This window comes from Paenibacillus sp. NPDC056579, assembly GCF_042793215.1.
Taxonomy (GTDB): Bacteria; Bacillota; Bacilli; order Paenibacillales; family NBRC-103111; genus Paenibacillus_S.
This window is the reverse complement of record NZ_JBHTVD010000017.1, coordinates 57,672-106,509: the sequence shown is the minus strand read 5'-3', so window position 1 is coordinate 106,509 and position 48,838 is coordinate 57,672. Positions and strand designations below refer to the sequence as shown.

The window sequence follows — 48,838 nt, the reverse complement described above, 5'->3', positions numbered from 1 at the left end:
CGTTTGGTGATGATGGCGGAAGGGAACCACGCGTACCCATACCGAACACGACCGTTAAGCCTTCCAGCGTCGATGGTACTTGGACCGAAGGGTCCCGGGAGAGTAGAACGTCGCCAAGCGGTAACCAGATTTAACATCAGTGAATTGTAACGTTCCCTGATAGCTCAGTTGGTAGAGCACTCGACTGTTAATCGAGTTGTCACAGGTTCGAGTCCTGTTCGGGGAGCCACATCTCCAACTTAACAGTCAAGGAATGATAATTCCTTTTTCATTTGATTCACAATGGAGAGGTGTCCGAGTTGGCCGAAGGAGCACGATTGGAAATCGTGTAGGCGTCACAAGCGTCTCGAGGGTTCGAATCCCTCTCTCTCCGCCATTAATTTTATGCAAGGCCCGTTGGTCAAGGGGTTAAGACACCTCCCTTTCACGGAGGTAACAGGGGTTCGAATCCCCTACGGGTCACCATTATTCCTATACATATGGAGGCTTAGCTCAGCTGGGAGAGCATCTGCCTTACAAGCAGAGGGTCGGCGGTTCGATCCCGTCAGCCTCCACCATATAGTACAACGACGCGGGGTGGAGCAGCCCGGTAGCTCGTCGGGCTCATAACCCGAAGGCCGCAGGTTCAAATCCTGCCCCCGCAACCAATTTTCTTTTAGTGTGGAGCCGTGGTGTAGAGGCCTAACATGCCTGCCTGTCACGCAGGAGACCGCGGGTTCGAATCCCGTCGGCTCCGCCATTTTGCTTCAAGGTGTATCTGATTTAGAGTGAATCGAAGAGTGTGACATCGGCAGCTTTACTTATCATGCCGCCGTAGCTCAATCGGTAGAGCAACTGAATCGTAATCAGTAGGTTGGGGGTTCAAGTCCTCTCGACGGCACCAGGTTTTGATATTTTCATATGGCGGTCGTGGCGAAGGGGTTAACGCACTGGTCTGTGGCTCCAGCATTCGTGGGTTCAAGTCCCATCGATCGCCCCATCTTTTTTATTGGGGATTAGCCAAGCGGTAAGGCAACGGACTTTGACTCCGTCATGCCTAGGTTCGAATCCTAGATCCCCAGCCATGTAAGAGCCATTAGCTCAGTTGGTAGAGCACCTGACTTTTAATCAGGGTGTCGTAGGTTCGAGTCCTACATGGCTCACCATGTTTTTCTTAAAGCGCGCGTATGGCGGAATTGGCAGACGCACTAGACTTAGGATCTAGCGGGCGACCGTGGGGGTTCAAGTCCCTCTACGCGCATGTTTTATGCGGAAGTGGCTCAGCGGTAGAGCATCGCCTTGCCAAGGCGAGGGTCGCGGGTTCGATTCCCGTCTTCCGCTCCATTATCTATAAAAAAGTTCTTGCTTTTATAGGTATTTTTTTGTATAATAGTTCTTGTTCTTTCTGAAATGTGCGGAAGTGGCTCAGCGGTAGAGCATCGCCTTGCCAAGGCGAGGGTCGCGGGTTCGATTCCCGTCTTCCGCTCCAGAAAGCCGGTATGGCGGAATTGGCAGACGCGCGCGACTCAAAATCGTGAGGGAAACCGTGGGGGTTCAAGTCCCTCTACCGGCACCATATCTTCGGGACGTAGCTCAGCTTGGTAGAGCACCTGGTTTGGGACCAGGGGGTCGCATGTTCAAATCGTGTCGTCCCGACCATGTTATTTTATAGTAGTGAGCGGGTGTAGTTCAATGGTAGAACTCCAGCCTTCCAAGCTGGTAGCGTGGGTTCGATTCCCATCACCCGCTCCATATTTATGTCTCAGTAGCTCAGCTGGATAGAGCACTCGCCTTCTAAGCGAGTTGTCGGGGGTTCGAGTCCCTCCTGGGACGCTTTTACGTAGAACAGATCACCACCTTCGTATGAGGGTGGTTTTTTTGTTGTCCCGTTTGTGTAATAGCCATCGTGCCGCAATAAGCAGGCTAGTACTAAGCCCTCGGAGATAAAATCCATAGGAGGGCTTTAATAGAATGAGGATGGTAGTTAAAGCGACTTCCCGCGCTTCCATTCGAGCTGGGTTCGAATATCTCGTATTTCTAAAATGACAGAGTCGTACTTCTCGCTAAACTTGGTTAAAACCTCATAATGATACCTTGATTGTTCCTCCAATTCTGCTCGGAGCTTATCCATTTCCTTGCGGTGAAGCTCTTCGCGATGCGTATAAGTACGCAATGTCCAATAGAACAAAGCTACAAACAGGACGGCGAAAGGACCATAAAAAGCAAAATAATCCATTGTTGTTGTAGGTAACATAACTATGATCAACTCCTTGTCATTTATGAGATGAAATCACATTCCTCGGCAGCTCAGCGTTTTTCTTCTAGCTACGAAACTGACCCTCAGCCACCTGCTTCAGTAACAACTCCAACACCATCAGCCGCCACAATAGCCGCAACAGTACCTACAGCCGCCTCAAAAGCATCGATAAAAGTCATCAACATCGATAACATTAAACACATCGCGTCACCTCCTCATAATGCACTTCTGACAGACAAAGTCCGACAGGCTACAAAATTAAGGAAAGATGCTGAAACTTAGGCAATATTGTATGAGTGGACGAAGAGCAATCTCCCCAGCCTCGGTATGGAGCCTGTCTGTTTATTGTTCTGCTCTTTCATAACGTATAGGCTTGAGGAGATACGAAAGTAAAGGAGTTATTCTATTCTTTTTTTCGTATGGTACATGAGAGGAAGGATTCGCTCATCAGCCCTCCGGTATCCCGCAAATAATACGTTATAACCGGTCCTGGTGCGGTATCCTTTGCATATTGTAGGGCTCGTGCTGCATTGCGGCTTTTGGCCTGTTCGTCGAGGAATATCATTTCTTTGCGGGAGAGCTTGCGCCGTTTGGGAGCCGCATGGCGGTAGCCGTCGGAGCCGATTTCTTCGGCAATTTTAAGCGAAGTCTCTCTTCGCTGCCTCATATCGTATTGCCATGCACTCAAAAACGGCTGATCGTTATGAGCGATTTTATATGGATTGGGGTCCTTCAGCTCTTCCTGTAATAAATAATCGGCCAAACGCTCCAGTTGGGAGGAGGCGGGCAGCTTACCGGCGGAATGCAGGTAGGTTTCGATGAGTGAGAATATGACCTTTATACGTAAAGTACGGTTAGCGATATTACGCCGGATGATTCCGGTTATTTTATGATCCAGCTCGTCATGCTCATTATGATCCAATAGGCTCACCTTCCTTTTGCCCTTTAGCATCCGTTTCAACGTCGTGCCACTGCTTAAACACAGCGGCTATTTTTCTCGTGGCGGTAGCGACGGCATCTTGAACGGCTTGCTTCGTAATGCCCATTCGCATACCGGCTGTATCCAGCGTGACGTCGTGAATATACACCCAATGAATCGATTCAGCCTGCCTGGTCGTAAGAGAAGCCGATTCCATAGCAATCGTCAAATCCGTTAAAATATCGACACCCGCATAATCCCCGGCGTAATAGGTGCGGGATCGAATATGATGGCCGTCCCGAAGAAGGCGGGCAATCCCTTTGGCATCAAGGCAATAGGCGTTAGGTGTGAAACGGCGTCGTTTGCTGCTTATATCCAGTTTCATTTTTCTCATATAAATTAGCACCTCCAAGTTAAATTAAGAGTTAATAACCATTGAGGTTGTCAGCGGACCAAAGCTCCTTTGTCGGATGGGAGTGGCGGGCACCATAAGGCTGCTGCGGCAAAGAAACAACCCCTTTCACATGGTTTGGCAGACGAAAAGTATTTTCTTAGTTGTCGGTGGGGAGCACAAAATAAGAACAAATGTTCGTATCCGTTCGCGTATAATTCTAATCTCTTCCAGCTATGATTGCAAGAAGGAAATCTTCGAATCTACGTTCAAAAATGACGGAAGAATAGCCGTTTGTCTTTACTCAAACTTTGTCATTCTTTAGTTTTCTTAGGATATCTCCGAATTTGGAAAATTTTTCTGAAGACCTTTAAGAAGATTTATTTGCCTAGCAGCATAATCTTTATCCTTGATAGAGGTGCCTATAATGTTCGTATGTATGTTCGTATTGTCTTGTTAAAAGGGATCAGGTTGGAACGCACCCGAACTAATTGTTAACCATATGTCATATAATTAAGTTGACAATTGAAATAAGATGTTCAAAAATAGTAGAGTCACTGTCCACGCTTGGAAATGAGACAGACCGAATACGAACACCAACGGGAGGGTAATATTATGCTGAAAATACCAACACTAACGAATTGGAATAAGCTGGCGGAAAAAGCGCTTCGAGGTGATGGGCTGACGGAGGAAGAAAGCTTGTCGGTGCTGAAAGCCGGCGATGAAGAGCTTTTGCCTATTTTGCATGCCGCATATAAGGTAAGAAGTTATTATTACGGCAATAAGGTCAAGTTAAACCTAATTGTCAACGCCAAAAGCGGGCTCTGTCCCGAAGACTGCGGCTATTGCTCGCAATCCATCATATCCAATGCGCCGATAGACAAATATCCGCTGCTTGACCAAAAGACGCTCGTAGACGGGGCACGCAGGGCGATGGAGCTGAAGGTGGGTACTTACTGTATAGTGGCCAGCGGAAGAGGGCCAACGGGCAAAGAACTCGATCAGGTTATCGAAGCGGTGAAGGAAATTAAGGCGACGATGCCTATGAAAATTTGCGCATGTCTGGGGATTTTAACAGAGGAGCAGGCAGTACGGCTCAAGGAGGCGGGAGTCGACCGCTACAATCACAATCTGAATACAAGCAAGCAGCATTTCCCGGCTATTACGACGACACATACATATGAAGATAGAGTAGACACAGTGAACCGCGCCAAAGCGTCCGGCATGTCGCCCTGCTCCGGCTGTATTATAGGAATGGGGGAGACGGACGAGGAGATCGTTCAAACGGCCTTTGCGCTTCGCGGGCTGGATGCCGATTCGATTCCGGTTAACTTCCTCAACCCTATTCCGGGCACTCCGCTGGAAAACAGAAGGGAGCTGAATCCGCGCAAATGCTTGAAGGTGCTGGCGTTAATGAGGTTCATCAATCCAGCCAAAGAAATTCGTGTGGCGGGGGGCCGCGAGCTCAATCTTCGATCTTTGCAGCCGTTGGCGTTATATGCGGCCAATTCGGTGTTTGTAGGAGATTATTTGACAACGGCAGGTCAGGAGGCGGCGGAAGATCACCGGATGATCGAGGATTTGGGCTTCGAGATCGAGCTTTGCGCGTTATAGACATGCAGGCTGCGACTCGTTGAAAACCTGACAGAATAGGGACAATTTTCAGTAATTGTTGTGAATTTTTCAGGCCTGCTCTGGCACATTGGGGGTACTTCCCTTATAATATAAGGGTGGACAACCTCAGGTGCTGGGGTTGTGTTGTTATATAAAACACTTAAATGAGGTGTAGAGATGAGTTTGTTTGATTTGACCGGTAAAGTAGCTATCGTTACGGGCGGTGCCGTAGGTCTTGGTGGCGGAATCTCTTTGGGTTTGGCGCAAGCAGGTGCTGATATCGTGGTAGTAACGAGCAATGACCGCAACAGAGAGACACAGGAAAAAATCGAAGCCCTGGGACGTAAAGTCCATACGGTCGTCGCGAATTTGTCTGATGAAAACGAATTGCCGCGCGTAGTTAACGAAGCGTTGTCCGCGTTTGGCAAAATCGATATTTTGGTAAACAATGCTGGGATTATCCGCCGCACTCCGGCTGCAGAGCACGCTGCTCAAGACTGGCATGACGTCATTAACCTGAACTTGAACGCGGTGTTCTTCTTAAGCCAATTGGTGGGCCGCGAAATGATCAAGCAAGGCTCCGGCAAAATTATCAACATCGCGTCGATGCTGAGCTTCCAAGGCGGGATCAACGTTCCTGGATACACGGCTTCCAAGCATGCGATTGCCGGTCTTACCAAAGCTCTGTCCAACGAATGGGCAAGCAAAGGCATTCAAGTTAACGCGATCGCTCCGGGCTACATGGCTACGGACAACACGTCGGCATTGCGCGCGGACCAAGAGCGCAACGCGCAAATTACGGTTCGTATTCCTGCAGGACGTTGGGGCACGCCGGAAGATTTGCAAGGTCCTTCCGTATTCCTCGCTTCTTCAGCTTCCGACTACATGAACGGTCACGTGCTGTGCGTTGACGGCGGATGGATGAACCGATAATGGCGGCTAACGGATCTACTCAAATGTTTCAGCCCGAAATCATTACATTCGGAGAAACGATGGCGTTAATGATGCCAGCCGGTACGAAGGGAATCGAATATTCCTCGCAATTTCAAGGACTGTTCGGCGGAGCGGAGAGCAACGTGGCGATCGGCGTAGCTCGTCTCGGCCATCGTGTAGGCTGGTTCAGCCGCTTGGGGAAAGACCCGTTTGGACGGATGATTCTGAAAAAAATCCGCGGCGAAGGGGTCGACGTATCCCGCGTTGAGCTGACTACAGAGGCTCCTACGGGCCTCATGCTTCGCGAAGTCGTATCGGGTAAGACGTCGGTATACTACTACCGCAAAAACTCCGCAGCAAGCACGCTGAAGCCTGAGCATCTTGATGAAGAATATATTAAGCAGGCTAAATATTTGCATGTTACCGGCATTACGCCGGCGCTCAGCGAGTCCTGCCGTGCGGCAGCCAAGGAAGCCATGCGGCTTGCGCGCAAAAACGGGGTGAAGGTATGCTTCGACCCGAATTTGCGATTGAAGCTGTGGTCCATCGAGGAAGCGCGCGAAGTGCTGCTAGACATGGCGAAGGAAGCGGATTACTTCCTTCCTGGACTGGACGAGCTGAAGCTGCTGTACCAAACGGAGAGCTTCGACGAAATCGTTCAACGCTTGAGCGAGCTTAACGCGGTCAGCATCGTCAAAGGCGGAGACGACGAGACGTATGTCGTCGAGCAGGGCCAAGTAAGCGCAGTGCCGTACTTCAAGGCCGAGCAGGTCGTGGATACGGTGGGCGCAGGAGACGGCTTCTGCGCCGGCTTCATCGTAGGGCTGCTGAAAGGCTACAGCCATACGGAAGCGGTGCGTCTCGGCAATCTGATCGGCTGCATGGTCGTGCAAATGGAAGGCGATTGGGAAGGCATCCCTACCTGGGAACAGGTAGAAGCGGTCCTTAACAACGTAAAACACGTAGAGCGTTAATATAAACAGAGAGCCGACAGCTCTCAGGTGAATCAATAGGAATCTGCCGCCGGCGGAGAAATCGCAAGCCGGTGGTACAATCCCTAGATGCAGATGCGGAAGGAATGGAGACAACCATATGAAAAAGTTGAAGCTGCTGCAGCAAATCAGCAACGAAGGCGTCGTAGCGGTACTCCGCGGCGAGACGCCGGAGGAAGTCGTCGAGATGGCCGAGCAGGCCATCGAGGGAGGCATCAAGGTCATCGAGGTGACGATGACCGTGCCGTTCGCTTTGCAAGCGATCGAGACGCTTGCGAAGAAATATTCCAGCTCGACGCAGGATCCATCCAAATACGCCATTATCGGCGTAGGCACGGTATTGGATCCGGAGACAGCGCGAGCTGCGATCCTTAGCGGGTCCGAGTTCGTCGTAGGACCCGCATTGAACCCGGCTACGGTAACGCTGTGCAACCGGTACCGTGTGCCTGTAATGCCCGGGGTCATGACGATCCAGGAGATCCAGCATGCGCTGGAGCTCGGAGTGGATATCGTCAAGCTGTTCCCGGGCAACCTGTACTCGCCTGCGACGATCAAGGCGATCAAAGGTCCTTTGCCGCAGGCGAACATTATGCCGACCGGCGGCGTATCTTTGAGCAACCTGGCGGAGTGGATCAAGGCGGGCGCGGTTGCGGTAGGCATCGGCTCCGATTTGACGACCGAAGCCGTCAAAGAGCGCAATTACAGCCTGGTAGCGAAAAAAGCCGCGCAATATATCGAAGCTTATCGCGCTGCCAAGCAATAAGCGAAACGTTGAAGAACAAGACACAAAGGTCACTGGTCCCGCAAGGGGCCGGCGGCCTTTTTTTCATGCCTTATGACTACGGTTTTCTTAGCACTAGCAATCAGGCTGCCTATAGCGGGAAGTCACCCATTCAGGCCATTGACCATATACTGCATAGACTACAACCTATGGAGTGAATATGAGAAATGAAAATGACGCTGGAATTAGCTAAATTTTTGCTTCAAACTGCCGAACGCAAGGCCAGGGAGCTTGGTCTTGCCAGTGACATCGCTATCGTGGATGATGGAGGAAACCTGGTCGCTTTCTACCGCATGGACAATGCCCGAATAGCGGGTATCGGTATTTCCCAGGACAAAGCGTGGACGAGTGTCGCCATGAGAATGCCGACGGCTAACCTCGCGCAAAATGCGCAGGCAGGAGGGCCATCCTTCGGTATTAATACGACTAATCATGGCAGAGTCGTTATTTTGGGGGGAGGCATCCCTCTGATGAGAGGCGGCGTGCTGGTTGGAGGAATTGGGGTAAGCGGCGGAACAAGCGCTCAAGATATCGAGGTGGCTGCTGCAGCCGTTCAAGCATTCGAGAGCATGCGCTGGACCGAGCACCAGCAGGGGGCTCCCGTTCGAATTGGTTCCGTTAATTCCCTGTGCTAGCAGACCGCACTTCGGAGGGAGCATTACCTGAAAGAAGGAGTACATTCAACCATATGAAAAAATGCGAAGCTGCTCATCCGGGCAGCTTTTTTTCTTTATTAAAAGGGGAAAAATCACCAAAAAGGATTGGCTAATTTCACATGGTAAACTATACTTTTATTACAAATAAATAGAAGAGCGGAGGGGCGTATATGAACATCATTTTGCTTGGACTACCTGGATCCGGAAAAGGAACGCAGTCCGAGTTCATTTCCAATAAACAGAACATTCCTCATATCTCTACAGGAAGCTTATTCAGAAAAGCAGATCAGGACGGCACGGAGCTAGGTTTAGTGGCCCGACAGTATACTGCCAAAGGGGAGTTGGTGCCCGACGAGATAACCATAGGCATCGCGTTGGAGCGATTGGATCAGGATGATTGCAGCCAGGGCTTTTTGCTGGACGGGTTTCCGCGCAATTTGGCGCAAGCCGAGGCTCTGAATCAATATGCTGCTGCTCGAAATAAAATGATAGACCATGTCATCTATATTGAAACGGATGAAGCTCTTTTGCTGGAACGTTTGATAGGAAGAAGAGTTTGTCCGGCTTGCGGTAAAACATTTCATCTGATGAACCATCCGCCGCAAATAGATGGTCAATGCGACTACTGCAGCGCCAAGCTGATTCAGCGTGCGGATGATTCGGAAGAGACTGTGAAAGAGAGATTGAAGGTGAATCGGAGGCTTACGGACCGGCTTGTTGAATATTATGACAGTAAATCCGTTCTTCGCACGGTTTCAGGCTCCAAGGAGATCCATGAACTGTCGGAAGACATTGCGGAGCTGCTGCAGAGGGACTAGAACGAGCAGGACAGCCATACTTCTTAAGGCGAGGTGAAAGTATGTCGGATTGGAAGCATGCATTAACTATCGTATGCGAGCGTTATGCACAATCGAAATCACGAATCGAATGGATCCTGGTAGGCTCCGTCGGGTCCGTCCTGCAAGGCTGCAATATGACGCCGGGAGACCTGGATATTTATACAAGGCATCGGGAAGGGATAAAGGAGTTCGCGGAGCTGTTGCAGCCCTATGCGCTTGAAACGAAAAGCGTGGAGCCGCACGGAGACCGTTGGCTGTCGTCGGCGGAGGAGCCCACCTTCACCCAAACGTTCGATTCCGGCTTCTCCTGGACAAAGGGACGATGGAACATCGACGGATTCCAGGTCGAAGCAGTACATATTTCCAATTCGGCCGGGATTCCTGATTCGCTCCAGGGCGACGGGATATGGGAAGGCGGGCAATTCATATGGAGCCTTTACAAAAACGTGAATGCAGGACCCTGCACGGTTGCTGTGGTTCCTCTGGAAATCCAGCTGGAATCCAATCTAAGAAGGAAAAGGACGGATCGTATCCACTCGATTATGGAGGCTTTGGGCCAATCAGGCTACAGCCAGGAGCTGATCGAAAAGGCGCTGTCAAAAGATCATTTGCAATGGTTTTACTCGGAGATTGACGGTTTCAAGGAATGATAGCAGCTTAAAATCAAGATGAGACTCCTGTCCCTTCCTGCAACTTCCAGGCGCGCAGCCTCGTCGATAAATAGTGAAATGGTATTGGCCATTCACCGAGGTCAGGAGGGGGTTCAATGAAAAAAACGGCGGCTCTCGTGCTCGCCATGATCTTATTATTCGGGTTGTACGCCTTCTTCGTGCCGTCTGCGTGGGCTTTATCATGTGCTCCGCCAAGAAAGCCGATTGAGGAGCTGGGGTACTCCGACATGGTATTCAAGGGCAGGCTGGTCTCCGAAACTAAAGATAGGCTGACTTTCGCCGTAAGCAAAGTATGGAAAGGCGAGGTCAGCGAAACGACCATGTTATATCAAAATTATTGGACCGAGTTTACCAAGGGTGAGGAGTATATTGTTTTTGCCGTTACGAGTGAAGGCAGGATGCAGCCGAAGCTGTGCGGAAATACGGGATTGGCCGCAGGATTCGACGAGCAGGCACTAGGCGAGAGTATATCTTTGGCTTCCCGAAGGAGCTACTGGCAGCAGGCGCTTATAGCGATAGTGTCCGGTGCATTAGTGGTTGCCTGTGCAGGTATCTACGCGATCAAACGTAGAAGTAGGAAGTAAGTCGGACATCGGTCCGGCTTTTTTGTATGGGGAAGTACGAGCTTAACTAGCAAAAACACCTTCCAGGTTTCCAGGTTCCATCGCGTCGACTTGGACCGAAGCATCCATTTAGGAGCAGGTACTAGATGAAAATAAGCCTTTTCACATAATGCTCGGTGAGTTACTATAAATGTAAATAATAACCAACCTGCCGTAGTGAACTTACCATCTGCATACTAGTCGCTCGTAACCAAAAGAGGAGGGCTCCCCATGCCAAAATATCAAAGACGTAATACCCCCGCTTTTACAGCAGCTTCTTATTTTGCTCTTGCCGCTGGAATCTTGTTGTACTGCATCGGTATTTACAATGCTGAGTGGGAACTGAATGTGAAAGGCTACTACCTGCTGTGCATGTTCCTGATCCTCATCACAAGTATTGTGACCCAAAAGGTAATAAGGGACAACGCGGAGGACCGGGAGCTCAAAAATGAAAATCCGAAGCATCGTTACCGCAACACTCCGGCTTTTACAGGGCTGGCGCTAGCAGGATTGATCATCGGCTTCGGCATGTTTTTCATCGGTCTATTCAACGCGCCGTTCGAGCTAAATGTAAAAGGCTACTACATCGCCGTTATGCTGCTGATCTCCTACAGCTCCATCGGGGTGCAAAAAGTGACCAGGGATAACGCTGAAGACAAGGAGATTATGGAGAACCAGAACCAGAACCTCAACGGTTAAAAAAAGGCGCCTGCCGCGAATCGATTCCGGTTCAACGGCAGGCATTTTTATCGCCAAATAAGATTTGCATCCCCATGACCTCGGAATTTTATAAATTCTATTGTGGTAAAAAAAATCCCACCAGAACCGCAAAGTTCTGATGGGATGTGTTAGTGCTGTAATTTGAAGAATTACTCCGTAGCTACCGATTGATCGGCTTGCAGGTTAACTGGAGCGATACGTACGAAGCTGGTTTCGAGATTAGCAAGCAAGTGCGCCACTTTATCCGCAGCTTCGGTTTGACCGGAAGCCGCCAATTCTTGATGGTAAGCGCCGAGCAGCTCGTTCAAGTCTTTCAGGCTTTGCGGGCCGATTTTCTCGATTTTCACTTTCGCGCCTTTAGCGATACGGCGTTCGATAGCTGCTTCGTCCATACCCATCTCAGGGTTCAGACGCTGGTAGATTACGCCGCCTGTCATACCTGCGCAAATCCATGGACCCGGATCGCCGAGAACTACAGCGCGACCGTTGGTCATGTATTCGAACGCGAAGCCTTTCAGGTTAGCGCGGCTAGCCAGACCGCCGAGGTGATCCTCCAACGGAGAAGTGATCTCTCCGCCGAATACTACGTCTGCGCCGGAGAAACGGATGCAGGCACGAGTATCTGCGTTGCCTTGGATCAGGAACAAGCCTTTTTGCGCGCCGTAGCCGAACGATTTACCAACGGAACCGTTGATAAATTGGCCGTGGGAGCCTTGAGATTTCAGGATCGCTACTTTACCGCCGAATGCCATTTTACCTACACCGTCTTCGGCACCGCCGTGTACGGTGATGTCAACGCCGCGTGCGTTGAATGCACCCAGACCGTTACCCGGTACGGAACCGTCGGTCAATGTAAGCGATACTGGAGGCAGCTCGTCGTAGCTTCCGTCGAAACGGTCTCTTACGCGATGGCTGGCATAACGGCTTCCCAGAATACGGGATTCCGCATCTACTTTGGACCATCTGCGGTTGATCGGAGCGTCGAACGACAAGGAATCCGGGAAGAACTCCTGACCTTCGGCACCTGCAGCGATACGGATATCGGAGGATACCGTAGCGGCTGCTTCCAGCTGAGCTTCGTGAGCGGCAGCGAAGGAAAGCGGAGCCGGACGCAAAATGTCGGACAAGTCGATTTTATCCAGGCAGCTTACCTGCTGCAGCAGGTCGGAACGGCCGACAAGCTCTTGTGCGCTGGAGAAGCCAAGCTGAGCGACGATTTCGCGAATTTCTTGACCCATGCCGCCGTACAGGCGAACAAGGGAATCAACAGCCAAATCGAATACACGAGGTACGAAACGGCGAAGACCTTTTTCTTCGGCTTCTTCCATCGAATCGATTTGCGTTGCGATACCGACGTGGCAAGTATCCAGGTGGCAACCACGGCATGTAGTACAGCCGATAGCCTGCATGGAAATACTTCCGAAGCCGCAGCGGTTAGCGCCGAGCATCATCATTTTGACTACGTCTGCACCGGACTTCAAGCCGCCGTCGGACCAAAGCTCGACTTTATGGCGAAGGCCTGCTTCAATCAGAGCTACGTGAGCCAGCTTGGTACCGATCTCGGTAGGCAAACCAACGTGAGTTAGGGAGTGAATACGCGCAGCACCCGTACCGCCGTCGAAGCCGGACAATGTAATCACATCCGCACCCGCTTTGGCAACACCGACTGCAATCGTACCGATACCCGGAACGACAGGAACTTTAACATTGATCTTCGCTTTGCGTCCGCTTGCTTCTTTCAGCTCGGAGATGATTTGCGCCAAGTCCTCGATAGAGTAAATATCGTGGTTGTTGGATGGCGAGATCAGGTCGGAACCGATCGTTGCGTTACGGGCAGCCGCGATTTTGGCTGTAACCTTGGAGCCTGGCAAGTGACCGCCTTCGCCTGGTTTAGCCCCTTGACCGATCTTGATTTCAAGGAAAGCAACGGCGTTAGCCAGCTCTACGTTAATACCGAAACGTCCGGACGCTACTTGCGCGCCGCGAGTTCTTTTGTAACGGCCGAGCATATCTTTGATCTCTCCGCCTTCACCGTTCATGGTAACCATGTTCAGACGCTCACCGGCTTCCGCATAAGCGCGGAACGCGGTTTCGTTCTGGGAACCGAACGACATGGAGGAGATCAGCATTGGCAAATCGTGACCGCCGATACCGATATCGACTTGGGACGGATCGAGAGGCTTGCGGCCTTCCTTCTGCGCCAATTCGTAGTTGAAGTCGGCAACGTGACGGATCGAAATCGGATTGCGCTTCTCTTCTTCGCGAAGCTTGTCGCGGTAATCGCTGTAAGGAGCGGTTCCTGCGGCAGCCTCGCCCAAAGCTTTCCACATCCGTTGGAAGAAGTGGAAGTTGCGCGCCGCTTTGGCTTTCGGATTGGCAAAGTCCGCATAACGGGCTTCGGCATCCTTTTCCAGCTCGGCAAATCCCGTACCGGCATTGTCACTGCCGAGGTAGTTAACGATATCGAGAACATCGGATACTTCCGGCTTCAAGCCGATCGACGAGAAGAAGCGGGTGTAGCCGCGCAGCTCGTGAGTACCGATAGTGGAAATAACTTTTTCCAAGCCTTTGGACAAGGCTGCATATACTTTGCGTGCTGCAGGAGCGCCGTTTTTGTCGGCAGCCGTAGCAAACAGCAGGTATGGAGATACGATATCGACGCCAAGTCCGCATGCAACGGCAATATCATGCAGGTTGCGGATCGCAGCGGTACGAAGCACGACGGTCGTTTGACGGCGCAGGTTGTCGCCGACGGACAGCTTCTCTGCACGCAGAGCGATGTCGACTTTGGATACCGCCAAATGCGGATCCATGAACAAGCGCTCTTCCTGATTGACTGCGGCATCGTCAAGAATAAGCAATACGGTGCCGTTCTTCACAGCGGCAACGGCATCGGAAGCCAATTGCTCGAGCGCGTCCTTCAAGGAAGTGCCGCGTGCGAACGTAAGCGACAATGTCGTTACGGCATTAGCGCCTTGAGCCGAGAACAAAGCACGCAGCTGCTCAAAGCTAGGTTGACCCAGCTCAGCCAGGGAGTCTATCCCGTTGCTGCCTTCAAGCACAAGCGGAGTCAGCAATTCAACGCGCAAACGTTGATCCGGCTGGCCGTAAACGACAGGACGAGGACCTACGACAACGCGAGTGGAGAAGTGCTCCATTTCACGGTCACGGTCGATCGCAGGGTTCGTTACGACAGCTACGCTTTCTTTGATGAAGTCTGGAATGTTTTGACGTTCCCAGTTAATACATGCATGCGGTCCGTCATGACCGAGGGAGCGAATCGGCTCAGCGCCTGTTTCCGACATCGTTTCGATCATTTGGATGCCTTCGCGGTCCCATCCGAATGCACTGTACAGAGCATCCGTAGCGGTAATGTCTTCTTGAGCTGCCGCTTCCACTGCAGGGAATTCATCCTTCAAGTGCTTGCGCAATCCTTGGAAGTTAACGCGTTTGCTTGCGCGATCATACACCAGGTTCTGAACTCCGGAGTATGGAATTACTTGCACATGCTCGCCAGGAGTCAAGATAACGCCGATTTTCTCGCCTGGGGCGATAGGTTTCGGATCAGCTACCATTTCATCTACGGTAATTACGCCTTGCTCGGAGGAGAAGTACAGCGAAGTTTCGCTTTCTACCATCCAAACCGGACGAAGACCGAGAGCATCGACGCTGAAAATACATTCGTTGCCGTAACGGGATACGATCCCTGCAGGACCTTGAGCGTAATGGCCCCAAATTTGACGATAGTATACATACAAGTCCTGCAATTCTGGACGGAACTGTTTCATTTCATTAATAATAGGAGGGAACACGACTTCCATCGCTTCAAATAAGCTGATGCCGAATCGGTGAATGAAGGTTTCGATTGTGCGGTTCATGTCCTGGGAGTCGCTTCCGCTCTCAACGAGCTGAACGCCGACCATGTCCGCTTCGAGACGCATTTTTTTGACGGTGTTGATTTCGCCGTTGTGGCCTAGCAAAGAGAAAGGCTGCACACGGAAAAAGCTGGACTGAGTGTTAGTGGAGTAACGGTTGTGACCGATAGTAACTTGTGCCGCAAAGAGAGGATCGCGTGTATCGTTGTAGTACTTAGGAAGAATGCTGGCTGCGCCCATCACTTTGTAAGCGGCGGTGACATTGCTCAATGTGGCGACGTGAACGGTGTATCGGCTTTCGATAGCAACATGCAGCTCGAAGAGGTGGTCTGCAACTACAGCTTCCTGTTTGTCGCAGATAGCGGCGATTTGCCAGAAGGTTGGCTCGTCATTGCGTCCGTTCTCTCCCAAGACGCTGCTGTCAACCTGATTCTCTTGTTCCAATATAATAGAAACTTCGAATTGCGCGAACATCTCGCGGATGCCTTTTTGCATATCGGCTACGGAAATGTCCAGCTTGCGAGGAACAAAGATGTGAGCTACGGAGAAACGCGGATCGTAAGCGAGTTTGCCGTCAAGGCCTGCTTCGGAAAGCTTTTTCTCCCAAAGCGCTCTCGGAATGTCGGTCAAAATACCGCAGCCGTCGCCTTCGCCGTTAATAAATCCCGAACGATGTTCCATTTTGACAAGGGCATCAATCGTTTTCTGAATATTATCGCGGGATGGGAATCCGTCCTTCTCCACGATACAAATGATACCGCAGCTATCGTGCTCGGTACCTAACAAATTCTGAAAACGGCCTTCATTACGCATTACTTCATTCATTCTTGTGGTCAGCAGGCTGACCGTCACCTCCCATTAAGAGTATGCGGGTACTAAATCGTCATCGAGCAAGGTTTGTTCATGTTCCGATATGGCAAGGAAGGGGACCCAGTTAACTCTTCCTGTGAAATGAATAATTATTCATTTTCTCTGCATAATCAGAAATCGCTGTCTTTTGGCGTTAGCTCTGCGGACCATTTTTACTAGAATCCTTCCCTAAAAAAACGGCTGCCGCGTTCGTGAATTAGGCGCAAAACAAAACGAATTACATGGTGAAAACCTTATAAATAAGCCGATTTTAATGAAAAATAAAGTATTAATAGAATATCACGAAATTGATGGATGCACAATAGAACATTACGGGGAATCGTTGGATGTAAGCGCTATCTATTTTGCATAACTGGTGAATAAAGGGAAAATGTGAACGAAACGTGTCGTTTGGCTAAAAACGAACAAATCTATATACCTAATGGTTAATAGTTCGTCTTTTGAAAAAGCAAAAAGAGTGAAAAACAGAAGGTAGGAGCAGAAATCCCAAGAAAACAGAGGGCAATTTACGTAGTAAACGGGGAAAAACCTATATCGCCTCGGGGTTTAAGCCCGTTAAACTTAAAACGATAAAAGAATAAAGTTACAAAGCGGAAAGCATTAAGGCTGAAGCCTCCGGCAGGAGAAAAAGACAAGATTTTCCGCTCCGCCGGACGGAGTCGGCCAATTAACAAAAGGACTGCAGCCATTGTATGCTGCAGTCCATCTATTTGCGCCGGAGCCTTCGCGGCCCTCTTATCGGCCCGCCATGACGGCGAAGGCGCGTTCCGCCGCTTCTATCGTAACGGCGATATCGTCTTCGGTATGCGCGGTCGTCATAAACCAAGCCTCGTACTTCGATGGAGCGAGGCAAATGCCCTGCTCGAGCATCAGCCGGAAGAAGCGGGCGAACTGCTCGCCGTCCGTATCCTGCGCTTCGTCGTAATCGGTCACCGGATGATCGCAGAAGTGGGTCGACAGCGCGCCGCGGATGCGGTTGATCGTCAGCGCAATCCCGTGCTTGCGCGCTGCGGCGTCCAGGCCGCCGACCAGGCTGGCGGCCAGCTTGTCGAGCCGGTCGTAGACGCCCGGCTCCTGCAGTGCCTGCAGGCATGCAATGCCTGCCGAGATGGAAGCAGGGTTGCCCGCCATCGTCCCGGCTTGATAAGCCGGGCCCAGGGGCGCTACCTGCTCCATGATTTCCTTACGGCCCCCGTAAGCCCCGATCGGCAGTCCGCCGCCGATAATTTTGCCCAGGGCCGTCAGGTCCGGCTCGATGGCCCCGAGGCTAGGAGCCTCCAGGCCATCGAACGTTTGCGCCGCTCCGTAATGGAAGCGGAACGCGGTAATCACCTCGTCGTAAATGACGAGGGAGCCGTTGGTTCTCGCGGCGGCGCACAGCGCCTCGAGGAAGCCCGGCTTCGGCATGACCATGCCGAAGTTGCCGACGATGGGCTCGACCATCACCGCTGCGACGTCGTCGCCCCAGCGCTCGAGCGCCGCATGCAGCGCCTCGGCGTTGTTGAACGGCACCGTGATGACCTCATTCGCGATGCTCATCGGAATGCCGGCGCTGTCGGGGATACCCAACGTCGACGGGCCGGAGCCCGCGGCGACGAGCACCAGATCCGAGTGGCCGTGGTAGCAGCCGGCGAACTTGATGATTTTGTTGCGGCCCGTATAAGCGCGGGCTACGCGAATCGTCGTCATGACCGCTTCCGTACCGGAATTGACGAAGCGGACTTTATCGAGCGACGGAATGGCCGCCTTGATCATGCGGGCGAACTCGATTTCAAGCTCGGTAGGCGTTCCGTACAGCGTGCCGTTCTCGGCTGCGCGCACGATGGCCGCCGTAACATGAGGATGAGCATGTCCGAGAATGATGGGACCGTATGCCGCCAAATAATCGATGTAGCGGTTGCCGTCCTCGTCCCAGAAGTATGCGCCTTGTCCGCGCTTCATGAATACGGGAGCGCCGCCGCCTACCGCCTTGAACGATCGGGAAGGGCTGTTAACGCCGCCGACGATATGCTGCAGCGCTTCCTTATATAAGGATTCCGAACGCGGCTTCGCGTTCGATGGAATGATGGGGGTGGTCATGAAAAAGCTCCTTTATAGTTAACATAGTGAAATAAACGGATGAACATGTATTATTAATGAAGCAGTAACCCTTTGACGACAATGACTGCATTGCCTTGTATCAACACGCGTTCATTGCTGACACGCAGTCGGAGCAAGCCGGTTCTCGCGGAAAGCTGCTTTGCGGTGAACTGGCTTTTGCCAAGCCGTTCTTTCCAATAGGGAGCCAGCGCACAGTGGGCCGAGCCCGTTACCGGATCCTCGTCGATTCCAAGAGCGGGGAAGAAGCAGCGCGATACAAAATCGAGCTCCGGATCGTCGGCACGGCTCGTTACAAGCAAGCCGCGCATCGGCAGTTCCTTCAACAGCCGGAAATCGATCTTCAATTCCCGAACCGCTTGTTCATTCTCCACCTCGATCAGGTAGTCCATCCGGTTGCTGTAGACGGCCGACGGCTTGAAGCCGATCGCTTGCTCCAGCAGGGGAGAAGACTCACAGGGGACGACCTCCTCCATCGGGAAGTTCAGCTCAATGCCGTCATCCAGACGTTTGGCGGTTAACAGACCGCTCTTCGTATGAAAGCGAAGCTGCTCGATTCTGTACGCCGTTCCGCTTTCCCACAATACTTGGGCGCTGGCCAATGTGGCATGTCCGCACAAATCGACTTCAGCTTCCGGTGTGAACCAGCGGAGCCGATAATTGCCGACGCTGTCCATCGGACATAAAAAAGCCGTCTCCGACAAATTCATTTCGGCGGCGATCTTCAACAGCCAGGCATCGTCCTGAGGAAATTCCTGCAAAATGCAAACGGCCGCGGGATTTCCGGAGAAAGGTGTAGAGGTGAACGCATCGACTGTATAAATGGGAATCATTCCGAACATCTCCTTTGCATAATCGTGTGTATGCTGCTGTATGCTTCAAGCTTGAGAGTTCCAATCTGCCTGCCGACATTTCAACCTATCCTTACATTATAGGTAACTTTCCGTTTTCTGAAAACCTGACGGCCGACCGCGTAATCGGAACGATAAAAAAGGAACCGGAAGCGGATGCCCCTCTGGTTCCTGTCAATCCGGTTATACCGTCTATTTACGGCTCATTTGCTTAATTATGCATGGATCCGGTCTTTGGCGTACTGGATAAAACGGCTGAGCCGTTCGTTGTTTTGCTGTTGTTCGTGCCGCCCTTGCCATTATCTTTGGTTGCCGGTACTTGGTTAGGGCTCAATGACGGATCGCGGTCTTCGAACAAAGCTTTGATATAAGACTGCAGCTTATCGCGGTTCACCGACAAGACATCGGCGCCGCCGACGCGTTTCTCGATTAACAGCTCGGAAGGAGGAATTTGTTCGCTCACCATACCCGAAGCCTTGGCTTCATAACCGAGAGAGCCAAGCTTAAGCATATCGGTCGTCGTCAAATTCGTCTCGATATACGGATCGACGCTGTTCAGTATTCTCGGCAGCTTGATCAGGGACGAAGTAGACTGCATTTTTTCCGCTACCGCCTGAATGAACTTGCGCTGCCGCTCGGTCCGGGCGAAATCGCTCAGGGCGTCATGGCGGAAGCGAACGTATTGCAGCGCGGTTTTCCCGTTAAGATGCTGCATCCCTTTTTTCAAATTAATGTCGTATTCGTGGCCGTCCTCGGAATCGGAATATTTCATATCCTTTTCCACCTCGATGTCGATGCCGTCAATGGCGTCCACCAGGGCGATGAAGCCTTTAAAGTCGGTATACACATAATATTGGATAGGAATACCCAGCAAATCGCCGACCGTTCTCATAGCCAGATTTGGGCCGCCCAGCGCCAGAGCCGAGTTGATCCGGTCATCGCCATACCCCGGAATTTTCACATACGTATCGCGCAGAATGGAGAACAAGTACGCTTTTTTCGTTATGGGATCGATGGAGGCGACCATTAACGTATCGGATCGCGGGATTTCATTTTTCTTCAAGCCTCTGGAATCGCCTCCGAGCAGAAGCACGTTGACGCGCTGCTTGCCTTCCCATTTGGGCGGAGTGTACGTTTCGGATACTTTCGTCGTATTCTGGGCCGTGATCCCGCTGAACAGCTTGGTGTTGTCCGGCTTGGCCTGAATGTTGTTGGCAAAATGTAAAAAGGCATATGTATAATAGCCGACTGCTACCAAAAGCAGAAACAATGCCGTCAGGAAGATCCACTTTATTTTTCTGACCATAAGAACAAATCCTTTCCTTAGTTTGTCAGTCGCTTTCCCTTTGCAATCGGTTCGTGTATCATAACGTACATAGGGTTTGAAAATGCTGAAGGAACATGCATGGTGTATATAGGAAAGAGTAGTTCTAGTTTCGAATGCCCCGGATGTTCTTCGTTCATATAGATGCGGTAAGCTTCACAGCAGCCTTGTGCGAAGTGAAGACCTTTTCGTGTTGCCTTTTCACGGGATGTATCGAAAAAGAGTTGATTCCATTATAAATTGTTCCGTTTCTTGATAGCAAGTTTCGCTAAATTCGGACAAACGGACACGCTCGTATCGTGTCGAACGGTGCATGTCCGTTTGATCATCTATTAACCAGTTCGGGAGGAAATTATGCAGGCGATAGAAGTTCATAATCTGCGAAAAGAATTTCGGGTGCAGAAAAACCGCGAAGGTCTGAAAGGGGCCGTTCGCGATCTATTTAAACGAGAGTATAACCAGGTGAGGGCCGTCAAAGACATCAGCTTTCAAATTCCCCAAGGGGAAATTTGCGGCTACATAGGCGAGAACGGCGCGGGCAAATCAACGACGATCAAAATGCTGACGGGTATTCTGGTACCGACATCCGGAGACATTCGGGTGAACGGCTACATTCCTTATTTGGAACGGGAAAAATTCGTCCGCGAAATCGGCGTCGTCTTCGGGCAGCGCAGCCAGCTGTGGTGGGATATCGGCGTGATCGAATCGTTCCAGCTGCTGAAAAAAGTATACCGGGTTTCCGAAGCCGATTTTAAGCAGCGTCTCGACGAGCTGGTGGAGAGACTTAAGCTGCAGGAGCTGCTGACCCGTCCGGTGCGCAAGCTGAGCTTGGGCCAAAGAATGCGCTGTGAGCTCGCTGCGTCGCTCTTGCACAATCCGAAGATTCTGTTTCTGGACGAGCCTACGATCGGTCTCGACATTGTCGTCAAGACGGAAATCCGCGAGTTTCTGAAGCAGATGAACCAGCGTTATGAAACGACCATTTTGCTCACGACCCACGATCTTCAGGATATCGAAGCGCTGTGCTCTCGGGTCATCATGCTTGATGACGGACGCATTATATACGATGGAGGTTTGGATGAGCTCAAGGCTACGTGGGGTAAAGGCAAGGAAGTGGTGCTGCAATTTACCGAAGCGGTGTCGCTTGAGCGTTTGCGCCAGTTGACCTCAGGGCTTCAGGTGGATTGGTCGCTCGACAACGAGCTGACCGCCCGGGTCTTCATCCCTCAGGAGAAGGCTAACGTCTCCGAAGTTCTGAGCCGCGTCGTCGGCGTCCTCGGCATCGAAGATATTAAAATCGTCGAAACGAACACCGATGATATCGTGCGCGAGATCTATAAATCGGGCTCGGCCGAAGCCAAGGCAGCCGCTCACGAGAAGCTGGCGGGCGAACAGGAAGTGACCGTCCATGCTTAACGCTTATGTCGACATGATCCGCATCCGGTTCTTGATGATGCTGGCTTACCGCGTGAACTACTATAGCGGCATTATCATTTATGCCCTTAATATCGGGGCGTACTATTTTCTGTGGAAGGCGATTTATGGCACCAGCGAGACGCTGGGCGGCATGACCGTAGCCCAGATGACTACCTATGTGGCTGTATCCTGGATGGCGCGGGCGTTCTACTTCAACAATCTTGACCGTGAAATCGCCAATGAAATCAAGGACGGCAGCGTGGCGATCCAGTTCATCCGCCCTTATAACTACATCATCGTCAAAATGATGCAAGGGCTCGGCGAAGGGCTGTTCCGGCTGTTTTTGTTCTCGACTCCGGGCATGGTGATCGTATCGTTCCTGTTTCCGGTGAAGCTGCCTACGGACCCGGCCGTATGGGGAATTTTCCTCATCATGCTGTTCTTCAGCTTCCTTATTAATACGCAGATTAATATTATTACCGGCTTGTTCGCCTTTTTCCTGGAAAATAACGAAGGCATGATGCGCATGAAGCGGGTCGCCGTCGATCTGTTCTCCGGGCTGGTCGTCCCGATGTCCTTTTTCCCGGGCTGGGCCGAAGGGCTGCTCAAGCTGCTTCCGTTTCAGGCTATCACGTATTTGCCGGGTTCCGTTTTCACAGGGAAGGTTACCGGAAACGCCATTTATCAGGTGCTAGGGATACAGGCCGTCTGGTTCGTGCTGCTCATCGTTCCTTTATTCGTATTATGGCGCAGCGCGCGGACGCGGCTGTTTGTGCAAGGAGGTTAAGAACGGATGTTTTATGCGGGCCTGATTATCGATTATTTGAAAAATTACATGAAAACCCGGATGGAATACCGTTCCGATTTCTGGATTGAAGTGCTGTCCGACCTGCTGTTCAACGGGCTGAACTTGTTTTTCATCCTCGTCGTGTTTAACCATACGAAGGCGATCGGCGATTGGAACGAGCAGCAAATTTTGTTCATCTACGGTTACTTTATGGTGCCATACGGTATTTTTATTACCTTTTTTAACTTGTGGAGCTTCAGCGAACGCTACATTGTTAAAGGAGAGATGGACCGGATTTTGACGCGTCCCGCCTATAATCTGGTGCAGCTGATGCTGGAAAATATGGACCCCTCGTCGCTGTTCAGCGCCTTGACTGGCTTTCTCATCATGGTGTACTCCTGGTCCCATCTGGGACTGGACCTGACCTGGTACGATCCGTTCGTGTTCGTGCTTCTGGTAGCCGGCTCAATCATGATCTACGGAGGCGTGTATATTTTCTTTACATCGCTGTCGTTTTTCTCCGATTCCCCGACGGGCATCCTGCCGCTGTTGTGGAATTTGCAAAATTACGGCCGTTATCCGGTGACGATTTATAACAAGCTGATCAGCCTGTTATTGACGTGGGTGCTGCCGTTCGGCTTCGTCGGCTTTTATCCGGCGGCATACTTCCTCGACCGTGAAAATTGGGGGATGTTCGCGCTGCTGACGCCGGTAGTCGGCGCGGTGTTCCTGACAATAGCGCTGCTCATCTGGAATTTCGGCGTCAAACGGTACCGCGGCGCCGGATCGTAACGGTGTATTCGCGGTTCAGGATTTCTTTCGGCTGTGCATGTGACCCAAAATAAAGTCGGCTCCGAGGCTTGATTAGCCTGGAGCCGGCTTTTTTTTCAGAGAGGACAGGGGAGCGCGGTCTGTGGGGGCTCTGAGGTGCGGGGTATCCATTCGATTACCCGTTGCGCAGCCGGTCAAGCTCCTCCTCGATACGGCCGGTATCGATGCGTTCGTACAACGCCTCCGACGAATGAAGCGGGGCGAGAGGAGGAACCTCCGTATAACCCCAGCCCGGCTCGTCAATTCCCAGAGAGGCGCGGATCGTCTCGCACGAAAACGGCAAAAACGGCGAGAGCAGGTTGGACAGATTGGCGATTATCTGTACACACGTATACAGCGTATCCCCGCAGTCGGCGGGGCTTTCCTTGAATTGCATCCACGGCTTGCGCTCGTCGAAATATTTGTTGGCGCTGCGGATGAATGCGAAGACCGCTTCCAGCGCTTCTTTGCATCGGCCGGCTTCCAGCAGCTCCGCCGCTGTTGCATATAGCGACTCCAAGCGTAGTTTCACCTCGGGATCCATGATCCCTGAAGGGATCCGGCTATCAAAGGACTTGCCTATAAACTTCAAGGTCCGATTGACGAAGTTGCCGAAAGCGCCGAGCAGCTCCCCGTTATGGCTGTGAATGAACTCGCGCCACGAAAAGTCCGTATCCCGATGTTCCGGCCCGTTGGCGGTCAGGAAATACCGGATCGAATCCGGATGGTACCGATCCAGCAGGTAAGGCAGCCATACCGCCCAGTTGCTGCTCGTGGAGAACTTCCGGCCCTCCAGCGTCAAATATTCGCTGGACCATATGGCATCGGGCAGGCGAAGCTGTCCTGCGCCGGCGCCGAGCAATATTGCGGGCCATATCAGCGTATGGAACGGGATGTTGTCTTTGCCGTGCACATAGTACGCCGCGGCCTCTTCGGACCAGAACGGCTTCCAGTCGGTGCCGTTCAATTCGGCCCAATGCATGCTGGCGGATAAATAGCCGCTTACGGCTTCGATCCAGACGTAAATCTTTTTCCCCTCGAAGCCTTCGAGGGGCACATCGACGCCCCATGGCAGGTCGCGGGTAGCGGCGCGGTCGTGCAGCCCCTCGTCGAGATATCTCCGCGTTAGCCGCACTGCATTGTCCCGCCAGCCGACGGCCTGGGAAGCATACTCCTCCAGCCGGCTCTGGAGCTTCGACAGAGCGAGGAAATAATGATCCGTCTCGCGCCGTGTCGGTGAGCTGCCGCACAGCTTGCAGGCCGGCTCCAGCAAGTCCGACGGATCGAGCAGCGCGGAGCAGGCGTCGCATTGATCGCCGCGGGCGACGCTCCGGCAATGCGGACAGCGGCCCTCCACGTAACGGTCCGGCAAAAATCGATCGCAGACGGCACAGAACGTCTGCTCTACGGCTTTTTTGTACAGGAAGCCATGGTCCAGCAGCTTCAAGAACAGCTCCTGTACGACCCGATGATGGAACGGATCGTCCGTGCGCGTATACAAATCGTACGAGAAGCCGAGTCTCCGGAAGCACTCGGCGAACTCCTCGTGATACCGGCTCGCGATAGCTTGCGGCACGACGCCTTCCTGGGCGGCACGGATGGCGATCGGCGTTCCGTGGCAATCGCTCCCGGATACGTACAGCACCTTCTCCCCCTTGAGCCGGAAATACCGGGCGGCAATATCTCCCGGCAGCAAGCTCGCTACGCGTCCCAAGTGAAGCGAGCCGTTCGCGTACGGCCAAGCTCCTCCAATGAATATGTTCATCTTTAACAGCCTCCTTTTTTATTAAATACAGGTTTAAAAAGTCCGTTTTCAGAACCGAGAAGGTTGGACTTCCCGGCTTCGTTCAAGATTCGATGTCGAATGACTACCCGCTATTTCTTCGTTATCAAAGCGGACTTTTTAAACAACCTCTAAAAACAAAAAACTCCCGTCCCCGAAAGGACGAGAGTATGACTCACGTGTTACCACCTCAATTTATCCGCATTTCGCAATACGGACCTCTTCAGGTACGGCACCGCAGGCGGTGGTATACCCTAGCACGGTAACGGGTGCGCCCGATGCAGCCTACTTCCCGGCGAACACGCAGACCGGGGTTCGATGCACAGCTCAGAGACCATATTCATCGGACGTTTTCTTTGCTCCTTTTCAGCTGCCGGAGCTCTCTGTTCAAAGAATTCGTTCCAACTACTCTTTCTCATCAAAGCTTTTTCCATTTATTCCTTAGTAACCCATTATATCCAGATTGGAACGAAAAGCAATAGGGAAGAACCCAGCTTGCGAGAGTAAATTTTCAGCGAATTTTCAGCTAATATTTAGCAAATACTCATTTTAGCGTAAAAGTTCGTTCACAATTGCCTTGTATACTGGAAAGGTAGGGAGAAGAGAAGGTCCTATCAGAGATAAAGATAAACAAAAGCGGCACAGAAGCCGCATAAGTTCGGTAGGATTCAGAGCAATGGAGGAAACCGTATGGTGGAGAGAAATCAAAGAGAGAGAAAGAGCAGCTTTGCGGGAACGCGGCCAACCGGCCGTATCCTGCAAAGAGGCGGATTGCTGCTAATGGCATGCGCGCTGGCTGTTACGGCCGGCTGCGGCAAGAAGCCTGTGGACCAGACACAGACCCAGACGAAGCTGCCTGAGGCGCAATCGCCTTATTCGGGTACGGAAGTGGTGCAGGCCATCCAAAAAGCGAAGCCGCTTGACTACTGGCCTACGAACGGGTGGAAGACGGCGGCGCCGGAAGAACACGGTATCGATTCCGCCGGTTTAGCGGCTATGGTCGATCAAATGAAGGACAAGAACGTTCACAGCTTCGCGCTTGTGCGGGGCGGCTATTTGCTTGCGGAAGGGTACAGCCGCGATTGGGATGCGGAGAAGCGGCAGTCGGTGCTGTCCGTTACCAAAAGCTTCACCTCCGCATTAACGGGGATGCTGATTGAAGATAAGATCATCAAGAGCGTGGATCAGAGGCTGAGAGATTATTTCCCTGAAACGGCATCGGATTCGAAGAAGGCGGACATTTCGATCAAGAATGTGCTCACTATGACCTCGGGACTCGAGTGGGATAATACCGGAGAACGTTCATCCAACGAGATGATGGAGTCTCCGAACTGGGGCCAGTATATACTGGAACGTAACGTCGTCACCGAACCGGGGTCGGTATTTAAATACAGCAACGGCAACGCCCATCTTATGGCGGTCCTGCTGCAGAAGGCGCTCGGGATCCCTCTCAGCAGCTTCGCCAAGAGCAAGCTGCTGGACCCGATGGGCATCAAAAACGTAACCTGGGGCCAAGATCCGCAAGGCGTCCTGGGCGGAGCCTGGGGACTTAATCTTACCACCAGAGATATGGCCAAGTTCGGCTTGATGTACTTGCATAACGGCAAGTGGGAGAACGATCAGATCGTTCCCGCCTCTTGGGTGGAGACCTCGGTTCAACCGCAGACAAAGGTCACTTACGATAACGGCACAACCGGGGATTACGGCTATTTGCTCTGGCTTAAGCGTATAGCAGCAGGTACGGATACATCGAAGCAGCATAACGTGTTCTTCGCTGCAGGCTCGGGAGGTCAGCGCATCTTTGTCGTCCCTGACCTGAATCTGATATTGGCGGTTACGGCCGACAACCAGAAGGACGATTTCATGCCGGAGCAAATGCTGGTGAACACCATACTTGCGGTGAAGTCGGATCAGCCGCTTCCGTCCAGTGATGCAGCTGCAGACAAGCTGAAGGCTTCCCTAGCAGCTTTCAAGCAAACAGGGGATCAGACGGAGTAGCCGTTTGTATATTACCGCAAGAAGCGCTATACTCGACTTGACTGATGTGTTAAGGAGATAGCCGTTATGACAATTAAAGTTGGGAAACTAGCGCCGGACTTTGAGCTTCCCGCCTCTAACGGAGATAAGGTGAAGCTGTCCGATTTTCAAGGGAAGCACGTGCTTCTGTACTTTTACCCTAAAGATATGACGCCGACCTGCACGACGCAGGCCTGTGATTTCCGCGACCGCTCGGAGCTGTTCGCCGCTGCCGATACGGTGATCATAGGGATCAGCGTCGATCCAGTGAAGAGGCATACGAAGTTTATCGAGAAGTACGGCCTGCCTTTTTTGCTGCTGTCCGACGAGGATCACCGGGTGGCCGAGCTGTACGATGTGTGGCAGCTAAAGACGCTGTACGGTAGACAATATATGGGTGTGGAGCGCTCCACGTTTCTTATAGATAAGGACGGTACTTTGTTAAGGGAATGGCGCAAGGTGAAGATAAAAGGACATGTGGAGGAAACGCTGAAGGCGGTCCAGGATCATTTGGCGCAGCGGGTGTAAGCCGTTTTTACGGTCTTCACACGTGCTTCATAAGCTCAGTCCGGTCGATAGACCGGGCTGTTCTTTTTTTACGTTCAGAGGCTGTAAAAAAGCTCCTTAGTTTTCTTCCGGAGGGGTCATGAATGATGGCATACGATCGGCCAGTCTCCCATATAGTCTATTAAGTCGAAATTAATAGATTATGCGGAGGGATTCTTCATGCTCAACTTGTTCCGAATGCTTCGCTCGCGCCGGATCGGCTTATGGCTGACCGCCATCATGATGTGCACTCTGGCTCTCATGCCGCTATCGGCCATGCCCGCACAGGCAGCCGATGATGTAAACAGGATGAGCGCGCACCAATCGTATTCGGAACTGACATCAGGGAAGCGGATATGGGAAGAAAAGGCGTATGTGACGCCGGAGCGGCCGACCGTCTATTTGACGTTTGACGACGGGCCCAGCAAGCTGACGGGCGAGGTGCTGGACATTCTCAGGGATGAGAACGTGAAAGCGACGTTCTTCGTGCTGGGGCAGCAGGTGGAGTCGCATCCGGAGCTGGTTCGCCGGGCGGTGGAGGAAGGGCATGCCATCGGCAATCATACATACAATCATCAATATAACGAGATTTATTCGAGTGCGGAAGCGTTCTGGAACCAGGTGGAGAAGACCGAAAGCCGTTTGGAGGAATACGCGGGAATCAAGCCGAGACTGGTCAGGGCGCCCGGAGGGACGTTCGGCAATTTTGACGCGTTTTACTTCTATTATATGGATCAGGCGGGATATGAAGTGCACGACTGGAATATCGATAGCGGGGATTCGTCCAGGCAGGGGGTTCCGGCAAGCGAAATCGTTCAAACGGTGAAAAAAGGCCCGTTCCGACATGAGGTCATCCTGCTGATGCATGATGGGACCGGACACGAACAAACAGTAAAAGCGCTGCCTGAGATCATTAGCCTGTTCAAGCAAAAGGGCTATGCGTTCGCGCCGCTGACCGAGACGGTCCAGCCGGTTCACTTTTCCAGCGGCAAGGTGAAATGGGGGCGGGCGATAAACGAGCCGCTGCATCAAAAGCTGCTGGCAGGAGCGGGAGCGCATAGAGCTTCCATAGCGATGGAATCGGCCGCGGTCAAGCAAAGTCCGCTGCTGTTGTCTCTTGGAGGCAAAGACGTACTGCTTGATCCGGAGCAGTACCGAATGGCGGAGGGAAGCTATCAAGTACCGCTGCGCGTTCTGATCGAGGGGATGGGCGGGCATATCGAATGGAAGCAAGAGGAGCGGACTGCTGTCGCCCGGTACGGAATGTATAGAGCCGAATACGACTTCTCCCGTCATGAGCTCCGAATGATGGACAGCGGGAAGGAAACGTCGTACCATCTTCCGCAGATGGAGCTTCGCGAAGGGACGGTATACGTGCCTTTGCAGGATACCGTGGAGCTGTTGGGCTGCCGGGTAACGGAGGAAGAGGAGAGCAAGGAAATGAAGCATGTCCGTGCTGTGGATAGCGCAGGCTTAGCCTTTATGCTGGATTATTGAGAAACTTTCGGGAAACATCCCGCACTCCCCGGATATACGATATAATGGAGTATAGATGCTAGTCATAATTCGGGGTGTATCACATTGAAAAAGAATTGGTTTAAGCGCTTACTTTTATCCTATTTGCCTATTTTTTTCTTCATCGCCTTGGCGCTCATCCTGCTTTCCGCCATATCGGCAAGCGAGCTGTCGAAGAAAGAAACGATAAGAGCAAACAAAGTGTTCGCGGAGCACGTTATGCAGATGATCGATCATACGATGAGGACCATTGAGCAGCAAATGATCAAAGAAGTCCGGACGAACGATAAAATATCCCAGTTTTTCTCTCAATATTATACAGGCAATTCTACCATAACCCAATATGAGGTTGCAGTGAAGCTGCGAGAATTAATAGTCAATACTCCTATGATCGATTCCATCTATCTTGTCCGGTCCTCCGACCAGACGGTTTTGAGCAACACCTTGATGGCGCCGGTGGAGGAGTTCGGGGACAAAGAGTTTATCCGCAATGCCCTGCAGCAAGGCATGTCTACCAAGTGGACGAATGCGAGGAATTACAAAGAGTTCGAAGATCAAATAAGGTCTACCGACGTGGTGACATTAGTCAAAAACGTGCCGCTGCTCGGCGCCAAGCAGGGCATTATCGTCATCAACGTACAAACGGAGGCCATCCAAAATTTGATTAAGGATATGACGGAATCCAACGTCAACTTCATTCAGCTGGTGGACCGTGAAGGACAGCCGGTTGTAGGGAGCAAATCCGGCGGTAAAATCATTTCCGACATTACGTCCGAGTATACGGGATGGCATATCCAGAGCGGGCTCTTGAACGAAAATGTGCCTTTGTTCATTTTTTCGTACTCGGCGGTTTGGTTCGGCCTCAGCCTGCTCATGATCGGGATCGGCATCGTCTGGATCGTTTACGTTACTAGGCGCAATTACCAGCCTATCGAATCCATCGTAGCCCGGATCGACGCCTACGCTGCGCAGAAGAGCAGCTCGCTTGCCGGACTGTCCGGTCAGGACGAGTTCCGCTTCATTGAGACGGCGCTCGACGACTTGGTCGAGCGGACGATGACGTTTCAGAAGCAGCGGGAGGAAGATTTGATTTTCCGCAAAAGAACCTTTTTTATGGATATGATAGAAGGAAGCAAGCCGATTACCCGCGAGCAGTTCAAGGCGGAGATGAAGCTGTACGGGCTGCAAGAAGATGTGGCTCGGATCGTCATGGCCGTAGTGGAAATCGACAAGTATGCGGAATACTGCGAACAGTACCATTTGCGGGATCAATATTTGCTGAAATTTACTTTAAGCAGTGTGATTGGCGAGCTATCGCAAAATGAGGGGATTCACGTCTGGATGGAATGGACGTCGAATCAGCGGCTCTGTGTCTTGATCCACCTTCCCGCGTCCGAGGAGAAGCCGGAGCCGACTGTGCAAATGCTGCAGAGGGCTATCCAGTGGGTGCGCCAGCATCTCGCTTTCACCGTCACGATAGGAGTCGGAACGGTGGTTGAAGAGATCGGGGAGACCGCGGCATCGTACGAAGAAGCTATTGATGCTTTGAAATACAAATCGGCCCTTGGCGGCGACCGGATTATCGAGTACAAGGATATTTCCGTCAAAGCCCAAGGAGAGGTGTACGAGCATCTGCATCTTATGCGGTCGATCGGGCAAAAATTCCGGCTCGGAGACAAGGAGTGGGAGCTCGAGCTGAACCGGCTTTTCCGCGAGCTGGTCGAAGGCTTTTTCACACGGGATGACGTCGTTTCGATGCTGCATTATATGATCTATCATATGCAGAAGGAATTGCTGGAGCTGCCTGCGGAGTTTCAGGAGCTGTGGATGCAGGAGACGCTCCCGAGGCTGCATGCGGCCATTGAACGCCTGGATACGATCAGCGAGCTGGAGCGGGACTTGACGGATACTCTGAAGGAAGCGTTCGGCCGGATGGACGAGTTGAGGGGGACGCGGAGCAATCATCCGCTGATGCTGCAGGTCAAAGAATATATCAACGACCAATACGCGAATGCGGACTTGTCGTTGACTTACTTGAGCGGCGAGTTTGACGTTAACGCCAAATATTTGAGCCAAATGTTCAAAGAGGAGTTCGGCGTCAACTTTCTCGATTATTTGGCTGATGTCCGGATTCAGCAGGCGCAGAAGCTGCTGCTGGTGACGAACGGCTCCGTACAGGAAATAGGCATGCAGGTCGGCTATCCGAACGTAAGGTCGTTCATGCGCGTCTTCAAGAAGCTGGCCGGTGTTACGCCGGGTGAATTCCGCAAGAAGGAATAATATCTAATAATTGAAAGGAAGATGGTTATGGTAGAACATTTGGTATTGTTTAAGCTGCATGAGGGAACCTCAGAAGCCGATAAGCACAAAGTAGTGGACACACTGCAAAAGTTGAAGGACATTGAAGGCATCGCCGAATTTTCCGTAGGCTTAAACCATTCCCAGGAAGGGAAAAGCCAAGGCTTCGAGGTCGGCATGCGTATCGGCTTCGTAGATCAAGCTTCGCTCGACGCGTATTTGCCAAGCGAACGGCACCGGTCTATTGTAGGCCAGGTCAGAGAGCATTTTGCCGATGTGATCGTACTGGACTACACGTGGTGAACCGGTGAACCCGGTTTACAGCCGGTCCTGACTTCTCAGGGGACGCCTGACTTAGTCAGCGCTTCCCCCTTTCTCCCTGAATTGCCCCGGCGTCATCCCTTCGTTCTTTTTAAATATCCGGTTGAAGTAAGGCGGCTGGTAGCCGACCCGGACAGCGATATCGTTAATTTTCTCATCGGTTTCCAGCAGCAATTGTTTGGCTTTGTCCAGCCGGTACTTGGTCAAATAATCGATAAACGTTTTATCCGTTACCTGCTTGAAGCCGAGACTCAGCTTCTTCGGGTACGTGCCGTGCAAATCGGCGCAATACTCCAAGGAAATATCCTTCATATACTGCTCATGGATGGTTATCAATACTTTTTCAACAAGCTGCTTTAGCTGGATATCCTGGGTCACATGAAGCACCCGGATGTATGGGCGGACAAGATTGTTTTTGATGCTCTGCAGCACGGCATTTGGATCCTGCAGGTGAAGCAGCTCCTCCCAGAGCATTTCGCCGCCAACAATTTGAAGCGGACTGAACCCGGACAGCATAATCGCATTTTGCAAATTGCCGTACAGCTGCAGCAAGCCATGCCGCACTTGAATCTCCTTATCGGATTGACGCTGCAGCGTGGACAAAAATTCGTCCATCCCCTTGTACAGCTCCGCCTCCATCCCCATTCGCAGCGCCTGAATGATCTCCTTCTCCGCTTCCAGCGGATACATAATCTGATGCTGGCCTTCGGGCATCATTTCGTCCATATACAAAATTTGCTGCTGCTCATTTAGCTTCTTATGGCTAAGTGCCTTGCGCGTATCGTCGAACATAGCCGGAATGTGGCTGAGCGAGCCGGCCGTCTTACCGACGCAGACAGTGGTATGCACCTTCAGCAAATTATGGAGTGTGGCGGCAAGCTCTCCGGCCAAATGATACAGCACGGACTTTACGTCCTCCATGGCGGTGTCCCGGTGAAGCCGGACTAGCAGGCCGACGGTTAAATCTTGAAAATTGATGACATTGGCATCCAGTGCCTTACTTTTGACTAGCTCTTCCACAATATTGAAAGCAGCAAAAGTGACCAGCTGCTCATCCCCGGACGAAAATCTCCCCTCCGAGCTGTACAGCCCGTGAAGCTGCAGCACAATGGCTGCATGGAGCTTATCTTGAACCTCCCAGCCGTATTCCTCCATCCTGCGGGTAATTTCTGCGTCATTGAGGAAATACAGATGGCCTTGCACCAGCTGCAGCAAAAAGCTTTCCCTTAAAGAGGGAAGGTGGGTATCAAGCCTTTCCTGCAAAGTTTGGCTTTCCCGCGATAAGTTGTTCCATTCGCTAGCAATATAATCGATTTCGTCGGTTCCTTCGAAGCCGGGCTTCCCCCCGGGGCGCAGCAGCGCGGCAAGACGGCGGATAGGCCGGTACAGCTGCCGCGATGCAAGCCAGGACAGCCCCAATGCAAACAATAGGCCTGCCGCACCGGCATAAATAACGACGTGCGACAGCAGTTTGACCGGCTTTGTCATTTGCTCTATGGGGGTAGCGGTAGCGACGGTCCATATATGGCCGATGCGTTTCATTTTGCCGAACGAGATGGAGAACGTCTGTCCCTGCCAGGTTTCAATGACCGAGCCGCGGTCCTGCCCTTGCCCTTTAACGGCATCGGTTACGAATACATCCAGCTCGCTTGGCCCGGCCGCTCCGTCGCGCCCGAACGAGATATAATTGCCGTCCTGCTGCATAAGCAGCGCCGAGCCTTCGCCTCCCGGATCCAGTTCCCCGATCAAGCGGTTCAACTGCTTCGAGTTAATCTCCACGATTAAAGCGGCTTCAGTCTTTACCAGCCCGCCCGGGAGCCTCATGACCAGCATATAGGGTGCCGCATGTTTGTTATTGGTAATCGTATCGGTCCAAAAGATGTCACGCTGATATGCGATTAACGAGCGGTACAGTTTAAGGGTATCCTGGGAGTCGAACTTCAAAATCCCTTTATTTTCGGTAATAAGAACCTCCTGCTTATCAAGGTATAGACTGACCTCCTCAATAAGCGGGTCGGATGATTTAATCCAGGTGAGCGACTTGAATATAACCTGCTGAATGTTGTAGAAATCTTTTTCTACATCAAGATTGCCGTAGGTGTTGCTGAGGTTTAAGTTAAACGACCATTGTGCAATTACGGTTTCCAGATGGGCCAGGTTGCTGTCGATCCGTTCCGTTGCAAAGGATACCTGGTTCTGGTGCGTCCGCTTGGCCTCCGCTTCAATGTTAGCGGTTCCAAAGATGTAAACAAACAGACCGATAATGGCCGCAGGCAAACAAGCACTGATGGTAGCTATCAGAAAAGTATTCCTGTAGTGCTTATATTTCCACATGCCGTTCACCCCCCGTACGCTTTATCTTAATACAAACAACCGCTGCAAAGCCATAGGTTTTGGGCTCGAGAATGAAAGTGCAATCCCGGGAAATACGGAGGAATAAGAATTCAATCGCCGGAAACGCCGAGGAATAAGAGTCCAATTGCCGGAAACGGCAGCGCCTTTTATATTGGGACCAAGAACAACAAAGAGAGGGGGGATTGGCTATGAGTAAACAAGAGCGGTTATCCTTGGAGCGAAGCGGGTGGCGCACGGCCTCACAGAATAAACGTTCTCTGCGGGTGCGTACCGTGTGGCGGGGGTTGGTGAGGGACAAATATTTATATTTCATTGCAATGCCCATGCTGGTGTATTTCCTTGTATTTAAATACGTGCCGATGTGGGGGATTCTTATCGCTTTTAAAAATTACACGCCCTATGTCGGCTTTTGGGACAGCCCTTGGGTAGGCTTGGAGCATTTTCAGCGCTTCTTTTCCAATGAAGATTTTTTTATTTTGCTTCGTAATACGCTGGCTATTAATGTATTAAATTTGCTGCTGTTTTTCCCGCTGCCCATTCTGCTATCCATTATGTTAAACGAGGTTCGACTTGAATGGGTAAAACGGACGATGCAGTCGATCATCTATTTGCCGCATTTTTTATCCTGGGTCGTGATTGCGGGGATTACGTTTCTGATGTTGTCCACGTCCGAAGGCGTTATCAACAAAATGTTGTTCGCGCTTGGCTTTGAGAAAGTTGCCTTTCTGACGAATCCGGACTTCTTCTGGCTGCTTCTGACCTTTCAATCCATATGGAAGGAAGCGGGCTGGGGGACGGTTATCTTCCTGGCTGCGATTGCCTCGGTAGACACCCAGCTATACGAGGCCGCCAAAATAGACGGAGCCGGACGTCTTCGCCAAATCTGGCACGTCACCCTTCCGGCGATACGGAATGTCATCATTATCTTGCTCATTTTGCGGGTCGGCCATATGATGGACGTCGGCTTCGAGCAGGTGTACCTGATGATGAACGGAGCCGTGTCCGACGTTGCGGATGTGTTCGATACGTATGTGTACCGCAGCGGGATTCAGCAGGCGCAGTTCAGCTACAGCACCGCGGTCGGCCTGTTCAAATCGATTGTAGGCGTCGTGCTTGTAGTAATAACCAACCGGCTGGCCAAAAAATTCGGCGAGGAAGGCGTTTATTAATTCAAGCACCTCGGATGTATGAAGGGTAGGAGGAGCTATGCATGAACCGTAGTGTAACCGACAAGCTGTTTGATTCAACGGTATTGATACTATTAATAGGTATTGCCCTTATAATGCTGTTCCCTTTTTATTACGTGTTTGTCGTATCCTTTACCACGCCTGTTGAGTATTTGCAGAAAGGGCTTGTGCTGTTCCCGGAGAAATGGACGCTGACCTCTTATAAATATTTGCTGGCGAACAATGTGTTTGTCAAAGCAACCGGAGTCAGTGCGTTTCTGGCCGTGGTAGGAACTACGTTAAGCCTGATTGTAACGTCGGCCGGAGCTTATACGCTATCCCGCAAACGGCTGCAAGGACGACGGACCCTGCTTATTCTGATTTTGATGACGACCTTGTTCAACCCGGGCATTATTCCTCCGTACCTGGTGGTACGGGAGCTCGGCTTGATGAACAGCATCTGGTCGCTGATCATTCCTGTGCTGACAAGCGGCTGGTATGTGATCTTGATGAAGGGTTTCTTCGAAAGTATCCCTGACGAACTGGAGGAAGCCGGTAAAATAGACGGAGCTTCGGATATAGGAGTGTTCGCGAGGATCATTTTACCGCTTTCGCTCCCGTCCTTGGCGGCTTTCGGATTATTTTACGCCGTGGCGTATTGGAACACATTTTTTTCAGCCATTTTGTATATCAACAAAGCGGATTTAAGGCCGCTGCAGGTTGTGCTGCAAATGCTGCTGATCGACTCGTCGAGTTCGTCCTCCGGCGAAATAGCGAACCAAATGTCCAGTGAGATAGCTATCCCCACCGATACGTTGAAAATGGCGGCGGTTGTCATCTCAACCGTTCCTATCCTGCTTGTTTATCCGTTTTTACAAAAGCATTTTGCCAAAGGGGTAATGGTAGGCTCGATAAAGGGGTGATGCGATGACTTCTTGCGGTTCCGGTGAAGGAGAATCAAGAAGGGGCTTCGATTGAAACAAGGCTTAGACTGCGTTACATTACAATTAGCAGGGAGGTTCTGGTATGAAAAAGACGATTACCCTAACATGCACGGTATCGCTTGTAATTCCGGCAATGCTCACGGCTTGCTCCGGACAAGGGGCAACAGGGGCGCAAGGCGATGCGTCGTCCGATAAGCCGACGGAAATTTCCATTTTTGCTAACCAGCAAGGGGCACAAGCGGTAGATTCAAGCAATGAGCTGCTTCAGGCCATTGAGCAAAAAACAAATACGAAGCTGAATATTACGTGGGTTCCTTTTAATTCCATCAATGAAAAAACGAAGGTGGCGCTTGCCTCCGGCGATTTGTCCGATCTGACCTTTGTCAGCAACGTATACGATTCGCAAGTGGTGCAAATGGCCGCATCAGGGGCATTCTGGGATATTACACCTTATATTAAAGATTACAAAAATTTGAGCGCCTTGCCTAAAGAAATATGGGATAACGCCAAAATCCAAGGGAAAAACTACGGCATCCCGCGTCCTCGTCCGTTAGAAGGGAGCTGGGGCGTCCACGTCCGCAAGGATTGGTTGGATAAGCTGGGGCTGAAGGTTCCGGAAACGATGGATGAGATTTATGCGGTAGCCAAAGCCTTTACGGAAAAAGATCCTGACGGCAACGGAAAAGCGGATTCGTTCGGACTTACCGGGCACGTCGATCCTGACGGCATGGGCGCATTCGGGTGGGTGGAGAACGTATTTACCGGGTCGGTCGGCAAATGGAAATTGAAAGACGGCCAGCTCACGCCGGTACTGTTCGATCCCGGCCAAAAGCAGGCACTCGAATGGCTGAAAAAAGCCTACGACGAGAAGGTGCTCGCGCCGGACTTTGCCGTCATGAAATCGACGCAGGCGAGAGAGATGTATATGGCGAATAAAGCCGGCGTATTCGGATCGGCGCTGAACCCTCAATGGTTGTACACCGATGCCCTACGCAAAATCGATCCGAAAGCGGATTCATATCCTTTGACCTACGTCATGGGGCCGGAAGGGAAGTTTGCCGGCAAGGATTCCGGCGTATTCGGGATGTACGTTATTCCGAAAACGGTACCGGAAGCGAAGCTCAAAAAGATTCTTGCCTTCGTAGATCAAGGAAACGGCGAAGAAATTTCAACGATTACGCAATTTGGTCTGGCCGATAAGCACTATACAGTGAAGGATGGCTTCAAGGTGGCTACCGAGCAGGCCAAGACGGATAATATACCCGACATCACCAACAACCTGCTGCAAATATTCCAAATGTACGACAAATACCAAAGAGCGTACTATAACGGCATTCCGAAAGAGTTCTACGACCGCAATAAGAAGATTGTCGATGACAGAGCGGCGTTCAGCAAGCCTGACCCCGGCTACGGGTTAATTTCCCAAACGGCCTTGACCGTCGGACCTGATCTGTACAAAAAGGTTCAGGATATGAAGATCAAAGTGATCTTGGGCAAAGAAACGATGGCGGCTTGGGACGAATATATCGCCAAGCTGAAAACCGACCCGCAGTTCCAGAAGATCATTCAAGAAACAAACGAGGCTTATAAGGCTAAATAAAATGTATAGCATCCCTGCTTGCTTTGTCGGATTTTTCGGCAGGCAGGGATGTTGTACTTAGAAGCTGTCATTCCGATCGAGGAGGAATTGAACTGATGAGCAACAAGCCGAATATTATCGATGCCGATGTTCACAATGCCATAGCCAAGCCCAAGGATTTGCTGCCTTTCCTGCCGAAGGTATGGCATGATTATTGGCTATCCGCCGGGCCTGGTTATGCGGGAGGCTGGTATTCCCCACTAGGGGTTATGCGCAAAGACGCCGTACCTGAGGGCGGAGGAACCCCCGGAAGCGATCCTCAGCATATGCTGAAGCATCATTTTGAGAAGTACGGGATTGATTACGGAATTTTGACAGGGTCAGGGATATTGGGCATCTCCTTGAATCCCAATCCGGATTACGGCAATGTGGTGGCAAGCGCCTACAACGATTGGCTGGTCGAAACGTGGCTGAAGGAGAGCCCGGTTTATAAAGGCTCGATTCTTATTAATCATGCCGATCCCCAGTCAGCGGCAAAGGAAATCGACCGGATGGCGAAGCATCCGGATATGGTGCAGGTCATTATGTGCAGCGGAGCGCGGATGCTGTACGGCCAGCGGTTTTACCATCCGATCTATGAAGCGGCGGAACGCAACGGATTGCCGGTAGCCGTCCATCCCGGAACGGAAGGCAGAGGGATTGCCGGAGCTCCGACACCGTCCGGTTATCCGACCACCTATTTGGAATGGCACAATATTTTGCCTATCAACTATATGGCGCATGTGAACAGTCTCGTCTGTGAAGGGGTATTTGAAAAGTTTCCGAAGCTCAAATTCGTCGCTATTGAAGGCGGCATTGCCTGGCTGCCTCATCTGATGTGGCGGATGGACAAAAACTATAAAGGCTTGCGCGATCTCGTTCCATGGCTGAAAAAGCTGCCTTCGGAATATATAAAGGAGCATATCCGGCTGACGACGCAGCCTATCGAAGAGCCGGCCGATCCGGTTCATCTGAATCAAATATTCGATATGATCGGAGCGGATAACATCATCCTATTCTCTTCCGACTATCCGCACTGGGACTTCGACAATCCGAAGATGGCGCTGCAGCCGATCCGCAAAGAACTGCGGCAAAAGATTCTGGCCGATAATGCCATGGAGCTGTACGGCTTGCATACGAAGGCTGAAACGTCAGCGGGGAAGGAGGCCTAATCCGGTGAGCGAAGTGAAGTCTAGGACACGATATGCGGTTGCGTCCGTTGCAGAGTTGGCGGAAGCGGAAAATGGAAGAAAAGTCGTGGAAGTAAAGGGGATGGAGATTGGTATTTTTAACGTCCACGGCAGCTTTTACGCCTGGAGAAATGTATGTCCTCATGCCGCCGCACCGGTCTGCGTAGGCAAAGTTTGCGGTACACGGCTGCCATCGATGGTGTATGAGTACAAATACGGCAAGGACCAGCAGATATTACGCTGTCCTTGGCACGGTTGGGAGTTCGATCTGACAAACGGCAGGCATTTGGCGGACGAATCGGTTAAGCTGCGCGGATACGAGGTGGAAGTGGAAGGCGATCAGGTTTATGTGCTGATTTAAAATAAAGAAGCTGCTTCAAGCGAAATTTGAACCTTCGCTTGAAGCGGCTTTTTTGTCGTGCAAGATGAAGGTCTTCGCTCGCTAAACACCGCCATTTGCGGGCCCTGCATCATGCTTTTCGGAAAATTGACCACTCCCGGAAAAGTGACCATCGGCCTTCCAAGCCCCGCTGTATAAGGAAAAAAGGAATTCAGTAACCTCGCGGAATACTGTCCATTGCCGCAGCGCCCTATTTCGGCTACATTGGTGTTCAACACACGAAAGGCCGAGGTGAGTCATGAGCCAGCAACAGCTAGATAGTAACGCTCTGCAAGCGCCGGCGGGAAGATTGGGCAGCATCCTGGCGCTGAGACGAAAAAGAAGGTTAAAGCAAAACCTCCCGCTGATCGTCATGTTCGTACCCGTCATCGCTTTCTACGTTATTTTCAAATACGCTCCTATGGCCGGGGTCATCGTCGCATTCAAAAGCTATAACTTTGCCGACGGCATATTCGGAAGCCCGTGGGTCGGGTTGAAGCATTTTCGCCTGCTGTTCAGCAATCCGAATTCGCTGCTCATCATCCGCAATACGCTGATCCTGAGCTTGCTGAACATTATCGTCGGATTTCCGTTCCCGATTATGCTGGCTATCATGCTGAACGAGGTAAGAAAGCTATGGTTTAAAAAGACGGTGCAGACATTGATCTTTTTGCCTCATTTTCTGTCATGGGTCATCGTCGGCGGCATCGTCGTGACGATCTTCTCTCAGGAGTCGGGAGTCATCAATCACTGGATTCGGCAGTGGACCGGGAACACGTTCCCGTTTCTATACAATGAGACGTCCTGGCTCGTTATCTTCGTAGGGTCCGGCATATGGAAGGAAGCAGGCTTCAGCGCCATCGTGTATCTGGCTGCGTTGTCTTCTATCGATACGAGCCTCTATGAGGCGGCCAGTATAGACGGAGCCGGGAAGTGGAAGCAGCTGTGGCACGTGACGCTGCCGGGCATCGCGCCGACCATCGTGCTCATGCTGATCCTCTCTATGGGCAAAGTGATGGAGGTCGGCTTCGACCAGGTATACACGCTGCAAAATTCCGTCGTATCCGGTGTGGCGGAGGTTATCAGCACGTACATTTACACGATTGGCCTGCAAAAGGGGCAGTTCAGCCTGACGAGCGCAATGGGGCTGTTCGAATCGGTCGTAGGGTTCATTCTCGTCGTTTCGGCGAATGCCGTTGCCCGCAAGTTCAATAGAGGCATCTGGTAAGCTGCCGTTCAACCGTTCACAAAGCACGTTGCAGGAGCTCAGGAGGTAAGAATGAGAACATCAGGAGAAAGACTGTACCACGGTATTACCGGCTTTATTCTTGTCCTGGCGGCGGTCACCTGTCTGCTTCCGATGGTGCACGTGCTGTCCGTATCGTTAAGCAGCCCGCACGCCGTCACCTCAGGTCTGGTCACCTTATGGCCGCGGGGGTGGACACTGGAATCGTACGAGCTGCTGTTCCGTGGCTCGAAAATCGTTCATGCGCTCCAAAACAGCGTCATCATCACCGTCGTCGGTGTTGTGCTCAGCATGGTGTTCACCGTGCTCGCCGCTTATCCGCTGTCGCGAAGCTATTTTTACTGCCGCCGTTTCTTTACGATGGCCACCGTCTTCACGATGCTGTTCAGCGGAGGCCTCATTCCCACGTATTTGCTGCTGAAGTCGCTGGGCTTGATCAATACTTACGGCGCCTTGTGGCTTCCGGGGCTGATCAGCACATTCAATATGCTCGTCATGCGGACGTATTTCGATGGGATCCCGGAGGAGCTGGACGATGCCGCCCGTATGGACGGCTGCGGCGAATGGAGATTTTTGCTGCAGATTATATTGCCGCTCTCGCTGCCGGTTATCGCGACACTGTCCGTATTTTACGCGGTAGGTTACTGGAACGCCTTCTTCTCGCTCTTGATTTATATTAATCAGACGGACAAGTATAATTTAACGGTGCTGGTGCAGCAGATGATCCAAAGCCAGTCGCTGATGCAGGAAATGAACGCCAGCGATATGCAGGCTTCTATAACGCCGGAAGGGATCAAAACCGCAGGGATCGTCGTTTTGGTCGTTCCCATGCTGATGGTGTATCCTTTTCTGCAAAAGTATTTCGTCAAAGGCGTACTCATCGGAGCTATCAAAGGATAGCGGCCATCATCATTCTGGAAGGGAGTGATGCCGCCGATTCCTTTCCGGGAGGGGCATACTCAACAAGTATGAGGTTTGAACAATGGAGGGGCACGTAAAAGATGACCAGAACAAGAGTAATGAAATGGATGCACGCCGGTTCGGCTGTGCTGCTCGCAGCAACGGCGGTACTTGCAGGCTGCGCAAGCTCCACTGACGATGCCAAGGGGAAGGAATCGTCCGGGAAAAAGCCCGAGATCAGCGCAACCGTGTACGACCGCGGCCTCGTGCCGCAGGAGGAAGGGACGATAGAGAAAAACCGCTGGACCGAGTGGATCAATACCAACGGACCGGTCAACGTGAAGTTTATGGCGATTCCCCGCAACGATGCGGCGGCCAAGCTGACGACCTTGTTTGCTTCCGGCAGCGCGCCCGATCTCATCTTTGATTTTTCCAACGTGTTTCGCGGTCAGCTGTATGCCCAAAAACAAATCAAGCCGGTCGATGACCTGATCGCCAAGTACAGCACAACGTACAAGGGACTCTTGGAGAAATACCCGGTACTCAAGGAAGTATCGACTATGCCTGACGGCAAAATGTACGGCTTCGGCGTCATAAACGGCCTGCAGACGAACCACGCGCTGTTCATCCGGGCGGATTGGCTGAAAAAGCTGAAGCTGGATACGCCTCAGACGACGGACGATTTGTACAAGGTTGTGAAGGCATTTGCCGAGCAGGACCCGGATGGCAACGGCAAAAAAGATACGTACGGCGCCTCCCTCGCATTTATAAGCAACCAGATTATTAATGCCATGTTCCAAAACGTAAGGTGGGTTATCGAGGATGGCAAGCTCATTCATGACTGGGAGCGTGCGCGAGCGGCTGTGGTGTTTAAGAAGCGGCTCTATGACGAAGGCATCGTAGATAAGGATTATTTGACCGATAAGAGCGGGCAAAAAGCGCAGCAGGACTGGGTCAACGGTAAGCTTGGCATGTGGGGCGGACAAACGACAGGCGCAGCATGGCTGCAAATATACGAGTCGCTGAAGAAGAACAATCCGAATGCCGAAGTCGCCGTCATCCCGCTGCCGAAGAGCCCGTACGGCCAATTCAGTCCTACTATTAACAATCCGGTGCAGGTGACGGCAGTCATTAACACTGAGGCGAAAAATCCTGAAGCGATCATGAAATATATCGACTTCATTTCGTCGGAGGCAACCGGAAAAACGCTGAAATACGGTATGGAAGGCACTCATTTTAAACAGGGAAGCAACGGCTGTCCGGTATTTGTCGACAAGGAGAAGGAGAAGCAGCTGTCTTACGCGGGCGACTTCCGCATGCTGTTCTCCCCGGCACTGGAAGGCAAGTGCGGCAAGTACGAGGAGACGCTTAACCAGGACAATCCGCTGGAAAAAGAGTTTTATAACCTGTTGAAAAAGGCGAACGAATATTATTTGTCTCCGGAGCGTCCGATTGCGGATATTACCCACGGGGAGCACATGCCGATTGCGCCGGATGATATCCAACTGATCGATACGACCATCAAGAAGCAGATCGAGGATTTGTGGATCAAGGCAATTGTCAGCGGTGCCGCATATACTCCGGATCAGGCGGTGACCGAGGCGAAGGCTCTGTGGGATAAAGCAGGGGGCAAACAGGTCGACGAATGGTATGCCAAATGGTACGCCGACAATAAAGATAAAGCGCTGCTTCGCGATAAATTGTATCAATTCAAATAGTTCGCGGCATCCGCATTCTAGCACGGGACACCTGAGGGGGAGGCCCGAGGTCTCCTCCTTTTTCCAATATGAATTCATAATTAAGGAGGATTATCCATGAAAAAACGGAATACTTTATTGTTGCTATCCACGCTGGTCGCGCTGGCATCTGTAGCGCAAGCCTGTTCAAGCAAAGGCGAGGAGAAGAAGGAAGAGCTCCCGGCAGCAGCAAAAATAAATACCGATCCTGTGACGCTCACCTTTTACGGCAATATGTCCGAGGAACTGTTCCAGAAGCTGATCGTAAACCCTGTCAAATTGAAATATCCGCACATTGACATAACCTTGGTTCCCATGAGCAAAAAAATCGACGAGCTTATCGCTTCGGGCGAGGTGCCCGATATTTTGGGGGATAACATCTCGAACATAAGCAAGTACAAGTCATTGAGCTTGGCCGAAGATTTGACGCCGTATTTGAAAACATATAACGTCGATACAAGCAAGATCGATCCTGTTGCGCTGGATACGGCCCGCAAGCATTCGGGTGACGGAAAATTGTATGCGCTTCCGGTATCCGGCAACGTGGTGACGATGTATTACAATAAGGACATTTTTGACCGTTTCGGCGTTCCGTACCCTACAGACGGCATGACTTGGGATCAGGTATACGAGCTTGCCAAAAAGGTAACGAGAACGGACGGAGGCATAGCCTACCGCGGTTACGACTTCCAGGATGCGTTCCAAATTCAGTACAATCAGTTATCCGTTCCAATCATCGACGAGAAAACCGAGAAAGCGATCGTGAACAACGCCGAATGGAAGAAGATGTTTGAGAATTGGGCGCGGTTTTATTCAATAACCGGAAACGAAGTGGATGCAACGACTTACGGCAAAGGGCTGAACTTGTTCTCCAAAGACAAGACGCTCGCGATGTATTCCACAAGCTCCTTCTTCTCATCGATGCCGGAAGCGGTCAAAAACGGTTTAAACTACGATGTCGTCAGTCTTCCGAGCTTCCCGGAGGCACTGGCAACCGGCGTTCAGTTCGAGGGCGGGGGACGGATGATTTCGACGACGTCCAAGCATAAGGATCAGGCGTTCCTGGCTCTTAGCGCCATGCTGACCGAAGATGCCCAGCGGCTCATTGCCCGCAACGGCAACGCGGCGGTACTTACGAATGCGGACATTAACAAGGACTTCGGACTGGATATCGAGGTGCTGAAGGGCAAAAACCGCGAAGCGTTCATTAAAAACAAAAATGCCAAGCCGTTCTCGTCGATTACGAAATACGATGCGGCAGCGTTCGGCATCCTGCGCGCCCAGTTCAAGAAATATGCAACAGGCCAGGCGGATGTCAATACGGCTTTGCGCGAAGCCGAGGAATTGATTAACAAGTCGATCGAGGAGCAGCGCAAGCAGCAGTAGTTACGGCCATGGCAAATAGGACCCGCCTGTAAAGCGGGTCCTATTTCGCCCTGAATTTTCTTAATAGACGCAAGGAGAGGACGATGAGGATGAATATAACTGGAGAGAAACCGACTGAGGACAACAAAAACAAGCTGATACTGCGTTACCCTTCCTCCTGGTGGGGAGCGAAGTGGCGGGAGGCTCTGCCTTCCGGCAACGGAAAAATAGGCGCCGCCGTATACGGCAGCGTATACGAGGAAACGATCATGCTGACGCATGAGGAGCTGTGGCGGGGCAGCCAAACTCCCGATCTGCCGGATATTAGCGACAAGCTGCCGGAGGTGCGCAGCCTGCTGTTAGGCGGCGACGCCCCGAAGGCGAACCGTATCATGGCGGATACGCTGGAGGAGCGGGGCTACAAGCCGAAGATGGCATGGCCGCTCCCGCTGGCCGATTTCAAGGTCATCATGCCTTCCCCGCATGGATTCAAGGCTTACCAGCGGGAGCTGAACATGGAAACCGGAGAAGTGACGGTATCGTGGTCGGACGGCCCTACCCGGTATGAACGGGCGGTGTTCGTGTCGCGGCCGGCGGACTGGATCGTATTCGAGATTCGCGCCGAAGGTCCCGATCCGATTCAAGCGACGTTCGGCCTCGAGCTGCACGATCCGAAGGATATTCGCCGCTCGGCGACACTGCCGGAGAAGGTCGAGCTGATCGCGGAGGGAGACCTGCTCCTGTATGCGGCGGAAAACGACGACGAATCCGATTTCGGTGCCGTCGCTCGGGTAATCCCTCAAGGCGGCGTGCTCGAAACCGTCGACGGACGGCTGAAGGTGAGCGGCGCGCAGAGCGTGCTCGTAGTGATCCAGCCGTTCGTCCGCGGCGAACGCGCAGCGGAATGGGAGCGGCTCCGCAACGAGCTGGCCGGCAAGCAGCTCCAATACGACGAGCTGCTCGCAGCACACGTGACGGAGCACGGACGGCTGTTCCGCGCTTCGACGCTGGACCTCCAGGCGGACGGCTACGACCGCTCGAACGAGGAGCTGCTGCTCGACGCCTACCGCGGAGAGGCATCGCTCGAAATGACGGAGAAAATGTGGGCCTACGGCCGCTATCTGCTCATTTCCAGCTCCCGCGACGGCGGGCAGCCGTGCCACTTGTACGGCTTATGGTGCGGAGAATATGAGGGCATGTGGGCGTTCAACATGTCCAACGAGAACATCCAGATGATTTATTGGCAGGCGCTCTCGGGCAATATGCCGGAGCTGCTCCTGGCCATGTTCGATTACTTCGACCGGCTGATCGACGATTTCCGGACTAATGCGAAGCGGCTGTATGGCTGCCGCGGTATCTACATTCCGGCTCCGACCTCGCCGGATACAGGTTTGCTGAAGCATAAAGCGCCGCATATTATTCATTGGACCGGAGCGGCGGGCTGGATTGCCCAGCATTACTACGATTATTACCTGTACACTCGCGACGAGCAGTTTTTGCGGGAGCGGGCGCTGCCGTTCCTGAGAGAAACAGCGTTGTTCTACGAGGACTTCTTCATCGAAGACGAGGACGGCTATTATGTCAGCTGCCCGTCGAATTCACCGGAGAACGCGCCGGGCAATTATATGCAAGGGCCGGGCAAGAAGCCGCTGACCGAGACGGCGATCAACAGCACGATGGACTTCGCCATTGCGAAGGAGGTGCTCGCTCATTTGATCGAAGGAGCGGAGATTGCCGGTGTCTATGAAGAGGAGATAGAGAAATGGAAGGCGATGCTGAAGCGCATCCCGCCTTACCGAATTAACGAGGACGGGGCTGTCAGCGAATGGATGCATCCTGATTTTACGGATAATTACCATCACCGCCATCAATCGCACATTTATCCGGTATTCCCGGGTACGGAAGTAACAAGGGAGAACGATCCCGAGCTGTTCGAGGCATTCGTCACCGCCGCCAAGAAACGGCTGGTAATCGGGCTGAAGGAGCAGACCGGCTGGTCGCTTGCTCATATGTCCAATCATTACGCGCGGATGGGCGAAGGGGATTTGGCGCTGGAATGTCTGGATTTGCTGAGCCGAACCTGCGTCATTAACAATTTCTATACGTTCCATAACGATTGGCGCAAAATGGGCGTCGGCGTAGATGCGGACTGGGCACCGTTCCAGATCGATGCGAATATGGGCTGGACGGCAGCCGTGCAGGAGATGCTGCTGTTCTCGCTGAACGGTACGCTCCGCATCCTGCCGGCTCTGCCGACCAAGTGGAGAAAAGGACAGGCAGGCCCGCTGCTCGCCAGAGGTGCTGTTGAAGTGACGATCGCTTGGGATCAAGATGCGGGCACGGTTCAGCTGGAGCTGCTCTCGCGCAGCCGAAGCCAGGACGTGACGCTGCAATTCCCGCGTCCGGTATCTCCTGTGGAAGGACTGCGGTGCGATGGAAACCGGATCGTCGGCATTCATTTGGAAGAGGGAGTTCCGCTCAAGCTGGAGCTGAAGATGTAGCATTAGTGAGGGGGCGGGCGCCCCCTTTTCTATATTTAAGCGGCGATCCGGTTGGGTGCGATAGCCGGCAGAAGCCGTTGGTCAGCGATGCAGCCATGGGAACATTGCAGCTTTTTTATCCTCCAAATTGTTAACGTTAACATAGATTTAAACAAGGCCCCCTGCTATAATTTTCTAAAACGGATCGTATTGTTAAAGAGGAGGAATAAGCTTTGTCCAGCCTTACAAGCCCATTTACCAACCCTTTGCCTCATCCATGGAATATGGCGGAGCTATCGGCAGCTCTTCAAATTGTTCGCATTCCGGAGATGGACCAAGGCAATATCGAAGCCGTCTATTATGATGGCTTGCCTTATCAAGGAAAGCCGACCCGGGTGTTTGCATATTATGCGCTGCCTGAGGAGGCCGATCCGGCTGCACCGGTCCCTGCGATGGTGCTTGTTCATGGCGGAGGAGGGACCGCGTTTCACGAGTGGGTACGCATCTGGACGGATCGGGGCTATGCGGCCATTGCTATGGATTTGGAGGGACACCTGCCTCTGGAGAAGGATAGCGAGGGCAAGCGGCCCCAGCATGCATGGAGCGGTCCATCACGGCAGGGCGAGTTCGAAGACTATGCGCAGCCGGTAGAGGAGCAGTGGATGTACCACGCGGTCGCCGCTGTTATCAAGGCGCACTCGTTCATTCGCTCGCTGCCGCAGGTGGATGCAAGCCGTGTAGGCATCAACGGCATTTCTTGGGGCGGTATCGTTACAAGCATCGTATCCGGCGTCGACAGCCGGTTCTCCTTCGCGATACCCGTCTACGGGTGCGGCTACCTGTACGAGGCGACGAACCGGTACGGCGAAGGCTTCGCTCGCATGCCCGAAGCGGATTCGGAGAACATTAAGCGGCTGTGGGACCCGTCGGCCCACTTGCCGAACGTGACGATGCCCATGCTGTGGGTAAACGGCGACGCCGACGCACATTTTCCTCTCAACCTGTTCAGCAAATCGTTCGAGACGGCTCGCAGCCGCCGAAGCGAGTCACTGCTGAGCATCCAGTTCGGCCTGGGACATTCCCATGTCAAAGGCTGGCAGCCAAAGGAGATTTACCGGTTCGCCGATCAAATGACGAAGGGAACCGAGCCTCTCCTGCACGTGTCTCCGCTGCAGACGAACGGTAACACTGCAGCCGTTAGCTACTCAGGCGATACCGCCGTCCGGCAGGCGGAGCTGAGGTACGCAACGGACACGTCCGATTGGTTCGCAATGAATTGGAAGACCGCGGAGGTTACGATCGACCGCGATTCTCAAGAGATAACGGCGGTCATACCGGACGGTGCACAAGCTTATTTTGTCCTAATTACGGATGAACGGGACGGCGTCGTTTGCTCGGACATTCGCCGGCTGCCGTAAGCGACCGGCAATAGCGGCATACAGGTCTTGCAAGGGGTGCTTTCGTGCACCCCGATTTGCGTTAATCCACGATGCTAAGGGGAGATCGACGTGAAGAAAAGGACGCGGGGGGATCGGATATTCAGAACCTTTTTAATTCCTTACCTTGTCATTTTGTTAATTCCTTTGACGATTAGCG

The 48,838-nt window shown here is 52.1% G+C and carries 38 protein-coding genes, 17 tRNA genes, 1 rRNA gene and 1 other annotated feature (1 of these 57 running past the window's edge); of the genes, 47 read left to right on the top strand and 9 right to left on the bottom strand.

Annotated elements, in window-relative coordinates:
* Nucleotides 1-2: 2 nt before the first annotated feature.
* The 18 genes from rrf to ACFQ88_RS36920 all read left to right on the top strand — a co-directional run bounded on the left by rrf (nt 3) and on the right by ACFQ88_RS36920 (nt 1,812).
* A 5S ribosomal RNA gene (rrf, locus tag ACFQ88_RS37005) occupies nt 3-119 on the top strand.
* Between the two features lie 34 nt (nt 120-153).
* Nucleotides 154-229: transfer RNA gene (locus ACFQ88_RS37000), tRNA-Asn, on the top strand.
* Nucleotides 230-284: 55 nt separating this feature from the next.
* Nucleotides 285-376: transfer RNA gene (locus ACFQ88_RS36995), tRNA-Ser, on the top strand.
* 14 nt (nt 377-390) lie between these two features.
* A tRNA-Glu gene (locus ACFQ88_RS36990) sits at nt 391-465 on the top strand.
* 16 nt (nt 466-481) lie between these two features.
* Nucleotides 482-557: transfer RNA gene (locus tag ACFQ88_RS36985), tRNA-Val, on the top strand.
* A 13-nt stretch (nt 558-570) separates the two neighbouring features.
* Nucleotides 571-647, top strand: a tRNA-Met gene (locus tag ACFQ88_RS36980).
* 15 nt (nt 648-662) lie between these two features.
* Nucleotides 663-739, top strand: a tRNA-Asp gene (locus tag ACFQ88_RS36975).
* Between the two features lie 68 nt (nt 740-807).
* Nucleotides 808-883, top strand: a tRNA-Thr gene (locus tag ACFQ88_RS36970).
* 20 nt (nt 884-903) lie between these two features.
* Nucleotides 904-979: transfer RNA gene (locus tag ACFQ88_RS36965), tRNA-His, on the top strand.
* 10 nt (nt 980-989) lie between these two features.
* A tRNA-Gln gene (locus ACFQ88_RS36960) sits at nt 990-1,064 on the top strand.
* Nucleotides 1,065-1,069: 5 nt separating this feature from the next.
* Nucleotides 1,070-1,145: transfer RNA gene (locus ACFQ88_RS36955), tRNA-Lys, on the top strand.
* A gap of 15 nt (nt 1,146-1,160) precedes the next feature.
* Nucleotides 1,161-1,240: transfer RNA gene (locus ACFQ88_RS36950), tRNA-Leu, on the top strand.
* An 8-nt stretch (nt 1,241-1,248) separates the two neighbouring features.
* A tRNA-Gly gene (locus ACFQ88_RS36945) sits at nt 1,249-1,323 on the top strand.
* Nucleotides 1,324-1,393: 70 nt separating this feature from the next.
* A tRNA-Gly gene (locus tag ACFQ88_RS36940) sits at nt 1,394-1,468 on the top strand.
* A gap of 4 nt (nt 1,469-1,472) precedes the next feature.
* Nucleotides 1,473-1,555, top strand: a tRNA-Leu gene (locus ACFQ88_RS36935).
* A gap of 6 nt (nt 1,556-1,561) precedes the next feature.
* Nucleotides 1,562-1,638 (top strand) — tRNA-Pro (locus tag ACFQ88_RS36930).
* A 19-nt stretch (nt 1,639-1,657) separates the two neighbouring features.
* Nucleotides 1,658-1,731, top strand: a tRNA-Gly gene (locus ACFQ88_RS36925).
* A 7-nt stretch (nt 1,732-1,738) separates the two neighbouring features.
* A tRNA-Arg gene (locus ACFQ88_RS36920) sits at nt 1,739-1,812 on the top strand.
* Between the two features lie 151 nt (nt 1,813-1,963).
* Here ACFQ88_RS36920 and ACFQ88_RS36915 read toward each other — a convergent pair.
* The 3 genes from ACFQ88_RS36915 to ACFQ88_RS36905 all read right to left on the bottom strand — a co-directional run bounded on the left by ACFQ88_RS36915 (nt 1,964) and on the right by ACFQ88_RS36905 (nt 3,549).
* Nucleotides 1,964-2,233: a BhlA/UviB family holin-like peptide gene (locus tag ACFQ88_RS36915; protein WP_239630110.1), complete on the bottom strand. Its 270-nt coding sequence runs from the start codon at nt 2,231-2,233 to the stop codon at nt 1,964-1,966.
* Nucleotides 2,234-2,639: 406 nt separating this feature from the next.
* Entirely contained in the window at nt 2,640-3,158 is a 519-nt protein-coding gene (locus tag ACFQ88_RS36910; RefSeq protein ID WP_379462675.1) for a hypothetical protein, read from the bottom strand.
* Nucleotides 3,148-3,549: an RNA polymerase subunit sigma gene (locus ACFQ88_RS36905; protein WP_379462673.1), complete on the bottom strand. Its 402-nt coding sequence runs from the start codon at nt 3,547-3,549 to the stop codon at nt 3,148-3,150. Before ACFQ88_RS36905 ends, ACFQ88_RS36910 begins: the two co-directional genes overlap by 11 nt.
* Nucleotides 3,550-4,161: 612 nt before the next feature.
* Here ACFQ88_RS36905 and bioB point away from each other — a divergent pair.
* The 9 genes from bioB to ACFQ88_RS36860 all read left to right on the top strand — a co-directional run bounded on the left by bioB (nt 4,162) and on the right by ACFQ88_RS36860 (nt 11,333).
* Nucleotides 4,162-5,160, top strand: coding sequence for a biotin synthase BioB (gene bioB / locus ACFQ88_RS36900; RefSeq protein WP_379462671.1), 999 nt, complete (start codon nt 4,162-4,164; stop codon nt 5,158-5,160).
* A 177-nt stretch (nt 5,161-5,337) separates the two neighbouring features.
* Complete coding sequence (gene kduD, locus ACFQ88_RS36895; RefSeq protein WP_239630107.1) at nt 5,338-6,093, top strand: 2-dehydro-3-deoxy-D-gluconate 5-dehydrogenase KduD; 756 nt, start codon at nt 5,338-5,340, stop codon at nt 6,091-6,093.
* A complete protein-coding gene (locus ACFQ88_RS36890; RefSeq protein ID WP_379462669.1) occupies nt 6,093-7,067 on the top strand; it encodes a sugar kinase in 975 nt (324 codons plus the stop codon). Before kduD ends, ACFQ88_RS36890 begins: the two co-directional genes overlap by 1 nt.
* A 118-nt stretch (nt 7,068-7,185) precedes the next feature.
* Nucleotides 7,186-7,848 (top strand): bifunctional 2-keto-4-hydroxyglutarate aldolase/2-keto-3-deoxy-6-phosphogluconate aldolase, encoded by a 663-nt coding sequence (locus ACFQ88_RS36885; protein ID WP_239630105.1) that lies wholly within the window; start codon nt 7,186-7,188, stop codon nt 7,846-7,848.
* Nucleotides 7,849-8,033: 185 nt separating this feature from the next.
* The gene (locus ACFQ88_RS36880; RefSeq protein WP_379462666.1) at nt 8,034-8,501 is read left to right on the top strand and encodes a GlcG/HbpS family heme-binding protein; all 468 of its coding nucleotides are present in this window, start codon (nt 8,034-8,036) and stop codon (nt 8,499-8,501) included.
* 191 nt (nt 8,502-8,692) lie between these two features.
* A complete protein-coding gene (locus tag ACFQ88_RS36875; protein ID WP_379462664.1) occupies nt 8,693-9,340 on the top strand; it encodes an adenylate kinase in 648 nt (215 codons plus the stop codon).
* Nucleotides 9,341-9,381: 41 nt separating this feature from the next.
* The gene (locus tag ACFQ88_RS36870; RefSeq protein WP_379462662.1) at nt 9,382-10,011 is read left to right on the top strand and encodes a nucleotidyltransferase family protein; all 630 of its coding nucleotides are present in this window, start codon (nt 9,382-9,384) and stop codon (nt 10,009-10,011) included.
* A 116-nt stretch (nt 10,012-10,127) separates the two neighbouring features.
* A complete protein-coding gene (locus ACFQ88_RS36865) occupies nt 10,128-10,616 on the top strand; it encodes a hypothetical protein (protein WP_379462660.1) in 489 nt (162 codons plus the stop codon).
* A gap of 249 nt (nt 10,617-10,865) precedes the next feature.
* A complete protein-coding gene (locus tag ACFQ88_RS36860) occupies nt 10,866-11,333 on the top strand; it encodes a YiaA/YiaB family inner membrane protein (protein ID WP_379462658.1) in 468 nt (155 codons plus the stop codon).
* Nucleotides 11,334-11,503: 170 nt separating this feature from the next.
* Here ACFQ88_RS36860 and ACFQ88_RS36855 read toward each other — a convergent pair whose 3' ends face one another.
* From ACFQ88_RS36855 to ACFQ88_RS36840, 4 genes are all read right to left on the bottom strand, one after another.
* A complete protein-coding gene (locus tag ACFQ88_RS36855; RefSeq protein ID WP_239630099.1) occupies nt 11,504-16,054 on the bottom strand; it encodes a glutamate synthase-related protein in 4,551 nt (1,516 codons plus the stop codon).
* 780 nt (nt 16,055-16,834) lie between these two features.
* Nucleotides 16,835-18,178 (bottom strand): glutamate-1-semialdehyde 2,1-aminomutase, encoded by a 1,344-nt coding sequence (locus ACFQ88_RS36850; protein ID WP_379462656.1) that lies wholly within the window; start codon nt 18,176-18,178, stop codon nt 16,835-16,837.
* 53 nt (nt 18,179-18,231) lie between these two features.
* Nucleotides 18,232-19,029 (bottom strand): PhzF family phenazine biosynthesis protein, encoded by a 798-nt coding sequence (locus ACFQ88_RS36845; RefSeq protein WP_239630097.1) that lies wholly within the window; start codon nt 19,027-19,029, stop codon nt 18,232-18,234.
* Nucleotides 19,030-19,258: 229 nt separating this feature from the next.
* Nucleotides 19,259-20,353, bottom strand: a complete 1,095-nt coding sequence (locus ACFQ88_RS36840; protein ID WP_379462654.1) for an LCP family protein — start codon at nt 20,351-20,353, stop codon at nt 19,259-19,261.
* 372 nt (nt 20,354-20,725) lie between these two features.
* Here ACFQ88_RS36840 and ACFQ88_RS36835 point away from each other — a divergent pair, with 372 nt between their 5' ends.
* From ACFQ88_RS36835 to ACFQ88_RS36825, 3 genes are read left to right on the top strand one after another with little or no spacing between them, the layout of a single operon-like run.
* On the top strand, nt 20,726-21,787 hold the full coding sequence (locus ACFQ88_RS36835; protein ID WP_239630095.1) for an ABC transporter ATP-binding protein: 1,062 nt from the start codon (nt 20,726-20,728) through the stop codon (nt 21,785-21,787).
* Nucleotides 21,780-22,574 (top strand): ABC transporter permease, encoded by a 795-nt coding sequence (locus tag ACFQ88_RS36830; RefSeq protein WP_239630094.1) that lies wholly within the window; start codon nt 21,780-21,782, stop codon nt 22,572-22,574. The genes ACFQ88_RS36835 and ACFQ88_RS36830 overlap by 8 nt, the downstream gene beginning before the upstream one ends.
* A gap of 6 nt (nt 22,575-22,580) precedes the next feature.
* Complete coding sequence (locus ACFQ88_RS36825; protein WP_379462651.1) at nt 22,581-23,366, top strand: ABC transporter permease; 786 nt, start codon at nt 22,581-22,583, stop codon at nt 23,364-23,366.
* A gap of 154 nt (nt 23,367-23,520) precedes the next feature.
* Here the strand turns inward: ACFQ88_RS36825 and metG are convergent, their stop codons facing one another.
* A complete protein-coding gene (metG, locus tag ACFQ88_RS36820) occupies nt 23,521-25,149 on the bottom strand; it encodes a methionine--tRNA ligase (protein WP_379462649.1) in 1,629 nt (542 codons plus the stop codon).
* A gap of 173 nt (nt 25,150-25,322) precedes the next feature.
* Nucleotides 25,323-25,598, bottom strand: a binding site (T-box leader).
* 259 nt (nt 25,599-25,857) lie between these two features.
* On the opposite strand from metG, the gene ACFQ88_RS36815 reads away from it, so the two are divergent.
* From ACFQ88_RS36815 to ACFQ88_RS36795, 5 genes are all read left to right on the top strand, one after another.
* Nucleotides 25,858-27,165, top strand: a complete 1,308-nt coding sequence (locus tag ACFQ88_RS36815) for a serine hydrolase domain-containing protein (protein ID WP_379462647.1) — start codon at nt 25,858-25,860, stop codon at nt 27,163-27,165.
* A gap of 66 nt (nt 27,166-27,231) precedes the next feature.
* Nucleotides 27,232-27,711 carry a thioredoxin-dependent thiol peroxidase gene (gene bcp / locus ACFQ88_RS36810; protein ID WP_239630090.1) on the top strand — a complete coding sequence of 160 codons (480 nt, stop codon included), beginning with the start codon at nt 27,232-27,234 and terminating at the stop codon, nt 27,709-27,711.
* A gap of 198 nt (nt 27,712-27,909) precedes the next feature.
* A complete protein-coding gene (locus ACFQ88_RS36805; RefSeq protein ID WP_379462644.1) occupies nt 27,910-29,226 on the top strand; it encodes a polysaccharide deacetylase family protein in 1,317 nt (438 codons plus the stop codon).
* Nucleotides 29,227-29,310: 84 nt separating this feature from the next.
* On the top strand, nt 29,311-31,524 hold the full coding sequence (locus ACFQ88_RS36800) for a helix-turn-helix domain-containing protein (protein ID WP_379462642.1): 2,214 nt from the start codon (nt 29,311-29,313) through the stop codon (nt 31,522-31,524).
* A gap of 27 nt (nt 31,525-31,551) precedes the next feature.
* Nucleotides 31,552-31,845, top strand: a complete 294-nt coding sequence (locus ACFQ88_RS36795; RefSeq protein ID WP_239630087.1) for a Dabb family protein — start codon at nt 31,552-31,554, stop codon at nt 31,843-31,845.
* 51 nt (nt 31,846-31,896) lie between these two features.
* Here the strand turns inward: ACFQ88_RS36795 and ACFQ88_RS36790 are convergent, their stop codons facing one another.
* On the bottom strand, nt 31,897-34,197 hold the full coding sequence (locus ACFQ88_RS36790) for a helix-turn-helix domain-containing protein (RefSeq protein WP_239630086.1): 2,301 nt from the start codon (nt 34,195-34,197) through the stop codon (nt 31,897-31,899).
* A gap of 209 nt (nt 34,198-34,406) precedes the next feature.
* On the opposite strand from ACFQ88_RS36790, the gene ACFQ88_RS36785 reads away from it, so the two are divergent.
* From ACFQ88_RS36785 to ACFQ88_RS36730, 12 genes are all read left to right on the top strand, one after another.
* On the top strand, nt 34,407-35,387 hold the full coding sequence (locus ACFQ88_RS36785; RefSeq protein WP_379462639.1) for an ABC transporter permease: 981 nt from the start codon (nt 34,407-34,409) through the stop codon (nt 35,385-35,387).
* 41 nt (nt 35,388-35,428) lie between these two features.
* Nucleotides 35,429-36,307 carry a carbohydrate ABC transporter permease gene (locus tag ACFQ88_RS36780; RefSeq protein ID WP_379462637.1) on the top strand — a complete coding sequence of 293 codons (879 nt, stop codon included), beginning with the start codon at nt 35,429-35,431 and terminating at the stop codon, nt 36,305-36,307.
* A 103-nt stretch (nt 36,308-36,410) separates the two neighbouring features.
* Nucleotides 36,411-37,928, top strand: coding sequence for an extracellular solute-binding protein (locus ACFQ88_RS36775; protein ID WP_379462635.1), 1,518 nt, complete (start codon nt 36,411-36,413; stop codon nt 37,926-37,928).
* 95 nt (nt 37,929-38,023) lie between these two features.
* On the top strand, nt 38,024-39,118 hold the full coding sequence (locus ACFQ88_RS36770; protein ID WP_379462633.1) for an amidohydrolase family protein: 1,095 nt from the start codon (nt 38,024-38,026) through the stop codon (nt 39,116-39,118).
* A gap of 4 nt (nt 39,119-39,122) precedes the next feature.
* A complete protein-coding gene (locus ACFQ88_RS36765) occupies nt 39,123-39,497 on the top strand; it encodes a Rieske (2Fe-2S) protein (RefSeq protein ID WP_239630081.1) in 375 nt (124 codons plus the stop codon).
* 391 nt (nt 39,498-39,888) lie between these two features.
* The gene (locus ACFQ88_RS36760; protein ID WP_379462678.1) at nt 39,889-40,743 is read left to right on the top strand and encodes an ABC transporter permease; all 855 of its coding nucleotides are present in this window, start codon (nt 39,889-39,891) and stop codon (nt 40,741-40,743) included.
* A gap of 51 nt (nt 40,744-40,794) precedes the next feature.
* A complete protein-coding gene (locus tag ACFQ88_RS36755; RefSeq protein ID WP_379462630.1) occupies nt 40,795-41,661 on the top strand; it encodes a carbohydrate ABC transporter permease in 867 nt (288 codons plus the stop codon).
* Between the two features lie 101 nt (nt 41,662-41,762).
* Nucleotides 41,763-43,379, top strand: a complete 1,617-nt coding sequence (locus ACFQ88_RS36750; RefSeq protein WP_379462628.1) for an extracellular solute-binding protein — start codon at nt 41,763-41,765, stop codon at nt 43,377-43,379.
* Nucleotides 43,380-43,475: 96 nt separating this feature from the next.
* Nucleotides 43,476-44,783, top strand: coding sequence for an ABC transporter substrate-binding protein (locus ACFQ88_RS36745; RefSeq protein WP_379462625.1), 1,308 nt, complete (start codon nt 43,476-43,478; stop codon nt 44,781-44,783).
* An 89-nt stretch (nt 44,784-44,872) separates the two neighbouring features.
* Complete coding sequence (locus tag ACFQ88_RS36740; RefSeq protein WP_379462623.1) at nt 44,873-47,263, top strand: glycosyl hydrolase family 95 catalytic domain-containing protein; 2,391 nt, start codon at nt 44,873-44,875, stop codon at nt 47,261-47,263.
* 212 nt (nt 47,264-47,475) lie between these two features.
* A complete protein-coding gene (locus ACFQ88_RS36735) occupies nt 47,476-48,660 on the top strand; it encodes an alpha/beta hydrolase family protein (protein ID WP_379462621.1) in 1,185 nt (394 codons plus the stop codon).
* 90 nt (nt 48,661-48,750) lie between these two features.
* Nucleotides 48,751-48,838 carry the start of a helix-turn-helix domain-containing protein gene (locus ACFQ88_RS36730; protein WP_239630075.1) on the top strand. The gene runs 2,264 nt beyond the window's last position, so the window shows 88 of its 2,352 coding nt (coding positions 1-88); the start codon lies at nt 48,751-48,753; its stop codon lies beyond the right edge, outside the window.

Bases quoted from the DNA above. Each gene is read 5' to 3' on its own strand.
- ACFQ88_RS36915 (WP_239630110.1), bottom strand. From the start codon at position 2,233: ATGTTACCTACAACAACAATGGATTATTTTGCTTTTTATGGTCCTTTC.
- ACFQ88_RS36905 (WP_379462673.1), bottom strand. From the start codon at position 3,549: ATGAGAAAAATGAAACTGGATATAAGCAGCAAACGACGCCGTTTCACA.
- bioB (WP_379462671.1), top strand. From the start codon at position 4,162: ATGCTGAAAATACCAACACTAACGAATTGGAATAAGCTGGCGGAAAAA.
- kduD (WP_239630107.1), top strand. From the start codon at position 5,338: ATGAGTTTGTTTGATTTGACCGGTAAAGTAGCTATCGTTACGGGCGGT.
- ACFQ88_RS36890 (WP_379462669.1), top strand. From the start codon at position 6,093: ATGGCGGCTAACGGATCTACTCAAATGTTTCAGCCCGAAATCATTACA.
- ACFQ88_RS36885 (WP_239630105.1), top strand. From the start codon at position 7,186: ATGAAAAAGTTGAAGCTGCTGCAGCAAATCAGCAACGAAGGCGTCGTA.
- ACFQ88_RS36880 (WP_379462666.1), top strand. From the start codon at position 8,034: ATGAAAATGACGCTGGAATTAGCTAAATTTTTGCTTCAAACTGCCGAA.
- ACFQ88_RS36875 (WP_379462664.1), top strand. From the start codon at position 8,693: ATGAACATCATTTTGCTTGGACTACCTGGATCCGGAAAAGGAACGCAG.
- ACFQ88_RS36870 (WP_379462662.1), top strand. From the start codon at position 9,382: ATGTCGGATTGGAAGCATGCATTAACTATCGTATGCGAGCGTTATGCA.
- ACFQ88_RS36865 (WP_379462660.1), top strand. From the start codon at position 10,128: ATGAAAAAAACGGCGGCTCTCGTGCTCGCCATGATCTTATTATTCGGG.
- ACFQ88_RS36860 (WP_379462658.1), top strand. From the start codon at position 10,866: ATGCCAAAATATCAAAGACGTAATACCCCCGCTTTTACAGCAGCTTCT.
- ACFQ88_RS36855 (WP_239630099.1), bottom strand. From the start codon at position 16,054: ATGAATGAAGTAATGCGTAATGAAGGCCGTTTTCAGAATTTGTTAGGT.
- ACFQ88_RS36850 (WP_379462656.1), bottom strand. From the start codon at position 18,178: ATGACCACCCCCATCATTCCATCGAACGCGAAGCCGCGTTCGGAATCC.
- ACFQ88_RS36845 (WP_239630097.1), bottom strand. From the start codon at position 19,029: ATGATTCCCATTTATACAGTCGATGCGTTCACCTCTACACCTTTCTCC.
- ACFQ88_RS36840 (WP_379462654.1), bottom strand. From the start codon at position 20,353: ATGGTCAGAAAAATAAAGTGGATCTTCCTGACGGCATTGTTTCTGCTT.
- ACFQ88_RS36835 (WP_239630095.1), top strand. From the start codon at position 20,726: ATGCAGGCGATAGAAGTTCATAATCTGCGAAAAGAATTTCGGGTGCAG.
- ACFQ88_RS36830 (WP_239630094.1), top strand. From the start codon at position 21,780: ATGCTTAACGCTTATGTCGACATGATCCGCATCCGGTTCTTGATGATG.
- ACFQ88_RS36825 (WP_379462651.1), top strand. From the start codon at position 22,581: ATGTTTTATGCGGGCCTGATTATCGATTATTTGAAAAATTACATGAAA.
- metG (WP_379462649.1), bottom strand. From the start codon at position 25,149: ATGAACATATTCATTGGAGGAGCTTGGCCGTACGCGAACGGCTCGCTT.
- ACFQ88_RS36815 (WP_379462647.1), top strand. From the start codon at position 25,858: ATGGTGGAGAGAAATCAAAGAGAGAGAAAGAGCAGCTTTGCGGGAACG.
- bcp (WP_239630090.1), top strand. From the start codon at position 27,232: ATGACAATTAAAGTTGGGAAACTAGCGCCGGACTTTGAGCTTCCCGCC.
- ACFQ88_RS36805 (WP_379462644.1), top strand. From the start codon at position 27,910: ATGCTCAACTTGTTCCGAATGCTTCGCTCGCGCCGGATCGGCTTATGG.
- ACFQ88_RS36795 (WP_239630087.1), top strand. From the start codon at position 31,552: ATGGTAGAACATTTGGTATTGTTTAAGCTGCATGAGGGAACCTCAGAA.
- ACFQ88_RS36790 (WP_239630086.1), bottom strand. From the start codon at position 34,197: ATGTGGAAATATAAGCACTACAGGAATACTTTTCTGATAGCTACCATC.
- ACFQ88_RS36785 (WP_379462639.1), top strand. From the start codon at position 34,407: ATGAGTAAACAAGAGCGGTTATCCTTGGAGCGAAGCGGGTGGCGCACG.
- ACFQ88_RS36780 (WP_379462637.1), top strand. From the start codon at position 35,429: ATGAACCGTAGTGTAACCGACAAGCTGTTTGATTCAACGGTATTGATA.
- ACFQ88_RS36775 (WP_379462635.1), top strand. From the start codon at position 36,411: ATGAAAAAGACGATTACCCTAACATGCACGGTATCGCTTGTAATTCCG.
- ACFQ88_RS36770 (WP_379462633.1), top strand. From the start codon at position 38,024: ATGAGCAACAAGCCGAATATTATCGATGCCGATGTTCACAATGCCATA.
- ACFQ88_RS36760 (WP_379462678.1), top strand. From the start codon at position 39,889: ATGTTCGTACCCGTCATCGCTTTCTACGTTATTTTCAAATACGCTCCT.
- ACFQ88_RS36755 (WP_379462630.1), top strand. From the start codon at position 40,795: ATGAGAACATCAGGAGAAAGACTGTACCACGGTATTACCGGCTTTATT.
- ACFQ88_RS36750 (WP_379462628.1), top strand. From the start codon at position 41,763: ATGACCAGAACAAGAGTAATGAAATGGATGCACGCCGGTTCGGCTGTG.
- ACFQ88_RS36745 (WP_379462625.1), top strand. From the start codon at position 43,476: ATGAAAAAACGGAATACTTTATTGTTGCTATCCACGCTGGTCGCGCTG.
- ACFQ88_RS36740 (WP_379462623.1), top strand. From the start codon at position 44,873: ATGAATATAACTGGAGAGAAACCGACTGAGGACAACAAAAACAAGCTG.